This window comes from Methanobrevibacter millerae (assembly GCF_900103415.1).
Taxonomy (GTDB): Archaea; Methanobacteriota; Methanobacteria; order Methanobacteriales; family Methanobacteriaceae; genus Methanocatella; species Methanocatella millerae.
The window spans coordinates 57,672-115,342 of sequence record NZ_FMXB01000001.1 but is presented as its reverse complement, the minus strand read 5'-3'; the positions used below and the strand labels follow the sequence as shown (position 1 = coordinate 115,342).

The 57,671-nt window shown below is 38.7% G+C and carries 56 protein-coding genes and 1 pseudogene (1 of these 57 only partly in view); 21 read left to right on the top strand and 36 right to left on the bottom strand.

Features of this window, described 5'->3' with window-relative positions:
- Positions 1-116: the start of a tetraether lipid synthase Tes gene (tes, locus tag F3G70_RS00540; protein WP_149730765.1), read on the bottom strand. Its footprint begins 1,387 nt before the window's first position; the window shows 116 of its 1,503 coding nt (coding positions 1-116); it begins with the start codon at positions 114-116; its stop codon lies beyond the left edge, outside the window.
- Positions 117-266: 150 nt separating this feature from the next.
- Here tes and F3G70_RS00535 point away from each other — a divergent pair, with 150 nt between their 5' ends.
- On the top strand, positions 267-833 hold the full coding sequence (locus F3G70_RS00535) for a CDP-2,3-bis-(O-geranylgeranyl)-sn-glycerol synthase (protein ID WP_149730764.1): 567 nt from the start codon (positions 267-269) through the stop codon (positions 831-833).
- Here the strand turns inward: F3G70_RS00535 and F3G70_RS00530 are convergent.
- Genes F3G70_RS00530 through F3G70_RS00510 form a run of 5 tightly spaced genes read right to left on the bottom strand, consistent with a single transcriptional unit; the run spans position 830 to position 6,216 of the window.
- Entirely contained in the window at positions 830-1,390 is a 561-nt protein-coding gene (locus tag F3G70_RS00530; protein WP_149730763.1) for a ribonuclease H family protein, read from the bottom strand. The two genes, F3G70_RS00535 and F3G70_RS00530, sit on opposite strands and share 4 nt — an antisense overlap.
- Before the next feature lie 11 nt (positions 1,391-1,401).
- Positions 1,402-2,424 (bottom strand): hydantoinase/oxoprolinase family protein, encoded by a 1,023-nt coding sequence (locus F3G70_RS00525; protein WP_149730762.1) that lies wholly within the window; start codon positions 2,422-2,424, stop codon positions 1,402-1,404.
- A gap of 3 nt (positions 2,425-2,427) precedes the next feature.
- Positions 2,428-3,495: an ATP-grasp domain-containing protein gene (locus F3G70_RS00520; RefSeq protein ID WP_149730761.1), complete on the bottom strand. Its 1,068-nt coding sequence runs from the start codon at positions 3,493-3,495 to the stop codon at positions 2,428-2,430.
- Positions 3,479-4,801, bottom strand: coding sequence for a non-hydrolyzing UDP-N-acetylglucosamine 2-epimerase (gene wecB / locus F3G70_RS00515; RefSeq protein WP_149730760.1), 1,323 nt, complete (start codon positions 4,799-4,801; stop codon positions 3,479-3,481). Before wecB ends, F3G70_RS00520 begins: the two co-directional genes overlap by 17 nt.
- Positions 4,802-4,857: 56 nt before the next feature.
- Positions 4,858-6,216: an MATE family efflux transporter gene (locus tag F3G70_RS00510; protein ID WP_149730759.1), complete on the bottom strand. Its 1,359-nt coding sequence runs from the start codon at positions 6,214-6,216 to the stop codon at positions 4,858-4,860.
- 281 nt (positions 6,217-6,497) lie between these two features.
- Between F3G70_RS00510 and F3G70_RS00505 the strand changes: the two genes are divergently transcribed.
- Positions 6,498-7,835 carry an NCS2 family permease gene (locus F3G70_RS00505; RefSeq protein WP_149730758.1) on the top strand — a complete coding sequence of 446 codons (1,338 nt, stop codon included), beginning with the start codon at positions 6,498-6,500 and terminating at the stop codon, positions 7,833-7,835.
- 49 nt (positions 7,836-7,884) lie between these two features.
- Positions 7,885-8,313 (top strand): hypothetical protein, encoded by a 429-nt coding sequence (locus F3G70_RS00500; protein ID WP_149730757.1) that lies wholly within the window; start codon positions 7,885-7,887, stop codon positions 8,311-8,313.
- Here the strand turns inward: F3G70_RS00500 and truA are convergent.
- From truA to F3G70_RS00475, 5 genes and pseudogenes are all read right to left on the bottom strand, one after another.
- Positions 8,310-9,170, bottom strand: a complete 861-nt coding sequence (truA, locus tag F3G70_RS00495; RefSeq protein ID WP_149730756.1) for a tRNA pseudouridine(38-40) synthase TruA — start codon at positions 9,168-9,170, stop codon at positions 8,310-8,312. The two genes, F3G70_RS00500 and truA, sit on opposite strands and share 4 nt — an antisense overlap.
- 55 nt (positions 9,171-9,225) lie before the next feature.
- Positions 9,226-9,723, bottom strand: coding sequence for a GNAT family N-acetyltransferase (locus F3G70_RS00490; protein WP_149730755.1), 498 nt, complete (start codon positions 9,721-9,723; stop codon positions 9,226-9,228).
- Positions 9,724-9,782: 59 nt separating this feature from the next.
- Positions 9,783-10,638, bottom strand: a pseudogene (locus F3G70_RS00485) (ABC transporter permease).
- The gene (locus tag F3G70_RS00480; protein ID WP_149730754.1) at positions 10,631-11,620 is read right to left on the bottom strand and encodes an ABC transporter permease; all 990 of its coding nucleotides are present in this window, start codon (positions 11,618-11,620) and stop codon (positions 10,631-10,633) included. The pseudogene F3G70_RS00485 and the gene F3G70_RS00480 overlap by 8 nt, the downstream one beginning before the upstream one ends.
- A 49-nt stretch (positions 11,621-11,669) precedes the next feature.
- On the bottom strand, positions 11,670-13,277 hold the full coding sequence (locus F3G70_RS00475; RefSeq protein ID WP_149730753.1) for an ABC transporter substrate-binding protein: 1,608 nt from the start codon (positions 13,275-13,277) through the stop codon (positions 11,670-11,672).
- 341 nt (positions 13,278-13,618) lie between these two features.
- On the opposite strand from F3G70_RS00475, the gene F3G70_RS00470 reads away from it, so the two are divergent.
- A complete protein-coding gene (locus F3G70_RS00470; RefSeq protein WP_149730752.1) occupies positions 13,619-14,308 on the top strand; it encodes a 4Fe-4S double cluster binding domain-containing protein in 690 nt (229 codons plus the stop codon).
- Here the strand turns inward: F3G70_RS00470 and F3G70_RS00465 are convergent.
- Positions 14,305-14,868, bottom strand: a complete 564-nt coding sequence (locus F3G70_RS00465; RefSeq protein ID WP_149730751.1) for a GNAT family N-acetyltransferase — start codon at positions 14,866-14,868, stop codon at positions 14,305-14,307. The two genes, F3G70_RS00470 and F3G70_RS00465, sit on opposite strands and share 4 nt — an antisense overlap.
- Before the next feature lie 153 nt (positions 14,869-15,021).
- Between F3G70_RS00465 and F3G70_RS00460 the strand changes: the two genes are divergently transcribed.
- Complete coding sequence (locus F3G70_RS00460) at positions 15,022-15,969, top strand: oligopeptide/dipeptide ABC transporter ATP-binding protein (RefSeq protein ID WP_149730750.1); 948 nt, start codon at positions 15,022-15,024, stop codon at positions 15,967-15,969.
- A gap of 1 nt (position 15,970) precedes the next feature.
- Complete coding sequence (locus tag F3G70_RS00455; protein ID WP_149730749.1) at positions 15,971-16,585, top strand: ABC transporter ATP-binding protein; 615 nt, start codon at positions 15,971-15,973, stop codon at positions 16,583-16,585.
- On the opposite strand, the gene F3G70_RS00450 is transcribed toward F3G70_RS00455, so the two are convergent.
- From F3G70_RS00450 to F3G70_RS00415, 8 genes are all read right to left on the bottom strand, one after another.
- Positions 16,582-17,955, bottom strand: coding sequence for an MATE family efflux transporter (locus tag F3G70_RS00450; protein ID WP_149730748.1), 1,374 nt, complete (start codon positions 17,953-17,955; stop codon positions 16,582-16,584). The genes F3G70_RS00455 and F3G70_RS00450 overlap by 4 nt on opposite strands.
- A 58-nt stretch (positions 17,956-18,013) precedes the next feature.
- Positions 18,014-20,518 (bottom strand): heavy metal translocating P-type ATPase, encoded by a 2,505-nt coding sequence (locus tag F3G70_RS00445; RefSeq protein WP_262492201.1) that lies wholly within the window; start codon positions 20,516-20,518, stop codon positions 18,014-18,016.
- 10 nt (positions 20,519-20,528) lie between these two features.
- Positions 20,529-20,906: an ArsR/SmtB family transcription factor gene (locus tag F3G70_RS00440; RefSeq protein ID WP_149730746.1), complete on the bottom strand. Its 378-nt coding sequence runs from the start codon at positions 20,904-20,906 to the stop codon at positions 20,529-20,531.
- Positions 20,907-21,009: 103 nt separating this feature from the next.
- Positions 21,010-21,360 carry a hypothetical protein gene (locus F3G70_RS00435; protein ID WP_149730745.1) on the bottom strand — a complete coding sequence of 117 codons (351 nt, stop codon included), beginning with the start codon at positions 21,358-21,360 and terminating at the stop codon, positions 21,010-21,012.
- Between the two features lie 45 nt (positions 21,361-21,405).
- Positions 21,406-21,870: a DUF2124 domain-containing protein gene (locus F3G70_RS00430; protein WP_149730744.1), complete on the bottom strand. Its 465-nt coding sequence runs from the start codon at positions 21,868-21,870 to the stop codon at positions 21,406-21,408.
- A gap of 11 nt (positions 21,871-21,881) precedes the next feature.
- A complete protein-coding gene (locus F3G70_RS00425; protein WP_149730743.1) occupies positions 21,882-22,322 on the bottom strand; it encodes a hypothetical protein in 441 nt (146 codons plus the stop codon).
- A gap of 2 nt (positions 22,323-22,324) precedes the next feature.
- A complete protein-coding gene (locus F3G70_RS00420) occupies positions 22,325-22,819 on the bottom strand; it encodes a methyltransferase family protein (RefSeq protein WP_149730742.1) in 495 nt (164 codons plus the stop codon).
- Positions 22,820-22,839: 20 nt separating this feature from the next.
- Positions 22,840-23,709 carry a pectate lyase-like adhesive domain-containing protein gene (locus F3G70_RS00415; protein WP_223165964.1) on the bottom strand — a complete coding sequence of 290 codons (870 nt, stop codon included), beginning with the start codon at positions 23,707-23,709 and terminating at the stop codon, positions 22,840-22,842.
- Positions 23,710-23,953: 244 nt separating this feature from the next.
- Here F3G70_RS00415 and F3G70_RS00410 point away from each other — a divergent pair, with 244 nt between their 5' ends.
- Positions 23,954-24,844 carry an Ig-like domain repeat protein gene (locus tag F3G70_RS00410; protein ID WP_149730740.1) on the top strand — a complete coding sequence of 297 codons (891 nt, stop codon included), beginning with the start codon at positions 23,954-23,956 and terminating at the stop codon, positions 24,842-24,844.
- Between the two features lie 35 nt (positions 24,845-24,879).
- On the opposite strand, the gene F3G70_RS00405 is transcribed toward F3G70_RS00410, so the two are convergent.
- From F3G70_RS00405 to F3G70_RS00365, 9 genes are all read right to left on the bottom strand, one after another.
- Positions 24,880-27,138, bottom strand: coding sequence for an ABC transporter permease (locus tag F3G70_RS00405; RefSeq protein WP_149730739.1), 2,259 nt, complete (start codon positions 27,136-27,138; stop codon positions 24,880-24,882).
- 63 nt (positions 27,139-27,201) lie between these two features.
- Entirely contained in the window at positions 27,202-29,472 is a 2,271-nt protein-coding gene (locus tag F3G70_RS00400) for an ABC transporter permease (protein WP_149730738.1), read from the bottom strand.
- Positions 29,473-29,476: 4 nt separating this feature from the next.
- On the bottom strand, positions 29,477-30,181 hold the full coding sequence (locus F3G70_RS00395; RefSeq protein WP_149730737.1) for an ABC transporter ATP-binding protein: 705 nt from the start codon (positions 30,179-30,181) through the stop codon (positions 29,477-29,479).
- Positions 30,182-30,257: 76 nt separating this feature from the next.
- Positions 30,258-31,697 (bottom strand): ABC transporter ATP-binding protein, encoded by a 1,440-nt coding sequence (locus tag F3G70_RS00390; protein ID WP_149730736.1) that lies wholly within the window; start codon positions 31,695-31,697, stop codon positions 30,258-30,260.
- On the bottom strand, positions 31,698-32,405 hold the full coding sequence (locus F3G70_RS00385) for an energy-coupling factor transporter transmembrane component T (protein ID WP_394349319.1): 708 nt from the start codon (positions 32,403-32,405) through the stop codon (positions 31,698-31,700).
- A 10-nt stretch (positions 32,406-32,415) separates the two neighbouring features.
- Positions 32,416-32,997 carry an MptD family putative ECF transporter S component gene (locus F3G70_RS00380; RefSeq protein WP_149730735.1) on the bottom strand — a complete coding sequence of 194 codons (582 nt, stop codon included), beginning with the start codon at positions 32,995-32,997 and terminating at the stop codon, positions 32,416-32,418.
- A gap of 45 nt (positions 32,998-33,042) precedes the next feature.
- Positions 33,043-34,788 (bottom strand): ABC transporter ATP-binding protein, encoded by a 1,746-nt coding sequence (locus tag F3G70_RS00375; RefSeq protein ID WP_149730734.1) that lies wholly within the window; start codon positions 34,786-34,788, stop codon positions 33,043-33,045.
- Positions 34,788-36,578, bottom strand: a complete 1,791-nt coding sequence (locus F3G70_RS00370) for an ABC transporter ATP-binding protein (RefSeq protein WP_149730733.1) — start codon at positions 36,576-36,578, stop codon at positions 34,788-34,790. The genes F3G70_RS00375 and F3G70_RS00370 overlap by 1 nt, the downstream gene beginning before the upstream one ends.
- 240 nt (positions 36,579-36,818) lie before the next feature.
- A complete protein-coding gene (locus F3G70_RS00365; protein WP_149730732.1) occupies positions 36,819-37,760 on the bottom strand; it encodes a helix-turn-helix domain-containing protein in 942 nt (313 codons plus the stop codon).
- Between the two features lie 94 nt (positions 37,761-37,854).
- On the opposite strand from F3G70_RS00365, the gene hisA reads away from it, so the two are divergent.
- From hisA to pyrI, 5 genes are read left to right on the top strand one after another with little or no spacing between them, the layout of a single operon-like run.
- Complete coding sequence (gene hisA, locus F3G70_RS00360; protein ID WP_149730731.1) at positions 37,855-38,592, top strand: 1-(5-phosphoribosyl)-5-[(5-phosphoribosylamino)methylideneamino]imidazole-4-carboxamide isomerase; 738 nt, start codon at positions 37,855-37,857, stop codon at positions 38,590-38,592.
- A gap of 7 nt (positions 38,593-38,599) precedes the next feature.
- Positions 38,600-39,061, top strand: a complete 462-nt coding sequence (locus F3G70_RS00355) for an adenylyltransferase/cytidyltransferase family protein (protein WP_149730730.1) — start codon at positions 38,600-38,602, stop codon at positions 39,059-39,061.
- A gap of 10 nt (positions 39,062-39,071) precedes the next feature.
- On the top strand, positions 39,072-40,085 hold the full coding sequence (argC, locus tag F3G70_RS00350; RefSeq protein WP_149730729.1) for an N-acetyl-gamma-glutamyl-phosphate reductase: 1,014 nt from the start codon (positions 39,072-39,074) through the stop codon (positions 40,083-40,085).
- 24 nt (positions 40,086-40,109) lie between these two features.
- Positions 40,110-40,607 carry a flavodoxin family protein gene (locus F3G70_RS00345; RefSeq protein WP_149730728.1) on the top strand — a complete coding sequence of 166 codons (498 nt, stop codon included), beginning with the start codon at positions 40,110-40,112 and terminating at the stop codon, positions 40,605-40,607.
- Positions 40,608-41,075 (top strand): aspartate carbamoyltransferase regulatory subunit, encoded by a 468-nt coding sequence (pyrI, locus tag F3G70_RS00340; RefSeq protein ID WP_149730727.1) that lies wholly within the window; start codon positions 40,608-40,610, stop codon positions 41,073-41,075. It begins immediately after the preceding gene.
- A 7-nt stretch (positions 41,076-41,082) separates the two neighbouring features.
- On the opposite strand, the gene F3G70_RS00335 is transcribed toward pyrI, so the two are convergent.
- Positions 41,083-42,285 (bottom strand): GMC family oxidoreductase N-terminal domain-containing protein, encoded by a 1,203-nt coding sequence (locus F3G70_RS00335; protein ID WP_149730726.1) that lies wholly within the window; start codon positions 42,283-42,285, stop codon positions 41,083-41,085.
- Positions 42,286-42,398: 113 nt separating this feature from the next.
- Here F3G70_RS00335 and F3G70_RS00330 point away from each other — a divergent pair, with 113 nt between their 5' ends.
- The 3 genes from F3G70_RS00330 to F3G70_RS00320 are packed head-to-tail and all read left to right on the top strand — an operon-like array spanning position 42,399 to position 44,709.
- A complete protein-coding gene (locus tag F3G70_RS00330) occupies positions 42,399-43,769 on the top strand; it encodes a TldD/PmbA family protein (RefSeq protein WP_149730725.1) in 1,371 nt (456 codons plus the stop codon).
- A 10-nt stretch (positions 43,770-43,779) separates the two neighbouring features.
- Positions 43,780-44,337, top strand: coding sequence for a TIGR00296 family protein (locus F3G70_RS00325; protein ID WP_149730724.1), 558 nt, complete (start codon positions 43,780-43,782; stop codon positions 44,335-44,337).
- 15 nt (positions 44,338-44,352) lie between these two features.
- A complete protein-coding gene (locus F3G70_RS00320; RefSeq protein ID WP_149730723.1) occupies positions 44,353-44,709 on the top strand; it encodes a hypothetical protein in 357 nt (118 codons plus the stop codon).
- A gap of 28 nt (positions 44,710-44,737) precedes the next feature.
- Here the strand turns inward: F3G70_RS00320 and F3G70_RS00315 are convergent, their stop codons facing one another.
- On the bottom strand, positions 44,738-45,424 hold the full coding sequence (locus F3G70_RS00315; protein ID WP_149730722.1) for a hypothetical protein: 687 nt from the start codon (positions 45,422-45,424) through the stop codon (positions 44,738-44,740).
- A gap of 161 nt (positions 45,425-45,585) precedes the next feature.
- Between F3G70_RS00315 and F3G70_RS12475 the strand changes: the two genes are divergently transcribed.
- Both F3G70_RS12475 and F3G70_RS00305 read left to right on the top strand, forming a co-directional pair.
- Complete coding sequence (locus F3G70_RS12475; protein ID WP_149730721.1) at positions 45,586-46,158, top strand: DapH/DapD/GlmU-related protein; 573 nt, start codon at positions 45,586-45,588, stop codon at positions 46,156-46,158.
- 63 nt (positions 46,159-46,221) lie between these two features.
- Positions 46,222-46,629 carry a cyclophilin-like fold protein gene (locus tag F3G70_RS00305; RefSeq protein WP_188118016.1) on the top strand — a complete coding sequence of 136 codons (408 nt, stop codon included), beginning with the start codon at positions 46,222-46,224 and terminating at the stop codon, positions 46,627-46,629.
- Positions 46,630-46,667: 38 nt separating this feature from the next.
- Here the strand turns inward: F3G70_RS00305 and F3G70_RS00300 are convergent, their stop codons facing one another.
- On the bottom strand, positions 46,668-47,636 hold the full coding sequence (locus F3G70_RS00300; RefSeq protein WP_149730720.1) for an alpha/beta hydrolase: 969 nt from the start codon (positions 47,634-47,636) through the stop codon (positions 46,668-46,670).
- Between the two features lie 61 nt (positions 47,637-47,697).
- Between F3G70_RS00300 and F3G70_RS12200 the strand changes: the two genes are divergently transcribed.
- The 3 genes from F3G70_RS12200 (at position 47,698) to F3G70_RS00290 (ending at position 49,875) form a co-directional block, all read left to right on the top strand.
- Positions 47,698-47,856 (top strand): DUF1211 domain-containing protein, encoded by a 159-nt coding sequence (locus F3G70_RS12200; protein WP_223165962.1) that lies wholly within the window; start codon positions 47,698-47,700, stop codon positions 47,854-47,856.
- A 267-nt stretch (positions 47,857-48,123) separates the two neighbouring features.
- Positions 48,124-49,149, top strand: a complete 1,026-nt coding sequence (locus F3G70_RS00295) for an NOG1 family protein (protein WP_149730719.1) — start codon at positions 48,124-48,126, stop codon at positions 49,147-49,149.
- Between the two features lie 75 nt (positions 49,150-49,224).
- On the top strand, positions 49,225-49,875 hold the full coding sequence (locus F3G70_RS00290; protein ID WP_149730718.1) for an Hsp20/alpha crystallin family protein: 651 nt from the start codon (positions 49,225-49,227) through the stop codon (positions 49,873-49,875).
- A 56-nt stretch (positions 49,876-49,931) separates the two neighbouring features.
- On the opposite strand, the gene F3G70_RS00285 is transcribed toward F3G70_RS00290, so the two are convergent.
- Positions 49,932-52,652, bottom strand: coding sequence for a transglutaminase domain-containing protein (locus F3G70_RS00285; RefSeq protein WP_149730717.1), 2,721 nt, complete (start codon positions 52,650-52,652; stop codon positions 49,932-49,934).
- A gap of 223 nt (positions 52,653-52,875) precedes the next feature.
- Positions 52,876-53,883, bottom strand: coding sequence for an SIS domain-containing protein (locus tag F3G70_RS00280; protein WP_149730716.1), 1,008 nt, complete (start codon positions 53,881-53,883; stop codon positions 52,876-52,878).
- An 89-nt stretch (positions 53,884-53,972) separates the two neighbouring features.
- Here F3G70_RS00280 and F3G70_RS00275 point away from each other — a divergent pair, with 89 nt between their 5' ends.
- The gene (locus F3G70_RS00275) at positions 53,973-54,599 is read left to right on the top strand and encodes a DUF447 domain-containing protein (protein WP_149730715.1); all 627 of its coding nucleotides are present in this window, start codon (positions 53,973-53,975) and stop codon (positions 54,597-54,599) included.
- On the opposite strand, the gene ade is transcribed toward F3G70_RS00275, so the two are convergent.
- A complete protein-coding gene (ade, locus tag F3G70_RS00270) occupies positions 54,596-56,311 on the bottom strand; it encodes an adenine deaminase (protein ID WP_149730714.1) in 1,716 nt (571 codons plus the stop codon). The genes F3G70_RS00275 and ade overlap by 4 nt on opposite strands.
- A 3-nt stretch (positions 56,312-56,314) precedes the next feature.
- Positions 56,315-57,535, bottom strand: coding sequence for an ornithine cyclodeaminase (locus F3G70_RS00265; RefSeq protein WP_149730713.1), 1,221 nt, complete (start codon positions 57,533-57,535; stop codon positions 56,315-56,317).
- Between the last annotated feature and the right edge of the window lie 136 nt (positions 57,536-57,671).

The following is a 57,671-nucleotide window of genomic DNA, read 5'->3' as shown; positions in this document are numbered from 1 at the left end:
TCTCCGTGTTCTTCACAAGTCTTTTTTATGTAAACTTTTCCTCCTTCATCAAAGACTTCCGCATCGAGAGTTTTACCACACTCAGGACATAAACTTTTTGTATCTTTAATTTTCAAAAAAATCACCTTTCCTAGAAAAACATAACTCCAAGTAATACAAACATATTAAGAATAAATATAGTTAATTTAATATTTAAAGTTATTTAAAACTTATATACTTTAATGACTAAAAGAATATTTAAAAGAATTTAAATGGTGTTTTACATAATGAACCTTGACCTCACAAGCTTAGCAATAACATGCGTTGCAGTACTCTATTTCATTCTCCCAGCCTATGTTTCAAACAGCGGAGGATTAATATTTGGAGGGGGAACTCCTCTAGATATGGGAAAAACAGATAAAAATGGCGTCCGCTGGATTGGAGACGGCGTAACATGGAGAGGATTAGTTGGAGGAACACTTATCGGAACCCTTGTTGGAGCAATTCAGGGATATTTCGGAGCCGATTTGCTCAGCCTATATGGGGACGTGATTGTAACGCCAATAGCCGTCGGCATTTCAAACGGCATAATAATCGGCTTTTTACTTGCATTCGGTGCACTTATTGGAGATGCTGCAGGAAGCTTTTTAAAAAGAAGACTTGGAATCGGACGTGGAAAACCTGCACCGATACTTGATCAGATTGATTTTTTAGTTGTTGCGCTGCTATTCGCTTCACTGGTCGTTAAATTCACTTGGGAATTCGTCATAATTGCCATCATACTGACCATTATCATACATCTGATAGCAAATACCGGAGCATATCTGCTCGGAATGAAAGACGTTTGGTATTAATTGGCGTATTTGGATTTTCCGCCCAAAAGAGAATCTTTTTTATTGTTATATCCTACGGTTTTGCCCGTTTTGAATGCAGCAGCCTTCGCATCAACTGCGAGCCTGTCCGCCTTAATGTTTAACTTATTGTTGGAATGGCCTCTTACCTTAACGAACTTAAGATTGCAGGATTTATCTTTAATTTGAGCCATCAGTTTCCATGTTGCCTTTATGATTTCAAGATTCTTGATTGGCTTACCGTCTGATTTTCTCCATCCTCTTCTTTGCCAGTTTCTGGCCCATTTGGTGTAGATGTCAATGCAGTATGATGAATCGGAGCATATTTCAACGCTATCCTGAGGACTGCATTTTGAGAGGAAGTCCTTCATTGACGCGTAAATTGCATAGAGTTCCATTTCATTGTTTGTGGTTAGCGGGCATCCTCCGGACTGGCTTGAATCCTCATTACCATCAATTAATAATACAAAAGCCCATCCTCCGGCTTCACGAACATACTGTCCCTTTTGGCGCTTCATTGTAGCGGCGCCGTCAGTATAGTAAGTGTATTTATCAGGCATTTAAAAACCCCTTAATTAAGGTATTTATCCATCATTACAGCAGTTCCCACAGCAGGAGCTACAACGCACTGCTCATCTGTCAGGATATCGCCCATGGATTTGACTTCAAGACCAAGCAATTCCGCTGCAGGCTTATCAAGAATATCCTTGCCCAAACCTGTTGTAATGATTAAATCAAGGCCCTGGGTTTCATGAACCTGTTTAAGACCATCTGCAATCTGTTCAATCTGCTTTTGGTGAATGAATTTAGCCATTTCGATGATTTCATCTTCGCTCAGCATTTCCAAATCGGCACATACTACACGGGCAATTCTTTTGGCGCAGTCGATTTTTGACTTTGATTCACCGTCAAAGGTGTCACAGACATAATCCTCTTCGCTGATTAAGTCTAATACCATGTAGACGTCTGCGGTTTGCGCAAAGAGTTCACTGGCGACACGATACTCCTTTCCATTGAGCTCCACCTTATCTAAAAAGCTTGCGAGATTCGTTCTCAAGGTTCCTGTGTAGACCAGTTCTCCGGTGGCGGACCTGTCAAAGTCGGATTTTCCTATTGCGCATTCACTGCCATCCTTGATTGGGATAATGTCAGTGGTTGTGCTTCCGGTATCGATGAAAATGCAGTTGTCGGATATTAATGTGGCTATCTGGGCCGTTGCAATCCAGTTTGCTGCAGCAGCCTTAAGGGGATCCTTTCGGATTTCTTCCAAAGACAGCATTCCGTCAATTCCCACATAGGCTACAGGACATGAAAAGGTTTCCTCACATTTATTAACGACATCAAGAACCCCATCCTTTTTGGTGTCGTATGCATCGACAAGCTCTGCGGTCATGGATATTCCTACAGCGTCGATTTCAGAAACCGGACAGATGTTTTCTATCAGTTCAATCAGAACCCGTGACAAGTCATCGTTATTGCTCCACATCGGAAGGTAAGCGAAATCAACTTCAATGTTTTTTATTTCGCCGTTTTCAAAGTCAATTACTGCCAAATCGGTGTTTGCACCACCAATATCAAAGCCAGCTATTTTCATGTTTTAGAGTCTCCTGATAATCAAGTCATCGTTTTCTTTTATGAATTCCACTTTTCCGTCAAGGGAAACTTCAACTTCATCAATGTTACCTTCGATTATCGTTTTGGCGATGTTGAAAGTTGCAATTTGTTTAAGTCCAACATATGGTGTTGTAAACCTGGAATTGACTTCAAGCAGGTATGCTGGATAGATATCATCATCACTGACTATCAAATCAACACCGACAAAACCGTTCAAGCCTTCAATGGATTCGCAGGCTTTTTTTGCAATGTCAAAGAGCTCGTCTTTAACTTCGCTTTCATAAGGTATTTTTCCGCCGACATATGTTCCGTTGTTTTTATCAAGCTCTACAAACTGTTTGTTCAGGCTTATCGGTACGGCAGTGCCTTCATGACATATTAAGCTGACGCTTACGTCTTCGCCTTCAATGAACTCCTGAACGACTATTCTGGAGCCTTTTTCAAATATTTCCTCCAGATCATAGCTTAAGTCATTAATGTCTTCAATCAATACGACATTTTCACAGTCAACGCCAATCAATGGCTTTATTATAATCTTAAGGGGTGTTAATGGGTCTTCAGCCTGCCATTTGTCATAGAGGTTTTCAATAGCTCTTTTCCAGTATCCCTTAGGATCTATTTTCATTCTGAATGTTCTTGGCTGAGGAACGGTATTTCCAATCGTTTCATAGCTTAAGGACTTGTCAGATGCAGTCAGGCATGCATCGCTTGAAGATGTGTAAATTGATACGCCACTGTCTTCCAGAATCTTTGTAATGTTATATAAATTATTGTCATTTTCGGCTGCAATAAAAATGGCCCTTTTGAAGTTGGCCGCATTATCTTTAAGCCAGGAGATAATGTCTGTATCAATCAATATCGGATTGACATTTTCATATTCTTTAATAACATCTTCATATGATTCGTTTAAAACCACATCCAAAGCATAATCCTTCAAATCATCGATTAATGCAAAAAGCAATGCTTCCGCTTCTGAAATTATGCTTTTATCCTTTTCACCTGAAGCGGTGAAATACTCAAATACTAATATTGATTCATTGGAATTTGTCATAAGTAACACACATCTCTTTTATATTTAAATCATCAGCTGGAAAACGCATCTTTTCTCCGTCGAATACCATGTGAATCAGGGCATTGTTTTTCTCTTCGAATTCATTAACAGTAATATTTTCATTAATCAATGCCATTTTTCTTTCAAATGATGTCATGATGTCTTCGGGAGCCTTGATATCAAGTAATCCGTTATCGTAATAATCCTGAATTGCATCAACGGTTTTTTGAGCTGAATCACCCTGTCCGTAAGGGTTTTCAGCGTTTCGCATCCTGTCTGCAAATTCTTTGTCATTTAATATTTTTTCTGCATTTTCAAGGATTGCTTTCTTGTCGGAGCCCACCAGGATGTTTCCTCCGGCCGTTACCGTTTCAGGCCTTTCAGTATTGTACCTTAACGTTAATGCGGGAACGTTTATCGTGATTGCCTCTTCCTGAAGGCCTCCGGAATCTGTCAAGATTAAGCTGGACTTTGAAGTCAGCTGCAGAAAGTCCAGATAACCTATCGGCTTGATTATATGAACATGATTTAAATTATTCAGCTCATCAAAGAGTCCAAAGCTTTCCAGAGTCTTTTTTGTTCTTGGATGTATCGGGAAAATTATATTCATCTGATCGAGTTCCTTCAGGGCTTCGATAATGCTTGTTACCCTTTCTTTGTCGTCGACGTTTTCCGCCCTGTGCATAGTTAAGGTCAGGATATTTTTCATATTGTCAATGTCCAGCTCGGCAAGTGATTCGTCCTCGAATCCCCTTTTTCTGGCGATTTCAAGATGCCTGAAGCAGGCGTCGACAACGGTGTTTCCGGTTATTATCAAATTTTTCCTTGAAAATCCTTCAGCCAGCAGGTTAATGGCTGATTCTTCAGTTGGGATAAAGTACATTGTTGAAGTAACGTCGCAAGCTCTGCGGTTGATTTCTTCGGGCATCGTCATGTCAAATGACCTGAGTCCCGCCTCGACGTGGCCGACGGCAATGTGCAGTTTGGAGGCCACAAGAGCTCCTGCAAGAACCGCATTGGTATCTCCCTGAACCAAAACGATATCCGGTTTTTCATCCACCAATACCTCTTCAATGCCTTCCATCATCAGTCCCGTCTGCTTTCCGTGAGAACCTGAGCCCACATGAATATTGTAATCCGGAGCAGGGATTTCAAGGTCTTTAAAGAAGTTATCGGACATTTCCTTATCGTAATGCTGTCCCGTATGAATAAGAGTTAAATCAATACCTCTTTTTATAATTTCATCGATAATTGGGGCCATTTTAATGATTTCGGGCCTTGTTCCAAGTACTACAGCAATTTTCATAATATCCCTCAAAATATACTATATTCATTATCATATATATAATATTAAAAAAAGCTTTAGAATTGTTCTTTCAATCTTTTAATAGTGGTTCTGGCATATATGAAGTTTAAAATGGATGCAATCATTCTACCTACTGCAAGTCCTGTCCATATACCTGTCAAACCCCAATTAAAAACAATACCAAAGAGATAAGTGAAACTGACAGTGAAGATTACTTCCCTTATGATTGTCCAGGCAAGGCTCGTGGTTCCCCTTCCGATTCCCTGATACATGAAGCTTGAAGGCATTCCTATTCCGACCAGAAGCAGTCCAAAAGAAGCAATTCTTAAAAAGTTAGTGATTTCAGGAACCAATACAGCTGTTTCTGGAGTGTATGCAAAAAGCAGCGCCAATTGTGGTGCAAATATTACCAGAATAAGCATTAACGCAACCCCTAAAAGCATTGCAAACTTGGTACCATAGATGTGAGTCCTGTCAAGATAATCGCCGTTTCTGGCACCGAAGGCGCTACCGCTGACGGCAGCTACGGCACTTCCGATGGAAGTAAGAGGCATGATGGCGAATAAATATAATCTCTGGCCTGAAGTGAATGCAGCGATACCGTATTCACCTGCAATTGATGAAATGAATACCAGATAAAGACTCATTGCAATTGACATCATCAGCATGTCCAGGGAAGCAGGAATACCTACCTTCAGGATATCCATTACTATTTTTGAATCGAATTCAAAGTCCTTGAATGTAACGTGGACGTAGGTGTCCTTTTTAATTAAAATCCAATACATTATAACTATTGCAGAACCCAATGCACTCATGATTGTTGCAAGAGAAGCACCAGCTGAGCCCAGATTAAGCACATATATGAAAAGAGGATCGAGAACAAAATTCAAGACAACGGAAACGATAATTGCATACATTGCCCTTTTCATATCACCTTCCCCACGAAGAATACCGCTTCCCCCATTGGAGAACATGAATGCGAATAAACCAATAAACAATGGAGTTCCGTACTTTATTCCTTCAGCCAACGATTGTCCTGATGCACCGTAAGTCTTAAGCAAAGGCTCCAGAAGCAGAAGCAGAACACATGACATTATTATGGAAGCTGCCAAAAATATCAATATTGCATGAGTTGCCGATTTATTGGCCCGTTCATGATTCCTTGCGCCGACGGCACGGCTGATGCTGCTCGTTGCACCGTTTCCAAGACCTATGCTGAAACCGTTAATAATCATGAATATCGGCGTTACAAAGCCTATTCCGGCAATGGCTGCCTGACCCAGTCCGGCTACCCAAATACCATCAACGATATTATAGGATGCCGTTAAAAGCATTGAAATCATAATTGGAATAGCCAGTTTCCTTACAGCTATTTCCGGTTCTCCCCTCATCAGTTCAACGTTATCGTTAGCCATTGTCAGTCAACCAAAAAATGAATTTTAAAATCTGTTTAAATATTTGTTAATCTAATTAAATAAGCATTTTGAGTGAATGCTTAATAAGAAAATTATTTACTTTTGGAAAACTGCATGTATTTTTAAAAATCACATGTAAAAATTAGAATTTTCAATAATCTTTTAGCTGTTTTTTCTCCAATCAACAAATGCATTACATCAAAATCAAATAACTAAATATTTTAAATAAATTGCATATAAATACTCATATCGAAACAGTAAGTTTTGATTGAGAGGTCTTTATGTTAGACAATTTTTTCAAATTTGAGGAAAATGGTACAGACTTTAAAACAGAAATATTCGCAGGAATTACTACTTTCCTTGCAATGGCATATATTTTAGGGGTTAACCCAACAATGCTTGCAGATGGCGGAATGCCTGCAACAGGAATATTTTTCTCTACAGCGATTGCATCGGGGATTGCCTGTATAATAATGGGTCTTGTTTCCAAATATCCCATCGGTCTTGCACCCGGAATGGGACTTAACGCATTATTTACATACACGATTATTATAGCTATGGGAAACACATGGGAAACGGCACTTGCGGCGGTTTTTGTTTCAAGCATAATCTTTATAATAATAACGATTTCCGGATTGAGGGAAGCTATTTTAAATATCATCCCTGTTGACTTGAAACTGGGTATCGGTGCAGGTATTGGATTTTTCCTGGCATTTTTAGGTCTTAAAGGTGCTGGAATCATTGTAAGCAATCCTTCAACAATTGTCTCTATGGGATCTCTTCTATCTCCGACGGCATTGCTCACAATAATCGGCATTATGGTTACAATGATTCTATTTGTTCAAAAAGTACCTGCCGCAGTGTTTTTCGGATTGGTTGAAACAGCCATTATCGGTTTGATATTTACTTATATTGGATTTGGAACCGGAAACCCTTTAATGCCTTCACTTCCACAATACATCATATCATTTAATTTTGATACTACATTATTCTTCGGCTTTGCACGTGGATTCGGGCAGCTGTTCTCCAATATTCCTAATCTGATAATGATTGTATTTTCATTGCTATTCGTTACATTTTTCGATACTACAGGAACTTTGATTACACTCGGAAGACAATGCGGATTCATTGATGAAGACGGAAAGGCAAAAAACATAGAAAAGGCGTTCTTAAGCGATGGAGTAGCCGGAATGATCGGTTCCATCTGCGGTACAAGTACCGTAACTGCTTTTGTGGAAAGTGCTACAGGCATCGGTCTTGGCGGAAGAACAGGACTTACCTCTATTGTAACGGGCATCTTCTTCATATTATCCATATTCTTCGCTCCATTGATACTGTCATTATTTACTGCTCCGGTAACCGCCTCAGCATTGATTATTGTCGGTTTTTTAATGATTGAACAATTAAAAGAAGTGAACTTGGATAATATAGATATTGCCTCATCCGTATTCATGACAATCATCATGATGGTATTGGGCTACTCAATTTCCCTTGGTATCGCATGGGGATTCCTAACTTATGCCGTAGCGACAGTCGCAATGGGAAAATACCGGGAAATGTCGTGGGGAATGTGGATACTTACAATAGTCTTTATAATTTACCTATTCTTCGGACTATAGTTGTATGGGTAAATCATACAACTTTTTAAAATTTTAAAAGTGGTGAAAAATGATTAAAAAGATTTCTGTTATCTTAATAATAACATTATTTGCAATAAGCGTGGCATATGCTGTGAATGTTAACGATTTACAGGTCCCGTCCGACTTTTCGGGAAAGAGAAGCGATGGAAACTACTTCATGCCAAAAACCTATGACAATCCTCGTTTTATTATCGGTGAATTCAACGACAGCAGCCCATCTTTTAAAAACTCATCAATGTATGAGTTCTGGTCAAGCGGAGAAAAAGACATATTCTGCTTTTCAAATCGCCAGGCAAGCGATATGGGTGCCATTGAGCTGATTCAAATCGACGGGAAAAAGTATACGGTTTCAGTGCTCTATGCAAGCACCATAATAGATGAGGATTACATTAACGATTCAATTAATTATCTCAAGGAATTCAACAAATTAAATAACATAACACCAATTAAGCCTTAAAGCAAATCGTTTAAGCTTTTTATCATGGATTCACGGATTGCATACTTTTTTTGCAGATTGTCCAGTGAATTTACCAGATTTCTTCTGAAGCGCTCGCAGGCGTAGTCATCATAGGTAAACCTGATGCCGTCATACTGGATATCCATTAAAATCAGATATTCGGCTTCCATTACCTTAATGTGTGCCCTTGGTGAGTTCTCTTCAGGATTCAATAGCTCCTTTATCTCATCCAGAGTTATCTTATCGTTTGCATAATCTACAAAGACCCTCATCATCTTTCTTACCATATTCCAGAGGAAAGACTCACCGTAGATGTCTACAAAAATGGGACTTAATGTATCATGGAGATTCGGAAACTCCCTTTTGTGATAGTCATCTAAATCAACTTTAGTAATTTTTATGTCGTCAATCGTTCTTGTGGTTGTCTTTTGAAACCTTTTGGTGAAATTGGTGAAGTTATGGGTTCCTTTAAAGACTTCCGCAACCTCCTCAAGCTTTTCGACGTCAAGATTCTGGAACAAAAGATAGCGATATTGCCTCATCTGGGCATATCTCGGCTTGAATGCGTAGCGAACAGGCGCCTTTGCAAGAATCTGGATATCGTCAGGCAGGCTGTTGTTGATTTCATTAACCCTCACTTCCTTTTCGGACTGAAAGCTTATTACATTGCCCAGACTGTGGACTCCGGCGTCAGTTCTGCCAGCTATCCTAAATCTGGATTTCTTTAAATCATCAATATAATCCAATTTACGCAAATGATAAATTAATTCCTCTTCAACAGTCCTTAAATCAGGCTGCCTTTGAAAACCGTGAAAATTAGTACCGATATATCCAATCTTTAATGCTGTTCTTTTCATCAATAATAGATATTAATCTTAATATAAAATAAGTTTTAGGATTTTAAAATCCAAATTATAAATTTTTAACCATGTGGCTTGTTTCGTCATAATCGTCTTCTTCGACTGTTACCTCATAGCCTAAAGACTTCCAGAATGCAATGGCTGCATCAAGATATCTATGTGTATGAAGGTAAATTTTATCATATTTTTGGCTGCGTGCAAATTCTTCCATTTTGCCTACAAGATTACGTGCAAGGCCATGCCTTCTATACTTTTCATCGACCATTAACCTCCAAATGCTTGCAGTGTTTTCGGCCGAATAAATGCCTTCAAAGATTTCATAATCCTTATCGTATGCCCTAATGCCTGCGGTTGCTACAATCTCATCCCCATTAAAAGCAATGTAAAAATTGTTTCGAGGCGGCAAAAGGTAATATTTCTCCAAATCGTCGATGTCATAATGATATTCAGGCATCCTGTCGATTCCATAAACCTTCTTGATTTGGTCAAACAGGAAAGATTGGGCTAGGCTGATTTCATCATCATTAATTTGCCTGATTTCAAAATCCATAATTTTCCCCCAAAAAAGTAATGAAAGAGAAATTAAAATAATTTCTCTTAAATATCCAGTTATTTATGTGCAGTTTCAGGATTGAGTAATTTTTCAACACTTTCACCGATTAAGTCAAAGAGCAATACAACAATCAGCAGGGACATACCAGGGTAGAATGCCAACCACCAGTATCCTGATGAGAGATAGTGCATTGATTCAGACAGGATTACCCCAATTGCAGGTTCGTGAGGTGGTAAACCGAATCCTAAGAATGTTATAGCAGCCTCGTGCATAATTGCGTGAGGGAACATCAAAATAACACCCACAATAATCTGGGAAATAACCAACGGTAAAAATATGTTTCATTGCAATCCAAGCCTTAGATCTACCGAAATTTTGGGCTAAGGCAATAAATTCCTTTGTTTTGATTTCCTTTACTTCGGATCTGAGAACCCTTGCGAGAGGAGTCCAGTGAGTTAAACCTACACCCATGATAACCCCGAAGGTTCCTCCACCGAACATGATGGAAACAAGAATAATCAAAAGAATGTGAGGTATTGATCCGAATAAGTCAATGATTCCTGCAACTATTTCATCAGCAAACCTGTTGAAACTTGAAAACAGTCCCAAAATAATGGAAATGACTGTACTGATTGCAGAAGCAATGATACCTACAGTCAGACTTAATGCAAGTCCCGCAATGGTTCGCTGAAACATGTCTCTACCCATCCAATCAGTACCGAAAAGGTGTTCCAGTGAAGGCATTTGATTTGCGCTTGCAAAGCTTGTTGGAATCTCCCCAATGAATAGGCTGGCTATCAGGATACTTGCAATAACCACTACTGAAATAGCAATGATAACAAGAGTTTTTGTCCTGAGGTTTGCATTGTATACAAACCACTGTTTCTTATCGTCCTGTTTTTTTCTAATCATTGAACTCATTCTCCTTGATTCTTGGATCTATAAAGTAATAGGAAATATCCGCAAGCAGGTTACCTACAAATACAAAGATTGCACTGATTACAACAATTCCTAAAAACAGCGGAACATCATTCTGAAGACCCGCCGCTACAGCAGTCTGACCGATACCGGGATAGGAAAATACCTGTTCCACAAGTACAGCACCTCCGAAGAGTTCACTGAATGACATGAACTGCAATGTGATTGCCGGCAATAATATGTTCCTGATACCATGGTCTTTAATTAAATTCCAACCTTTTTCACCTCTTGATTTTGCAAACAATATATAATCAGAGGATAATACGCTAACCAATTCATTACGCGTGTACATTGCAATCGGCGCCAGACCGACCAGACTCAGCGTCAATGTAGGAAGCACCAGACGTGACGCCCATTCCAGGAATGTCGCATCCGTACTCTTGGTACCTATAGGAACACCGAATCCGATTGGGAACCATCCCAGATAAACTGCAAATACCATTAAAACAAGCATACCGACCCAGAAGGATGGTGCAGATTGAATTGCGTAACAGTAAACTTTTACAGCTTTATCAATCCAGGATCCTTTGTTTTTACCTGCAACGATGCCTAATGCAAAACCGATGATTCCGCTAAATATCCAAGATAATGACATCAATGCAAGAGAAGTCACGAACTTATCAATGATTACGTCAATTACAGGAGCGCGATAAATCAATGAGGTACCAAGATTACCCTGAATCAAATCCAACAGCCAGTGATAGATTTTAGTAGGCAACGGCACTCCAACACCAAAATACTGTTCAAGAATTGCTCTTTGAGCCGGAGATACAGCAGCACCTTTTAAATAAGCATTAACTGGATCAATAGGGGATAAATCTAATAGTACAAAACTAAAGATTGCAACAGCAACCATCAATATTATGAATCTAACAAATTTGTATCCGAAAAACTTCAATACCTTTTTCTTGTTCATAAATTAACCCCCTTGAATTTTTAAAAAATAAAAAAGGAAAGGACATTAATTAAGCCCTTGTCCATTCACAAATGTTTATTAAAATATCGTTTCCTAATCCGTCAGGTTGGCTTCCGATATTGATACCGTCTTTAATGAAGTAGTTGTAGTCGTAATTAGCAATCCATACCCATGGAGCGTCACCAGCAGGACCCCAACCTCCGCCGTTAACTAATGCGGATTGTGACCATAAGCTGTTAGCTTGAGCGAAGTCGTTAGAAGCCATAGCCTGTTCCATTAAAGCGTCCGCAGCAGAGTTGTTGTATAAGTTAGGGTTCATGTAGAAACCGTCCATCTCTTTACTGTGGTATTGTTGGTAAATGGATTTGTATGGGTCTGGGGAAGTCTGTTGCATTAAAGCGGCTGAGCTGTACATGTTTGCATAAATGGTATCCCAGTCAGCACCGACAAGTTTTACTTCAATACCTATTTCTTTTGCCTGTTCAGCAAATACGGTTGATAGAGATTGTCTGTCGAGATAGTCAGGAGGGTAGTATAAATCGAATGAAGCTTTTACACCATCTTTTTCAACGATTCCGTCTCCGTCAGTATCGTTCCATCCTCCTTCTGCGAGGATTTGTTTTGCTCTGTCGATGTCACCATCCTGAACTTTAGCGTCAGGGTTTGCGTAATCCCTTGTATCTACACCAGTGTATTCAGGTGAAGCGTGACCTGCAAATACGGATTGTACAGTTTTATTACGGTCAATACCGACGTTTAATGCTTCTCTGATAGCATGGTCAGCAGTGACGTTGTTACCTACTTTGTAACTGTCATTTGTTACGATTCCAGTGTCAGGGAGATATGGTAAGGAAACACCTTGTGCCCTACCGGCAGATTTTTCAACGAACTGGTATCCGTTAACGCTTTGGTTTAATGCGGAAGTTGCAACAGGCACAACATCTACATCACCGGATTTAGCTAATTCTAACCAGGTTGCTTCTTCAGGGAACAATAAGGTAATTTGAGTGAAGTAAGGTTTTTGTCCGTAGTAATTGTCATTTATTTTGAAAATTGCCTGTTGACCTTTATCCCAGTGGTCTAAAACGTAAGGTCCAGAACCGATTGGTTTTTGACCGTAAGTATTGTTGTCATATGTATCAGAAGGAACAATTCCAAGATACCTTAAGTCGTAAATGAATGTTGATCTAGGTTCTACCAAATGGAATTCAACACAGGTATCATTTACTACAGTTGCATTTTCAAGGTTGGTTAAATCCAAGTCAGTTTCTAGTTTTTTTGCAGTATTGAATGTGAATGCAACGTCTTCAGCATTTAAGGTTGAATTGTCTGAGAATTTAACGTCATCACGAATGTTTACTGTCCAAGTTTTTCCATCTTCGCTTATTGAATAATCCGTTGCAAGATCCGGAGCAAATTCACCGGAGCCGTTTGTTTTAAATAAACAGCTTTGTACTAAAGGATTATAATTCTGGTGTCCGCATCCCCAACCTGTGAGAGGATCGAAACCAGCTTTTGGTTCTTTAATATTACTGTGTGCTGCTACAACCAAATGGGTTGGATCGTCGTCACCGACACCGTTGCCCATGAATGCATAGGCAAGACCTCCGATAATGACGATTGCAGCGATAATACCAATAATTATCTTTTTGTCCATAATTTTTCACCTAAATTATTTAAATGCAATATTAAAATTAAGTAATACTTTTTCATAGAAATATGAGTAAAAAGTAATACTTTTATGAAATATTTTAATATTGTTCTTATATTTGAGAACAAATATATAAAAAGATTTTTATTACAGTTAAAGTATGTTTAAAAAATTAAAATATAGAAAATTTAAATATAAATAAATTCTACAATATCATAACTTATATTAAGTAAAATTACACTACAATACAAAAAATAAGTATTAAAATTATACATTTTTTTAATATAAGAAAAAGAAAAGTAATACTTTTATTAAATTTAAATAATATTAGGAGCAAATTAATTGCAATGACACTCTCTGAAAAATTAAGAAAATTCATACTTAAAAACGGTGCAAAGGAAGTAGGATTTGCAGACATAAACGGATTCAGTCCAAAACCTGGATTGAATACAGGCATCGTATTTTACCTGACATATCCCAAAGAGATAATTAGAAACATGGGAAACGCACCGACCCAGGAATATCTTGAAGAGCTGATAAGCATCAATTCAAGACTGGACGATATAGGAATGAAATGCGAAAATTTCCTGATTGACGAGGGATATGAAGCCTATGCCCAAACCAAAAAGAGACTGGGCGGGGACTTCGGAGAGTTCAACTCATTCGAACTGCCCCACAAGACCATTGCCACAAGAGCGGGACTCGGCTGGATCGGTAAATCAGCACTCTTTACGACATTCAAATACGGATCAGCCCTAAGGCTGTCTTCAGTATTGACAAATGCCCAACTGGATTTCGGAAAGCCGATACTTAAATCAAAATGCGGAAAATGCATGGAATGCAGGGACGCTTGCCCTGGAAACGCAATAAGCGGAATACCATGGAACTATACGCTTAAAAGAAACGACTTTTACGATGACAAGAAATGTGAGAAATACGCTCTGGAAGTCTCATATGAAAATTTGGGAAAAGCAGATACCGTATGCGGGAAATGCATATTCGCCTGTCCGCACACTCAAAAATACATCAGGCACTAAAGTTCAACGGCATAATTAAAGACAGACTGAGGGGAAGTAAGCTCAATACCCTGAATCTTTTTGTCCATGTGGACGGTTTCAAGATCATCATTCGTATCAAGAGTAATGACAAAGCCCATTTTTGTCCAGAATTCAAGAGCACCATTTAAATTTCTATGAGTATGCAGGTAGATTTCCTCATAACCGCATTGATTTGCAAATCTTTCGGCTACGCTGAACATCTTTGAAGCAAGACCGCAGCGCCTGTATCTTTTATCAACAAAAAGTCTCCAGATGCTTGATGTCTTTTCCTCAGAATAGAGATGCCTGAACTCCTCAAAATCCTTGTCATATGCCCTTATGCCGATGGTTGCTATGATTTCATTGGTTTTGCCATTGAAAGCTACAAAAAAGTTATTTTTTTCAGGGTTAATGTAATATTCATTCATTTTAACGATGTCCTGATGCCATTGGGGAACATAGTCATAGCCGAATTCGATTTTAATCTGCTTAAAGAGAAAATCCTGAACATTGCTGATTAATTCCGAATCGTTGCTTAGCTCCCTGATAATCACATACATCGTTACACCACATTAATGTATTACTTTTTCTACAGAATTTATGTTATCGGTAATACTTTTCAGTTATTTTTAAATAACTTTAATATTGATAAGGTTCAAATTAGTATATAAAAGTTATTATTTGAAACACATAACACTAAAAAAGGTGATTAAATGGAAAAGGTATTGGACGTAGAAAACGTTTCTATTTCTTTTATACAATACACCCAGGGATTAAATCAAAGAGAACTAAAAGTAATAACAGATTTGACTTTAGATGTTTCCGAAGGAGAAATCTTAGCGGTTTTGGGTTCAAGCGGTTCCGGGAAAAGTCTGCTTGCACACGCAATATTCGGAATACTTCCCGAAAATGCAAACCTGAACGGAAAAATCAGCTATAAAGGAAAAGAATTATCACAGGAAGACAAGGAAGAACTTAGAGGAAAAGAAATAGCATTAATTCCACAATCCGTTAACTTCTTAGATCCTTTAATGAAAATCTCCGACCAGGCTATCGGACATATCGACAGCAAGGAAGAAAAAGCGGAAAAGAAAATCAAACAAAGGGAAATCTTCGAGCATTATAACCTTGGCCCTGACGTGGATGAAATGTATCCTTTCCAGCTGTCCGGAGGAATGGCCAGAAGAGTTCTGGTTTCAACCGCACTGTTATCCGACCCTAAACTGGTCGTTGCAGACGAGCCTACGCCAGGTCTTGATGAAAAAACCGTAGAAGAAACCTTGAATCATTTCAGACACATGAAAGAGGACGGTGTCGGAGTCCTTCTGATTACTCACGATATTCATGCAGCTCTTGAGGTTGCAGACAGAATCGGAATCTTCTATTCAGGTTACGTTATAGAAATTGCCAAAGCAGAAGACTTCTCAGGAGACGGTGAAAACCTTCTTCACCCGTACACCAAATCGCTGTACAAGGCACTGCCTGCAAACGGATTCGAACTTGTAAAAGGCCATCAGCCACTGCACGGAGAAATACAGGAAGGATGTCCTTACTACAGCAGATGCGAAATGCGCTTTGAAAGATGCAAAAACGAAAGGCCGCAATTGCGTGACATGGGAGATAAGAAAATCAGATGTTTCAAATACGAGGAAGGTGAATAAGATGGAACTTAAGGCAACAAATATTTCATTTAAATATCCCTCCGCTAAAAAATACCAGTTAAAAGACGTTAACCTTGAGTTGGACAACAAAAAAATCATAGGTTTGATTGGAGACAGTGGAAGCGGAAAATCAACGTTATGCAAAATCCTATCAGGATATGTTGACAAATATGAAGGCAGCGTAACGTTGGACGGTCAACCACTTCCCAAAAAAGGATTCAAACCTGTTCAGCTGATATATCAGCACCCTGAAAAGGTAATGAATCCGAAATGGAAAATGAAGCAGGTGCTTGAAGAATCATGGGAAGTTCCTGACGACATACTCTCCGAGTTCGGAATTCAAAAGAGCTGGCTTACAAGGTTCCCTCAGGAACTGTCCGGAGGAGAGCTTCAAAGGTTTTCCGTATTGAGATCACTGAATCCGAAAACCAAATTCATAATAGCTGACGAAATGACCACTATGCTGGATGCAATCACCCAGGTTCAGATTCTGGATTCCGTTTTAAAAATAGTTAAGGAAAGAAATATGGGATTCCTGCTTGTCAGCCACGATATGGATTTGATAAATACGATATGTGACGACAAAATCTATCTGAAAGATATTAATGGTGCCTAATCATCATTAATATTAATCAATTTTTTTATAGTTAAATCAGCCCACACCATAGTAATGTTGTTTGATACGACCTCACCCAAAACGATTCCCATCCAGGCTCCCCAAACACCGAAATCAAATACCACCGCCAAAAGAACCGCAAAGAATATCGTGAAGCCCGTTTCCCTCATGATTGTCTGAAACATTGCGGTTACTCCACGTCCGATTCCCTGGAAAACGTAAGTTGAAGCCACACCGACCGCCATCGTCGGATAATAGATTACAATCCACTGTAAAAAGCTTGTCAGTTCTCCAGCTATCCTTGCGCTGCTTCCAGTAGAAGTGAAAAGCGATGCAATGTCCCCTGCAAAGACATTGGTCAGTATAGCTACCAAAAAGGCGAAAACCATTGAAATCTTCATGGCATACCTGTGGGCAATTTTAATGTTTTCGTAGTTTTTTGCCCCATAATTGGCTGCAATGATGCTTATTAATGCCGTTCCAATAGCCAGCATCGGCGTTGTTCCTATGGTGACTATTCTCCAGCCTGTCGAATATACAGCCACAGAATCCGTTGAACTTACAAATGCAAGAAGCGCTGAAAAGACCGCTGCAAAGAATGCGTTGTTTAAAAGCTGCAGGCTTGCGGGAATTCCCACCTTTATGATATCAAAAGAAATATCCCTTTTAAAGGCGAAATTGGATAGAACAGGCTTTAGATAAGTGTCTTTTTTGATATAAAGCCAGTAAATTAATATCAGGATAACGAAAAGAGAAGATATTAACGTTGCGATTGCCGCCCCTTTTACTCCCATATTTAACGAATAAATGAAAATCGGGTCCAGAATCATGTTGAGGATTGCTGAAGCTGCCATTGCATACATTGGACGTTGGGTATCACCTTCTCCCCTGTAGATTCCATACAAAGCGTTTGACATGATAACCAATATGGAACCCGCAAGCATTATTACACCATAATCTGTTGCGTAATTAATGGTTTGGCCTGCGCCCATGGCATCCAATATTGTTTCAAGAAAAAGTAATAAAATTATTGTTATAATGACTGATAAAATGACATTAATGAATATCGAATGGATTGAAGCATTGTCTGCCTTTGGCTTGTTTTCCTCACCGACATATTTGGAAATTGCGAACGCTGAGCCCGCACCCAAGCCGTTTCCAAAGCCGACGAGAATCATGAAAATCGGAGTGAAAAAACCAACACCTGCAAGGGCATCTGCACCGAGGCCTGACACCCAGGCGGCGTCAATGAGATTGTAGAGACTTGAAATAAGCAATGAGATAATGAGAGGTATAGACATCTTAAGCAATGCCTGTTTAGGATTTCCAAGCATTATGTCTACACTGTTTAAACTGTCATTACCCAACATAAGTAACTATTAAAATTTTTTAAAATATAAAAGTATCCTATCAAAAAAAGAAATGAAATTAGAATAGTGGATCTTTCACCATTCCAATTCTAAATGAGTTGAGGATAACCAGCAGGGTCAATCCTAAATCTCCGAAACCGACAGACATCATTAACGTAATGATTCCAAGAACTGCCAGCACTACACAGAGCAGCTTGATGGCAATGGCCACCGTAATGTTCTGCTTAATGATTGTCATTGTCTTGCGGCTTAATGAGAAGAGATAAGGCAGTTTTGAAATATCGTCCTGCATCAATGCAACGTCAGCCGTTTCAATTGCCACGTCGGAACCTGCAGCACCCATTGCAATACCGATATTTGCCCTTGCAAGTGCAGGAGCATCGTTAATTCCATCTCCAATCATGGCCACTTCACCGAATTTGTTTCTGATTGTATCCAGAATATTTAATTTGTCTTCAGGCATTAAGTTGGAATAGACATAGCCGATTCCGATTTCATCCGCAACCGCCTTGGCTGCAAGCTTATTGTCACCTGTAAGCATAACTGTTTGTATGCCCTGACTGTTTAAATCGGCAATGACTTCTGAAGCGTTTTCCCTTATCGTATCGGAAACCGTGATAATGGCCAAAACCTTCTCTGAATTTCCAACAAATACCAGGGTCTTGCCTTCAGCAATCTCATTGATTTTATCCTTTGATACGTCAAAGCTTGATTCTTCAATCAGCGGCTCGTTTGCTGCATAGAATTCTTCGCCGTTAATGTCTGCAATAATACCTTTTCCAGGAACGTTTTTGAAGTTGCTGATTGTTTCTAAAGCTATTTCGTTTTCACCTGCATAATTTACAATTGCCTGAGCGATAGGGTGTGAAGATTCATGTTCAAGAGAAGCTGCTATCTTTACGATGTCCTCTTTGGAGTATGATTCGTCAAAGACTTCCACTTCGCTTAAATGAAGTTTACCTTCAGTCAATGTACCTGTCTTGTCAAAGATTACGGCCTTGATGTTTTTCATCTCTTCAACATATGTACTTCCCTTGATGATAACACCGTTTCTTGTAGCTGATGTAATGGCTGAAACCATTCCCACAGGCGTTGAAATCAGAAATGCGCAAGGACATGATATTACCAGAAGTGAAAGTGCCTTGTAAACCCAGTCGTATAAATCCAGACCGAATAACAGAGGTGGAAGGAAAGCTACGATTATCGCTGCAACCATCATTATCGGAGTGTAATATTTGGCGACCTTTTCAACCAGAGTTTCCGTTTCGGAACGGTTGAGCTGTGATCTTTTAACTAATGTTACGATTTTTGAAATTACAGAATCTTTTGCTTCCTTGGTTACTTCGACTTCCAGATATCCATCTTCATTGACAGTACCTGAAAATACCTCATCACCGACTTCCTTATGCACAGGCACGCTTTCACCTGTAATTGAAGCTTGATTTATTGAAGATGCACCGAAGACAACTTTTCCGTCCAGAGGAACCTTATCTCCAGGTTTTACTATAACAATATCGCCGATTTCGACGTTTTCAACGTTTTTGATTTCTTCACCGTCACCGACCTTTACCCTTGCGGTATCAGGGGCGATTTCAACCAGGGACTTGATTGACCTTTTTGAGCGGTATTCTGCATAGTCTTCCAGGAATTCCGCAATATAGTAAAGGAATGTAACAGCTGCACCCTCTTCAGGATGTCCTATGATAAATGAGGCAACACAAGCAATACACATTAACATTGCAGGTCCAACAGTGTGTCTTTTGACAAGTGACTTATAGGCCATTATTGCAATTTCATAACCTGCTATTACAGCACCTATCATGTAAACAATCGTGATAACCGTTTGGGAAAATGATAGGAATTCAAGGATATGTCCCAATGCGAACATAAGGCCGCTTGCAACGATGATTTGGATTGGCCTGTTGTAAATTAAAGGTTTTCCTTCTGCAAGCAATTCTCCGTCACCGTGGTCATGTCCATGGCCATCATCGTCATCTGCACAATCCGGACAGCCGCAAAGGCTGAATTCAACATCATCGTCATGGTCGTGGTCGTGACAGCCACAGCTGTCATCAGTACAGGTATCTTTCTCATCATGATGATGCTCATGTCCATGCTCATGATCGTGACCGTGATGATGCTCATGCTCATGATCGTGATGATGTTCGTGACCGTGATGATGCTCATGCTCATGATTGTGATGATGTTCGTGACCGTGGTCATGGTCATGATTGTGGTCATGTCCGTGCTCATGATCGTGGTCATGATGATGTTCGTGACCGTGGTCATGGTCATGGTCGTCGTCATCCGCACAATCAGGACAAGCGCAGAGGCTTATGTCAACATCCTCATCATAATCTATTTCTTCCCTGTGGTCATATACGCTTAAATCTGTACTTTCTTGATAATCTTTTAATAATTGCTTATTGTAATGTTTCTGATTTTCACAGTGAACATCGTCACAATCCGGATCAAAACAAATATAATTGTAATGTTCTGGATCATGACATTCTTCTTTTTCGCAATCAGGGTCATAACATTTATTCTTTTCCAATGACAACACCTTTAGAGTTTTATTCCAAGATGTGTTCCAAGCCAACTTTGTATATCATTTCAATATGAAGATCAGTTAGAGAGTATCTAGCCATTTTTCCTTCTTTTTGATATTTGACAATATTATGTGCTCTTAATATTCTTAATTGATTTGAAACAGTAGTTTGATTTAAATTTAATGCTTCACAAATGTCGCAAACACATAAATCTTCAATAGTCAGTAGAGAAAGTATTTTTAATCGTGTAGGATTGCCGAAGATTTTAAAGAACTCGGACAATTCAGAATATTGCTCTTCATCAATCATCCGTTTCTGTACACGTTCAATGACATCCTCATGAGAGTCAAATACTTCACAAACGCCATCAGAGATATCTTCATAATTTTTTCTGTCTGTCATTTTTATTCCCATTAAATTTATATCTACTTTATAGTTTATAATTTTAATATATATAAATATTTTCATATCACAATATTATGATATGTTTTATTGAAAAAAAATATTAATCAAAAAAATCGTCCAAAGCCTTATCCTCCATAATAGCTTGCTTGTACTGATTTTCTGATATCTTGGAAACTTCCAATTCGATTATATCACTGGCATCAAGCATCTCTTTAGTCCTGTCGGCCAATTCGAAAGTAAACGAATCATCGCTTGTATCCATCGTTATGCTGTCGACATAGAAGGTGTCTTTAACCTCCCTGCCTGTGGAATCCCAGAAATAGCGGATACTGCATTTAACCGGAACCACATCAAATGTATTGAAGGTAATGAACTTGCCGTCGGAAGTTTCAATAACGTCAATCGTTAAAAATTCCTCATCAAATTTATCTAAAATAGTTTGTGCTCTCATAGTAGTATTATATTGTGTTTAAGTTGTATTTAAATTTTTGGTGGGCTATTCCTTAACCACACCAATCAGCGTACCGTCAACAATACAGTCAAACGGAACCTTATCAACCCATCCGGCTTTTGTAAACATGTCCATGAAGCTGACGCCTATTATTTTGCCGTTTTCATTAATGATATCCTTAACCAAAGCGTTAATGTCTTCAGTATCCAGTTCATATTTCGGCATTGAAAGGCCTCCCAAAAGCACTACGGCATCGGATTCGTGAGGATTTGAGACTTCTGCATTAAGCACCATTCCGAAGGATTTTGATTCAAACTGATGGCAATCGTCAATATTCACCAGAGGAATGAAATGAGATTCCTTATCCCTTATCGCATAGGCCATCAATTCTGCAAATGGAGTGCATACTCCCGGAGATCCTATGAAAGTTACCTTTTTAGCGTCTCCGACCACTTCCTTAAAAGATACAAGCTGTCCGTTAATTCCTTTCCATTCTTTTACGTTTTCCATATATTATCACCTTAAGCTAAACCGTTTCCGCGTATTTCCTCTTTAATGTATTCGACGTTTTTAACGAGCAAAACGTCTTTAGAATTATTCATATTTCCCAGAGATCGGTTTTCCAGTATTGTACAGGAAAATATCTCATGAGCATAACCGTCACATACTGAAACTGACGGAATCTTGTTGGAATCCCACCAGTCCATTATTACGATTTCATCGTCTGAAAACCATACATATTTGCTTCCCAATGATTCCATCCATGAAAGGGTTTCATTATCATAGCCAGCATAGTAATCCTTGGTTCTGATATCATTAACTAATTTTGAAAGTTCGCATGATCCTTCAGAAGACACATTCAGTGTAGTTTCATTATCTGATGGATTTTCACCTGCGAATGTTAATGATAACCCCAAAAGAGCCACCAATACGATTAAAATCATGACTGTTGTCTTATCCATTTTTATAACCACATCTTTTTCGGGAAAAACCTGTTGGAATTTCTGACGTATTCCTCATATTCCCATCCGAAATCCTGCATTAAGCGTTGCTCTTCCTTTTTAACCTGAATGTTCATGATTATGATTTCAATCAAAAGAATTATGAATGCACCGACGGATAAAAGAGCTATTAGAACCCCAATATGATAGATGAAAACTCCCAGAAGCATAGGATTTCTGCAAATAGCATAAGGCCCGCCAGTCATTAACTGGGTGGTTCTCGGTGCGACTTCGTGATTGAAAGCGTCAAAAGGATTGCCGTTTCCTACATCATTCATGTAAATGATTGACCAAACGCTTAATTCAATGCCTACAATTGCAAAAATTATAAAAAGCAGAATGCGTATCAATCCAATCTGGTCATAACCCGGACTTCCCGATGCGAGATACATCACATAAGGAATTCCTATTATGAAAATAACAAATCCAAGCAAATATCCTATCAAATCACGATTCATCTTTATCACCAGTCAAATTATCATTTCGTAAATATGTCTTCATCACCGTTTTTTGAAGAGTTATCTGAAAAATCCGAAGATTCCACCTTTAGCGTTCCGCCGTCACAGATAGCTCCGCCACATGCTTCGGATACGTTTTTGGACAATTCAGATTCAGTTATGCTTACGTTTCCGTCAATGCTGAATATGGCTCCCCCATCGCTTTTAGCCCAGTTATTCAATAATTTTGAGGAAACAATATCCAAATCGCCCCTATTCTTGTGTATCGCGCCGCCACCAAAGATTCCCTTTGATTCATTGTCGGACAATACAGATTCAGCGATATTAATTTCTCCCCTGTTATCGTAAATCGCACCGCCCGAACCTCCCGCATAGTTATGTGAAAGCTCAGAATCCTCAATATTCAATTTAGCACCGGAATATATCGCTCCCCCGTCACCCTTAGCAGAGTTATTGCAAAACCTGGAGCTTTTAACATTTACAGTGCCATTGACATTGAATATCGCGCCGCCATGACACTCTGATGCGTTATCGGACAATACTGAATCATTAATGTTTAATTCTCCCCAGTTATTGTATATCGCTGCGCCAGCAAGATTTGACGTGTTATCGGACAATTCAGAATCAAATATGCTTAAAACGCCGTAAAAATTGTATATTGCAACAACAGCATTTTTCAACGCAATATTTTTGATTGTAACATCCTTGGCGGTGTTGTAGAATATCCTTGTTTTTGAGCATGCATCAATTGAATGACCGTTTCCGTCAATTACCAGACCATCAACATCCAGATTAATGCCTTCAGGATAATCGGACTCTTCATCTTCACCCAAAACGATATCTGAAGTTAACACTATTTCTTTAGCCCCTCCATGTATTAATTCATCCAAATATTTAAAATTCTTTTGCATATCAAACACTAAATCAATATATGAAAACACAAGTAAATAAATGTGGTCAATTGATTGCAAGGTTAAGTTCATAAATGGCAATATGGAAAATTATTTATACATAAAGGAATAAAAACATTACATACTTAATTGGAGGACTGATACAATTAACTCAAAACTATTAATAATATTTTCTATCATATTAATCCTATTTTCAGTTTCTGCCGTGTGTGCAGAAGACAATATGAATGAAACTGGAAATACAGACGAAATTCCAGAAATAAATGTTGAAATTCCTGAAAATGGAATATATAATGTCACATTTGAAACAAACGACCTGACTAAAATCTACAAAAACGGTTCACAATTCGAAGCCAAAGTTAAAGATAATTACGAAGGAATTTCTTTTTTTGATAAACCTACAAAATGCACATTTGAAGTTAATGGAGTTTTATATTACCGGGCGATTCAAAACAACACTTCAAAATTGAATATTAACCTAGAGCCGGGAACATATGTAATAACAACATATTACGGAATACTCAAAAATACGAATACGATAACTGTCTTGCCGACAATAACCGAAAACAACGACTTAACCAAATTTTACAAAAACGATTCCCAATACACTGTTAAAATTTTAGGTCCTGACGGCAAACCAGTAAGCAGCGGAAAAAACGTGACATTCAACATTAATGGAGTATTTTATACCCGCCAGACAAATGCTGACGGAATTGCAAAATTAAATATTAATTTAGCTCCCGGAGACTACATTATAACTGCCGAATACGAAGGATGTAAAGTTTCAAACAAAATAATCGTTAGGCCGACGCTCATGCTCTTTCCTCGAATAGCTATTGGCAGCGGAATAATAAGTGTTAGAGTACTTGATGGAAAAGGAGAAAGCTTTGAAAACGCACCAATAAAAATTAATATTAATGGAGAATTCTATGAATTTAAAACCGGAAAAGATGGCGTTTTTATAGCTGATGGCTCAGTTATTAAACTTCCACCAAGAGATTATTTGTATACAGTTTATTATAATGGAGATTCAGTTTCTGGAATATGGCATCTCCACGGAGCTGTAATAGACCACGATAGTGCAGATTGGGCTTTAGAAAAACTTTATTCTTAAATTCTAAACCCCCTTTTATTTTTTTATAAATTAATCTATTCAACGTCTTTAAGCGCTTCAACCATATTCAGATTCTTTATTTTGCCTGAAAACAATAAATTAACAGCAATGGATATTGTAAAAGTAATGACTGCACTCAATGCGATGTTTCCCCAGGTTAATGACGGAATGTAATAAATGGTTTCTCCTGCAGCGTTCATTATCAGCGTCATCAGATAGAATCCCAGAGGAATGCCCAGAAGGAATCCGATACCCGTAAAGAAGAGGTTTTGAGTAAGCAGAAGCTTTCTTAAATCCCTTGTTTTAAATCCTAACACTTTTAAGGTAGCAATTTCACGCTCGATTTCGGTAAATGACAATATTCCAAGATTATACAGTACTACAATTGCCAGAAGAACCGCAAAGATTATTATGATTGAAACAAGCATCATTATGGATCCGCTCATTTCATCCCAGTTTTCCATCATTTCGCCGATTGTCGAAACGCTTTTGATTGAATCATAGTCATCATCCACCTTTTCATCACTCAAGATGCTTGTTGGAGTGAAATTCAAATCCAAATCCTCCAGTTTATCTGCTGAAAGTATTATTCCCTGTGACATCGGCTCTCCATGAATATTAGTTATTTTGCATTCAACCCAGTCGTCTGAACCTACAATGTGCCACTTTATGGAGTCTCCCACATCAACTCCAAGAGTTTCTGCAACTTTTGCTGAAAGTGATATATCTGTCGAGGTTAAATTAATAGGATTTTGATACTTGTCTGTCTGAGATATCAAATCCGTTTCATTTAACGACAGAATCATCGCCGTCTTTTCATTTCCATGAGCCTTTATTTCAATAGCTTGCTCCATAATCGTACTGCCGTTTACCTCATCAGCAACCTCATCAATATCCGAAAAGGTTGCGTTGCTGTTTATGAAGAGTTTGGATTCGAAATGGCTGATATCATCATATTCCCATGACGCCAGATTATCCATTGAGTCGTCCATACCAAAAGCGCAAATTAAAAGTCCTACACAACCCATAACGCCAATTATTGCCATCAGTGCCCTGAAACGGTTCCTTTTGGCATCACGGTAATTCCAGCGAAGGTTGAATCCCAGTTTCTTCCAGAACCCTGACTTTTCAAGAACTCCGGAAGATGAAACATTCGGCGCCTTAGGCCTCATGGTATTTGCAGGATTTTCCTTTGAAATGTTTCTTGCAGCCCAGTACGATACCAGAAGCGAAGATATGACCATTGCTGCGGCCACAATGATGAAAGTGTTGTCAAATCCAGGATGCCACTCCGGAAGGGAATACCTTGAGCTCATTGTCGGATAGAATAAATTAGGAATGACCATAGGTCCCGTGACCAGTCCCAGAATAGCTCCGGCCAGAACGAGCCAGAATCCATAGGACATGAAATGCAGGATAATTGTTCGGTTCTTATAGCCCACAGCCTTTAAAACACCGATTTGAGTTCTCTGGTGCGATACTATACGAGTCATTGTCGTTAAAAGAGTCAAAAAGGTAACTGCAATAAACAGTAACGGGAAAACGTCACCAATCATCTTGTGCTGTGCCATTTCCTCGTTGAACTGTGATACGCTGACATGGTCTGCCTGCTTTGTAAATGATAAATAGTCAACGGAATCGTCCAGGGAATCCTTGAAATCTTCAGGACTCTGATTGAACTTGACCAGCAGGGCGTTATACTGGATATCCATTGGAAATGCCTCGTGTGAGAGATATGCAAATCCCATATCCTTGAAATCGGGAATTATTGTTGTTGGAGATGCCTCATAAACGTATTCTGGAGAATATCCGATTCCCTTTATTTCCTTTTCAATTTCAAGCCCATTTAATTTAAATGTTATGTTGTCTCCAACCGTTAAGTTCTGGGCATTCGCAAAGCGCTTGTCGAGCCAGACTCCTGAATCGTCGGATAAATTCAATTCCTCGCCTTCCACGAGGTAAAACTTCGAAATGGTATTGTTTTCAAGAAAATGCAGGGTGATGTCGGGGTCGTTTTCAAACTCACCTACCGATTGTATGACCAGCTGCCTTTCACTGCCGGTAGAAAAGTTATCTATTTCATCAACGGCATCATCGGTGATTGTGGTATTGTAAATCCAGCCATCGGCAAGATTGGTTTCGCTGTAAAAATCAGAAGAAGTCTGTTCCAGTCCATAATACTCGCTGCAAACACCGCAATAAGCGAAAATACCAATTAATGCCATCATGAATATGGCTATGAATTGAGTCTTGTTGTTTCTCATATCCCTCAGCATTTTGCGAGTAAGTGACATGAATATAATTTTAGAAAAAATAAGATTTAAATTTTAGTAAAAAAAGGATTGGCTAAAAGATAATTATTCATTACCCTTTAGCGATTCGACCATGTCAAGATTTTTGATTTTGCGTGAAAACATCAGGTTCACAAGTATTGACAATGAGAATGTTATTATTGCCGTTAATACGAGATTCATAATTGTTATGGAAGGCAATACGTAAAATGAATCGCCTGAGGATTCCCACATTATCTTTAGGATATAATATCCTACAGGAACTCCCAATACGAATCCTATAGCCGTGAACCATAAGTTTTGGGTTAACAATAGCTTTCTTAGAGCGCCCGTTTTAAAACCCAATACCTTTAATGTAGCTATTTCACGCTCGATTTCTGTAAATGACAGCAATCCAAGGTTATAAAGAACCACAATAGCCAATAAAGAGGCAAAGAATATTAATATGTATATCAAAAGCCACATTGACTCTGTCAGCTCATCCCAGCTTGCGGTCATGTCCTTCATTGAACTTGTTGACTTTATGGCTGAATAGTTCTCGTTAACGTGCTCTTGGGTTACGATGCTTGTAGGCGTGTAGTTCAAGTCCAGATCCTCCAGCTTGTCTGAAGACATTATGAATCCCTGGGAAATCGGATCTGCGTGAATCTTGTCAATCGTCGTGTTGATCCATTTGTCTGAACCCATTATATGCCATTTGACGGTATCGCCAACACCAACGCCAAGCAAATCGGCCATTTTCTGTGAAATTGACACCTCATCATCTGAAATATTGACCTTATTCCAGTCATAGTCTGTCGGCGTGACCAGGTCAGTGCCATTCAGGACCAGAAGCGAACCTGACTTTTTGGAGGTGTCCGATTCAAGCTCAATTGCGCTTTCCATCAGCTTATCACCATTGACCTCCTCTGCAACCTCATCGATTTCAGAAAGTGTTGCTTCCTCATCAATGACCAACTTTGAATCATAATGATTGATTTGATTATATTCCCATTCCTTTAAATCCGTCATGCCGTCATACATACCGAATGCTGATACCAGAAGGGCAGTACAGCCTATAACGCCGACTATTGTCATTAATGCGCGGAACTTGTTTCTTTTGGCATCACGATAATTCCAGCGTGCATTGAATGACACTTTCTTCCAGAAGCCGAACTTTTCAATGAACCCCGTTGTTGAAACCTTCGGTGCCTTAGGCCTTATCGTATCTGCAGGATTTTCCTTTGATATGCTTCTAACAGCGAAATAAGAGACGACTAGCGACATCAATATCATCAATACGGTAACGTAGATGAAATTCATGCTCCAGGCAGGTTCCCATGAAGGCAATACATATGTTGAGCTCATTGACGGATAAAAGAGCTGAGGCAATGTCAGAGGTCCAAGAATCAGTCCTAAAATGGAACCTACTAAAACAAGCCAGAATCCGTAGGATACGTAGTGGAATATTATTGACCTGTCAGTAAATCCGCTTGCCTTTAAAATACCTATTTGAGTCCTTTGATGAGCAATAATCCTTGTCATTGTCGTTAAAAGAATCAGCATCGCAATCAGTATGAATACGACAGGGAAAATATCGGACATCATCTTATGCTGATTCATTTCCTCTGAAAACTGACTTACGCTTGAGTGTTCTGACTGCTCAATGAATGAATTGTAATCCCCATCCAGCTTATCTGAGAGCAGATCGCTGTAATCATGAGGATTTCCATTGAATTTGACCTGCATAACGTTATATGGAACATTATCCATTGGAAATGCCTCATAGGACAGGTATGCAAAACCAATTTTTCCGAAATCAGGTATTATTGATGCATCGGAAGCATGATAGACATATTCCGGCGAATAGCCGATACCCCTGATTTCCTTTTCCATTGTGATTCCGTTGAACTCGAAGGTAATGTTGTCTCCAACCGTTAAATTCTTGGCATCGGCAAAGTTCTTATCAAGCCATACACCGTCCTCATCGCTTATATTTAATTCTTCCCCTTCGATTAAATAAAACTTAGATAACGTATTGTTTTCAACGAAATGCAGCGTTATTTCTGGGTCGTTTGAAAAGTTTCCAACCGAATCCAATACCAGCTGTCTTTCCGAAGCGGTTGTTGGAGTCAGATTATTTACCTTATCAACAAAGTTATCGTCAAGGTTTTCACTGTAAATCCATCCGTCAGCAAGGTTAGTGTCCTCATAGAAATTATTGACGCTAACTTCAAGGCCAACGGATTCACCGCCGACACCTGCAAACACAAATACTCCTAAAAAAGCCATTAAAAAAATTGACAGAAATTGGGTTTTGTGCTTTCTGATGTCCCTTAACATCTTTTTTGAAAGCATTCAATCACCAGTCCAGATCTGAAACTTTCTTGGGATTTTCATTAATGGCAATGCTTTCAATCTGGCCGTTCTTGATTCTTATGACCTTATCTGCAGCTTCGGCCAGTATTGCATTGTGGGTTACGATTACGACTGTCGTATCCTTGCTGTTGCTCATGTCCTGAAGCAGGTTTAAAATGAGAACGCCGGTTTTTGAGTCCAGTGCACCTGTCGGCTCGTCACACAAAAGCATTGCAGGCTGTTTTGCAACTGCCCTTGCAATGGATACCCTCTGCTGCTCACCGCCTGACAGCTGTGCCGGAAACTGGTTGGAATGATCCTTTAATCCCACCGAATCGAGTACCGCTTCGCCGTCGATGTTAACGTCTACGATATCTTTCATCAGTTCCACATTTTCCAAAGCCGTCAGATTAGGAATCAGATTATAAAATTGAAATATGAATCCGACATTCCTGGCGCGATAGCGAGTTAATTCATTGTCGTTGAAGCTTTCAACATGCTCGCCGTTGACTATAATCTGGCCGGATGTCGTTGAATCCAGTCCTCCTAAAAGATTTAAAAGGGTTGATTTACCCGCTCCTGAAGGGCCTAAAATTACTACAAATTCTCCTTCCTCTATTGTGAAGTTAACGTTGTCCATAGCTCTCAGGACATGATCACCGGCCCTGTATTCCTTGATCACGTCCTTAAATTCGATAATTGTACTCATTTTTATTCTCCCGTAGTTACTTCATATATAAAATTTCATCATAATACTATTTAAAATTTAGGAATACCTAAATTAATTATTTTAAGAAAAATTTCCTTAATTTCTCTTCATTAATTTGATAGTTATCAATTATTTTGCCGTTCTCGAAGTGCAGAACGTGAGAACAGGCTTCCATTATCAGTTCAAAGTCATGGGTAATGATAAATGAAGTGATGCCAAGACTTTGAAGATAAATCAGGTTCTCGCTGACCTTCATCATGTTGTTCAAGTCAAGCCCGCTTGTAGGCTCGTCGAAAATCAGTATCTCATTTTTGGATGCGATGGCTGAAGCTATTGCGACCCTTTGCTTTTCTCCGCCGGACAATGCCATTGGGTGAGTGTCCTTTAAATGAATTAAGTTTAAATTTTTTAAAATGGATTCGGCTTCTTTTTCGTCTTCTTCATTCATGCTCAAGAGCACTTCGTCCATGACGCTTTCCGAAAAGAGCTGGTGGTTAACGTCCTGCATTACCATGTAGCTCTTTTTCAATCTGTCCTTTCTTTTCAAAGTTTTGTTTTCGAAAACGATTTCTCCCTTGCATGATCTTTTAAGGCCGCAGAGGCAATTTGCGAACGTTGATTTGCCTGCACCATTCTTTCCTATAATGGCTATTATCTCGTTTTTAGGGATTTTAACGTTATCAATATCTAGAATCGGAGTTTTTCCATAGTTGAATTTGAAATTTCTCAATTCCATAAATTCATTATTGGCTGAGTAGTATTCCCTTCTTTTTGCAGCCAGATTATTCAAATCCAGCTGCCTCAAGCCCAAATTCCTGTGATTTACCTTTTTAAACTCTGAAATGGACCATACATTTTCGATTTTACCATTATTCAAATATACTACCTTATCGACAACGTTTTCCAAAAAGAAGAGTTTATGCTCACCTATTATTACTGTCTTTTTCTGTGATTTCCATTTTCTGATTATATCTTCCAGATTCCAGCTGGACTGTGAATCCAGATTTGAGGACGGTTCGTCCAGAACGAATATTTCTGGATTGACCGCAGATACTGAAGCGCATGCAATTTTCTGCTTTTCACCGCCTGAAAGCTTGAAAATGCTTTTGTCAAGAAGATGATTCAAATCAAAATCGTCAACAACCCTTTGAAGCCTCTTTTCTATTTCATCTTCAGACATTGACAGGTTTTCACAGCCGAAAACGATTTCGCTTGTCGTATCCACATTAAAGAATTGAGTTTTAGGATTTTGAAAAACGGAACCCATATGCTCGGATATTTCATAAATCGGCATTTCACCAATTAACTTTTTATTCAGATAGACGTTTCCATCCCTTTTTCCTTCAAAGAAATTGGGAATGAGTCCGTTTAAAAACCTCGTTAACGTTGTCTTTCCGCAGCCGGACTGTCCGCACAGCAAAATGACTTCGCCAGGATTTATATCCAGATTAATGCCTTCCAGGCTCATCCTGTCTGCATTTTTATATGAAAATGAAATGTTGTCAATGTCAATCAATTAAAACACCTTACCAAATAAAAAATAAACGTAAATCAATAATCCCGTTAAAGAAAGGAGAATGAACACGTAATCAAAGGCCTTGAAGTTGACCTGAGCGAGATGTGTCCTCCTTTTAGGATTGCTGAGTCCCCTGGTCAGTGAAGCGATGGACAATTCATCACTTGTCTTGACCGCACTGATTAATATTGGAATCATGTAAAACTCAATCAGCTTTAACGGAGATTTCAGTGATTTCAGATTAAGGCCAAAACCCCTCATTTTCATTGCGTTGGTTATTGACCTTATTTCCTCATAGACTGATGGAATATATCTGAAAACAACTGAAATAGGTATTATAATGTCTTTTGGAACCTTGCTTTTCTCCATTGACGCAATGAATTCGCTGACCTTGGTTGTCAATACAGTATACGTTCCCATCAGAAGAATAGGAAGCATCCTGCATGCCGTATAACTGAAAGTTATCAGGATTATAGCCAAAATGCCTGTAGCGGTTGGGAGAATGTAAACCTGAATATATCTGGCCAGCAGATAGAGGACAATGTAGATTACTGCTATCTTTCGGTAATCCGAAAAGAATAAACAAAAAAATGGAATTAAAACCAGGATTCCGCTGACATATAACGGTACGTCATTGAATACCATAAAACTTATTATAATGAGGACTATAATTTTCGTTCTCGGATCCAGATTCAGTTTTAATTCCAAGGAAATCACCTTATGCTATACCTGCTCTTTCAAAATGCTTTTTCAATACGAGCTTGCCTATATATGCACTTATTATTCCGCAGATGAACGTTAATATAAACAGTACGATTAACGTATTGTACTCCAGAAACGGCAATATTGTATTGACGTAATCGTTTCCCATTGATGTGCGCATTGCCTCTACGAAATAATCCCTTAAAATGAAAAACGGCAGCATATTACCCATTATTCCCAAAATGAAAAATCCATGGCTTATTATGGAGTTTTTCATTGATGAATAATTTCCCATTTTAAGGATGATATCGGCAATTAATGCAAAGAGCGTGAACGTGACTATCGGAACCCAGGTATGGCCTGAGAGAAACATTACAATACCCAGAATCAGACCGAGCAGAGTCACCATTCCGAATTTGGAAACTCTCGTTAAAAATAGCATGTACGGAATTCCACAAATCAGTGCCGCAATAATCGGCAGCGCCAGCATCAGAATCGGGACATAGCCCAGCATTCCGAAGGCAAAAATCATAACTATAAGTATTACTGCGAAGATACCGACAGTAATCAAGTCTTTTACATTCAATCTTTCACTCATGTATATTTTCTCCTAGTTTTTTTGATTTAATAAAAAATGGGAATTTTAAATTTCCCACGCTCCACTTAAATTTTGCAAATCGACCATTTTCTTGAAAAGGCCGTCTTGAGCAATTAACTCATCAGGTGAACCTTGCTCAACGATTCTACCATCATCTAAGACTACGATTTTATCCGCATTAGCTATTGTACGCATCCTGTGCGCAATAATGATTACGGTCTTGTTTTTAATCAGTGCAGAGAGAGCTTTCTGGATTTTGGATTCGTTTTCAACGTCCAAGAAGGATGTTGCCTCATCCAGAAGAATAACATTTGCATCCTTTAGAAGTGCTCTTGCAATTGAAATCCTCTGCCTTTGACCGCCAGATAACAGCTCACCATTTTCCCCGATGACAGTATCGTATCCTTCAGGAAGTTTTTGAACGAATTCATCGCATTCGGCAAGCCTTGCGGCTTCCATAACCTCTTCATCTGTTGCATCCTTTTTGCCGACACGGATGTTTTCCATGATTGACTCATTGAATAAAATGACGTTCTGGAAAACGATTGAAAAGTTTTCCAAAAGCTTTTCTGAATCCAAATCAGATAAGTCTTGGCCTCCAAGAATTACCTTACCGGAAACTGGATCCCAGAATCTTGCCGCAAGCTTTGAAACGGTACTTTTTCCTCCGCCGGAAGGTCCAACAAGCGCTGTAACCTCCCCCTGTTTGGCTGTGAAATTAATGTTGGATAAAACATCTTTTAAATCGTCATAATTGAAGTTGACATCCTTGAACTCAATGTCATAGTTGTCAAGGGAATATTCCTTGAGTCCTCCTTCAATGACAAGCTCTTCGATTTCCTTTGTCCTTTCGATTTTAATGTCCATCATCAGAATCTCAGCCAAAAATGTCAGTCCGTTTTCAACCGGAGCGTAAACGGTTGCTGAAGCTATTAGGAATATCAAAAGAGTGTAAATTGATACCTGGCCGTTCATAATCAGGTATGAGCCGAGAAGTATTACTGAAACTATTCCTAGATTCAGGACAACCCTTCCGGTAATTACTCCTGCAGAGGCCATCAGTTCTGATTTGATTCTTGACCTTTCGATTTTACTTGTAATGCCAGTCAGTTTGGACAAATATTCATTCTGATAATTGTATGATTTTAAATCCCTTATGGATTCTATACATTCCTGCATTGAGTCTCCACATTCAAGCAAATCGGCCGTTACGATTTCACTACCCTTATAAATCATTTTTTTTGAAACGTAAAGTATTATGAATGCTACAGGAACCACCCATAGAAGGGCGATTGCAAGTCTCCAGTCAAATGCGAACATTCCTATAGCCACCAAAATCAGTGACAGGATTGAACCTAAAAGCTGAGGAATCGCATGTGAGAATACGTGCTCCAAATCTGTGCAGTCATTCATTATTGTTGCAGTCAAATCGGCAAGGTCTCTTCTTTCGAAAAATGAAAGGGGTAGTTTCCTTAAGTTTTCACCGAGGTTTATCCTTCTGTTTTCGCTTTCAACGTAAGTCGTGTTGAAGACAAAATGGTACTGTTTCCATGAGAATGCGAATATTATTCCCAATATGATTAGAATGGCTACAATGAACATTCCCAAGTTGGAATCGATTATTTCACCGCCCATAAGGGGGCTGATCCACATGTATATGAGCAGCGCGTACAAACCTACAGGAAGCATGAAGGAAATGTTTTGAAGTGCCGTGTAAAGGATTCCCTTAATGAGATTGTCGGCACCGTCCTTTGTAAGTCCGAATCTTTCCATAAAATACTCTGAAATCATTATATCACCTCGCTTTTAACTTTCCATTGAATGGATTGATTGAATTCGTCCCACATCCTTGAATAGAGTCCTTCATTTTCAACAAGTGAATCGTGATTTCCCTCTTCTACGATTCTTCCCTTTTCAATCACGTAAATCTTATCGACGTTTTTGACTGTAGAGAGCCTGTGGGCAATCATTATAACTGTTTTATCTTTTGTAATTTCAGAAATTGCCTTTTGAATCATGTATTCATTTTCAGGATCTGCCAGTGCAGTGGCCTCATCCAGGATAATTATCGGAGCGTCCTTAAGTATTGCTCTTGCAAGGGCGATTCTTTGCTGCTGACCTCCTGAAAGATAGGTTCCTTCCGTTCCGATAACAGTGTCGATGCCCTGCGGCAATTCGTCGATGATGTCATCACACTGTGCTAAGCTGAGCGCTTCTCTAACTTCTTCCCTTGAGGCTCCTTTTCGTCCGATTGCAACATTATTGTAAATTGAATCCTTGAATAATGTCGTATTCTGGAATACAAAAGATATGTTTTCCATCAATTCTTCGGTTGAGATATCCCTTACATCAACATCACCTATTTTAATTGAACCTTCACCCACATCCCAGAATCTTGGAATCAGTGAAGCTATTGTGGTTTTTCCTCCGCCTGAAGGTCCGACCAGTGCAACGGAATCGTTTTCATTAATCTTTAAGTTAACGTCATTCAATATGTGTTCATCTGAGTCCGTGTCTTCATAGTCAAAGAACACTCCTTCAAACTCGATTGAATGGTTTTTAGGCTTTTGAGGATTTGCAGCTTCAACCAGAGGCTTTTCGTTTAAAATAGCTTCAATACCATCAAGAGCATAGCTTGCAAGCATCCAGTCCTGTGAAACTGTCATGATTTTGTTCATCATAACGGCACACAGCGGAGTGAAAATCACGTAAAACATGAAGTTGGCGAAAAACTTAACGTCAACTACTGCACCGGCAAGCAGTATTCCCGCAGGTATTAAAAGGGCGAAGAAACCGTTGATTGATACGACAAATGATGTCATAGGAAGCTGTGTTGATAAGGAATACTCTGAAGAGAATTTTCCATAGTTTTTAATTGCCTTAATGAAATTCTTGAATGAATAGACACTTTGCTGAAAAGCCTTTGTAACCGGGATTCCCCTTACGTACTCAACGGCTTCCCCGTTCATTTTCTCAAGGTATTCCTGATACTGAACCATGATGTTTTGTGATTCCTTGGAAAACATCGGATACATGAAAATAAAGCACAGTATGATTGGAATGAGACATACAAGCCCAAGTATCAAATCAAAGCTGAAAAGCAATATCAAAAATACTATCGGAGTGACGATTGCTCCGACCAAATCAAAGAGGTTGTGGGCCAAAAAGCCTTCGGTCTTTGCCGTACTGAAATCTATCACTTTTCTCAATCCTCCGCTGGTGTGTGTTGAAAAATAGCCTAAAGGCAATGTCAACAGATGATTCATTGCGGCATCCTTCATGTTCTTTTCATTTTTAAATGCGGATAGATGAGTGCCCATCAAACCGAAAAAGTTCAGGGCAATACCCAGTACCGCATAGAAAAATGCGCTGAATGCATAGCTTTCCAGATTCTGCGCCTTGGCAAAATCCGGAGCTACCTGGAGAAGTGCATTTACCACTTCCCATATGTAAATGAATGGAATTAACAGACATATTGCACTTAATGCAGACAATATGCAGCCCAATATTGTTAAATATTTATAATTTCCAGAATAACTTAATAATCGTATGAATTTATTTTTATTTTTAGTTTCTGACATTTGAAAACTCCTTAATTTTATTTTAAGAAATTGATAAAGTAATTTAGGTTTACCTAAAAATTTTAAATGGTCTAAAAAGACAACCACCAATAATCCTTAAAAATATCATTAAAACACGATTTTAAATTAGAATTAAAAATAAAATAGTAAATAAACCTAATTCAATTAAAATATTAATTAAAATTAGTATATAAATATAATTGAACTAAAAAGTCAAAAACTATACCAAAAAGACAAAATCTATTTCCTGTACTCTGACGGGGTGCAGCCGACATATTCCTTGAAGGCCTGGGCGAACTTTGAAGGTGATGAGTAGCCAACCATCCTTGAAATTTCCGAAATGCTGTATTCGTCATCATTGATTAATCTGCAGGCATATTCAAGCTTGTATTCCTTTCGCCACTTGAAAATCGGCTTGCCGTAGACTTCCTTAAAGCAGTTCTTTAAAGCAGTTTTGCTTATGCCGTACTTATCTGCCAGCTCGTCGATGGTTATTGCCTTTTCTAAATCTCTCGTTAAGTCATTGTAGACGTTTTCAACAATCTTTGCCTGATTTATCGAAAGGGATTTGTGGGAACTTTCGCTGAAATGAGTAATGCTGAAAAAGAGTAACAGTTCAAGGGTTTTAAGCTTGAAATATGATTCCTGAATCCTTTCATCAACGCCGTAGAGCTCACCGATAACATGATCGATTTTCTCATTTGCCCTCACCAGCAAATAACCGGCATTATTTTCAAGGTCTTCGTAATAATCGGCCAGATTGAAGTCCGGCAGGAATTCAGTGATATAGTCGTTTGAAACGTCAACGTCTATGAAGAACTCAAGGCCCCTGTAGTATCCTGCGGGAAAGTCCGAAACGGATTTTGTCAAATCGTAAATGCTTATGCACAAATCTCCCTTTCCAAAATAGATTAATTTATCGTCCTTTACCTGATAGGCGTATCTTCCGTCAATGCAGTGGTTGATTTCAAGAAGCCTGCTTTTGATGGGAGCGTCCTCGATGAACAGGTCACTTGACTTGTTGAGTCGGATGTCAATGAAAGCCAGGATAATGCCCGGAAAGATGCTGTGCATTTCAATCTTTCCCCCTTCATGAAAGTCAAGAAATATTATCCCGTCCTTTTGGGTAAAATCCGCATCCTTAAAGGTTTCGTTCATCATTTCATAGAAATTTTCATTCATCGATTACTATATTGTAAAAACATCAATATAAAATGATAACTATAAAACATTTCAGAAACATAGTATTATTATAATAAAATATTATGGGGTACAAATGTCATTCAATAAAGATGAAATGCTGATAATGCCTGCGGTAGATATCAAAAACGGAAAGTGCGTGCAGCTCGTTCAGGGCAAACCTGGAAGTGAAATGGTTGAAATTGAAAATCCAGAAAACGTTGCCCTTCATTGGGAAAACGAAGGGGCCAAAAACATCCACGTTATTGACCTTGACGGCACCATTGACGGCAAGACGAGCCTTGGAGTAATCAAAAAGATAGTTAATGAAGTCTCCGTTCCAATCCAGCTGGGCGGAGGAATAAGAAGCATTGAATACGCACAGGAATTGTTGGATTTGGATATCGAAAGGCTGATTATCGGAACCATGGGAATTCAAAACCCCCAAAGCATTACTCAGCTGGCCGACGAATACGGCTCAGAGAGAATTATGATATCCCTTGACAGCAAAGACAATAAGGTTGTAATCAAGGGATGGCAGGAAAAGGTAGACAAGACCCCATCAGAACTGTCAAATGAATTCAAAGAGCACGGAGCGGGAAGCATACTCTTTACCAATGTCGACGTTGAAGGACTAATGGGAGGATTCTATACCGATCCGGTAATCGAGCTTAAAAATTCAGTTGACTTGCCTATCGTCTATTCCGGAGGAATTACGACGATAGATGACATCAAAAAGCTTAATGAAACCGGTGTGGAAGGAGTAGTAATCGGTTCTGCACTTTATAAGAATAAAATTGATTTAAAGGAAGCATTGAAATACCAGAAAAGGTAGTGAAATAATGAAGAAAGTAATGGCAAGTGGAACATTTGACTTATTGCATCCGGGACATGGAATTTACCTGCAGGAAGCAAAAAACCTTGGAGGATACAAATCCAAGCTATATGTAGTAGTTGCAAGGGATTCCACAGTTGAAAAAAGAAAAAGAGTCCCGATTGTTGGTGAAAACCAGCGTTTGGAATTGATTAAAATGCTGAAGCCAGTTGATGAAGCTTATCTGGGCAATGAAAACGGGGACATTTTCAAAATCGTTGAAGAGATTGACCCTGACATTATAGCTATCGGACCTGACCAGACACATAACGTTGAAAAACTGCAAAATGAAATAGACAAAAGAGGTCTCAAGGCACGTGTCCAAAGGGTAAGTGTTTATCATCAGGATGAACTGGACAGCAGCTGCAAGATTATCAAAAAGATTAAAACGACTGACTTTGAAGGAAAAATACTAGACAATTGTGATTAAGAGGGAAAATATGTATAAAGTAGCAATAATTGGAGCAAGCGGATATACGGGCGGAGAACTTTTAAGGATGCTTTTAAACCATCCTGAAGTCGAAGTGACAGACATCACATCCAGACAGTACGACGGCACTCCTGCGCACAAAATTCATCCCCACATCAGGGATTCCGGCCTGGTTTTCAAAAACAAGGCTCCGGACGAATTGGATGCGGACGTTGTCTTTACTGCAACTCCTCACGGAGCATCAATGAAGATTGTGCCGAAGATTCTCGATACTGGCGCTAAAGTGGTTGACTTAAGCGGAGACTACAGGTATAGGGATACTGCAGTTTATGAGAAATGGTATGGAATGGAACACACTGACAAGGAAAACAAAGGAGCATTCGGGCTTCCTGAGCTTTACAGAGATGAAATCAAAAAAGCTGATTTAGTTGCAAATCCTGGATGTTTTCCAACAGGAGCAATCCTGTCATCCTACCCACTGGTAAAAAACGATTTTGTTGACAGAATCATTATTGATTCAAAAACCGGAGTAAGCGGTGCTGGAGTTAATCCGAGCTCAACCACACATTACCCGAACATTGCAGATAACGTTAATCCATATAAAATTAGTTCCCACAGACACATGTCCGAAATCCAACAGGAACTCCATGGCTTTGACGACGTTAAAGTATCATTTACGCCACACTTGGTTCCGGTCATCAGAGGAATCCAGACTACAAGCCACAGCTTCCTGATTAAGGACATTACAGTTGATGAATTAAGGCAAGCTTATGAAAAAGAATATAAAGGCGAATATTTCATCAAATTAATGGATGAAGGAGAAATTCCTCATCTAAGCTCAGTTAGAGGATCCAACTTTGTTCATATCGGAGGATTTGAAATTGACGAAACCGGAAGGGCCGTAATGCTTTCAGCAATCGACAACCTTGTTAAGGGGGCATCCGGTCAGGCTATCCAGAACATGAACATATTACTTGGAATTGATGAAACCGCAGGCTTAACGCACTTCGGACTTCATCCTTAACATTTTAAAGAAGGGGGAGAAAAAATGAAAACGTTAATAATATACTATTCAAGCGGCGGAAGCACAAGAGTAATGGCTCGAACCCTTTCAATGCACTTGAAGGCAGACATTATAGAAATCAAGGACATGAAAAAGAGAAGCGGTCTTGCAAACAGATTCCTATCTTCCATAGATGCATTCAGGGAATCCAAAACTGAGATTTCACCTGCAAAATTGGATTTATCCGGTTACGATTTGATTTATATCGGAACACCGACATGGGCAAACAATGCGGCTCCGGCCATAATTACCATTATTGACAGATGCAACTGGGCAGGAAAGGATGTTATCCTATTTACCACAACAAGCAACAGCGACGGCGAATCCACACTTGACAGGATGGAAGAAAAGATCGGAATGCGTGGAGGAAGGGTAATCAAAAGCTTTCACCTGCAGACCAAGGACAAAATTCCTGAAGACATAATTACAGATACTGAAAGCCTTATTCAGATGCTGGATTTAAAAATGTACGGTGGGATTTAAATGAAATCAGAATTAAAAATTAAAGCAATTGAAAACGGTACCGTTATAGACCACATTACCGCAAACAAGTCTCTTCATATCCTTAAGATTCTAGGACTCCCCGATGAAGATACAATTAACGTGACTGTTGCTATGAACGTTTCTTCCAGCCAAACTGAAAGAAAGGACATCGTTAAAATTGAAAACAGAGAAATTGACCATGAAGAGCTAAACCAGATTGCATTAATTGCCCCCGAAGCTACAATCAACATTATAAGGGATTATGAAGTTGCAAAAAAAGACAAGATAATACTTCCTGAGAAAATTACCTCAATTATCAAATGCACAAACAGCAAATGCATTACAAATTACGAAAACGAACCTATAACTTCAAAATTCCATGTTATTGAAACTCAGCCGCCGGTTCTAAGATGCCATTACTGTGAAAAATTAATAAAACATGAAGATATCGAAAAACAATTCGAATAATCTTCACTTATTTTTTTAGATAATCAGCCAACCTTTTTGAAAGAGCAAGAATTGTCAATATAGGAGGCTTTCCTGGAGAAACGGGAAGGACACTTGCGTCACTTACAAACAATCCTTTAATCTCGGTTTCCTGATTGCTGTCAACGACTTTTCCAATCGGTGCCGTTCCGCCAGGATGTGCACCCCTGTAAACGGTTGAGCCTATTGTACTTGGATCAACGCCCGCTTCACATAGAATAAATCCTGCGGTGGCAACCCCTTCGGCCAGATACCTGATGTCCTGAATCGTGTTGATTTTGACAACATCGCCGTCATCGGTAACGTATCCCTTGGCCTCATCTGAAGTCTTGACCATTATGCTCAGTATATCCTTATCGTCAACTTTTTCAATGTCGATGTTTCCTTTGATGAATGATGAAAAGTGTGGGGATAAAACGAAGTTCTTGCCAATTACCAAACCTGCCATCTGAACTTCAGTGTTGAATTTTATGTCTTTAAGGTATCCTCCAACTGATACGAAAGGATCAAAGAATATTTCCCTGCCGGCATCGATTCCGGACTTCCTTAAAATTAATGTGGAGCCTATTGCGCCTGCAGACAATACGACGGTATCGGCCAATAATGTCTCTTCTGAACTGTCCTTTACGTATTTGACTCCCTTGACTTTTGAATCTTCGGAAAATACTTCAGTTACTTCCGCTTCACTTATCAATATGGCACCGCATTCAACGGCCTCATCGACGAAGTCCTTTCCGGACCACTTTGCGTCAACGGGACATCCAAATGCGCAGTTTCCGCACTGTATGCAGTCGCTTTCACGAATGCCTTTAGGCATTTTCATGGTTTTCAAGCCCAGTTTATGCCCGGCATCCAGAAATAGCTGAGTTCCTCTTCCGATATGTGAATCATCAAGCTGATGAACATTAATTAAATCTTCAACGTAATCATACTCTTCGGATATGTCAATTCCGTATTCATGCAATTCCTCATCCAGGGCGCGCACCATGTTTGACATTGAAACGATTGTGGCTCCGCCTATGCATGTCGTAGTCAGCAAATCCACTTCATCGCTGTATGCATCATAATAGTTGAATGCGTCCTTTGAATGAATATAAGGACCTTTTTCTATAATCGTTACGGGAATATTGTCCTTTGCCAATTCACGGGCGATTATTCCCCCACCAGCGCCCGTACCAACAATAACTATCATTTATAAATCACCGAATTAAAATATGTCAATTGTTATATTTACATAAACTACTATAAATATTAAAGTATTATGAAATTCAAACTATTAAATGATTAGCTTTTGGAGCGATTAGAATGGAAGAATACATTAGCTTATTTGAAAATGTTATAGAAAAAACAATTCCTAAAGTCGATTATATCGATATAAGAGCCGGAAAAGGAAACACTACATCAATTTTAATGAAAGACGGAGAAATTGATGAAATCAATACCGGAATGAGTGTATCCGCCAGAATCAGAGTATTGAATAATGGAGCCTGGGGATTTGCCTACACAACGGACATTTCCAAGTTTGATGAGATTACCGAAACCGCATTGAAGCTTTCAAACTCCCTGAAAGGAGACGTTGAACTGGCCGAAAGCGAAATAATAAAGGACAAGGTGGCAACTGACGTCAGAATACCTTTCGGTGACATATCAGTTGAAGAAAAGCAGGCCATAATGAAAGAGGCAAGCGAAAGTGCAACGCTTGAAGAGGTTAACAGCACCACCGTAGGTTATGGAGACATCGAAAGCAAAGAGGTGTTTTTAAACAGCGAAGGCTCACAAATCGAGATTAATACAAGCCGTGTAAGGATGGCGCTTAACGCTACGGCAACCGACGGTCAAATAATACAGTTCGGACACGGAAGCATGGGTGGAGTAAAAGGATTTGAAGTGATAGCCGATAGGGACATTGAAGAATTCGGAAGGAAAATCGGTGAAAAGGCAACAAGACTGCTTAAGGCCGAAAGCGCTCCATCAGGCAAATTCAAGATAATAGCTGACCCTGAATTAACGGGCGTGATGGTTCATGAAGCCCTGGGCCATGCAACCGAAGCCGATTTGATACTTCAAAACGATTCCATTCTAAAAGACAAACTGAATACTAAAATCGCTTCAGACATAGTCAATATCTTCGATGATGCAACGATAAAAGACGGATTCGGATACTATCCATATGACGTTGAAGGTATCAAGACAAAAGCCAATCAGCTAGTGAAGGACGGAAAACTGGTTTCCCTATTATCTTCAAGAGAAACCGCATCCAAACTAAACATGAAATCCTCCGGAAATGCAAGATCAATAATAAGCGATGCTCCAATCGTAAGAATGAGTAATACGTACATGCAGCCGGGAGACATGAGCTTTGAAGAACTGATAGAAGACATTCCGGACGGAATATACTTAAAAGGTTCAAGAGGAGGACAGGTTGATACCGGAAAGGGAATTTTCCAGTTCAATGCCGCTGAAGGATTCAGAATTGAAAACGGAGAGCTTTCAACGCCTTTGCGTGACGTGTCACTGTCCGGAAACATTCTTGAAACTCTCAACAATGTAGATGCTTTAGGCAATGATTTCAAGTTAAGCGTTGGATTTTGTGGAAAGGACGGTCAGACCGCACCTGTTGGAGACGGCGGACCACACACAAGAATTATTGATGCCATGGTAGGCGGAAGCAATTAAGGTGATAATTATGATAAGCGAAGAAAACGGACAATATTTACTGAATGTAGCAAAGGAAGCGATTTCAACATATCTGGAAAAGAACCGCAAAATGCTGATACCTGAAGACTGTCCGGCTGAATTAATGGAAGAGCTGGGAGTATTCGTTACTTTAAACAAAAAGCACAGGCTCAGAGGATGCATCGGATATCCGGAACCTGTTAAAAGTTTAATCGAATCAACGATTGATGTGGCCATTTCAGCAGCATTCAACGATCCAAGATTTCCTGAACTTAAAAAGGAAGAGTTCGATCAGCTTGAATTTGAAGTGACTGTACTGACACAGCCTGAATTAATTGAAGTAGCCCATCCGAATCAGTATTTTGATGAAATCATAATTGGTGAAGACGGCCTGATTATTCAAAAAGGCTATGCTAGAGGCCTGCTCCTTCCGCAAGTGGCTCCGGAAAATGGCTTTAATGTAGAGGAGTTTTTAGAGCACACCTGCATGAAAGCAGGAATCAGCGCAGACAGCTGGATGGATGAAAGCTGTGATGTCTACAAATTCCAAGGACAAATATTTAAATAATCAGGGGAAAACTAAATGGTGGAATTGGACAAAAAATACGTTTTTCACATTCCCCTTTACAAATACGTTGATAACGAATTGATAGCTCTGGATATGGACGATATTATTGATGAATTAATAATGCAGTTTAGTGAAAAAGGATACGACAGCCTATACATGTCAATGGTAAAAGGCTACTACAAAACAAGATGCTTTGATGAAATAACAATAACGCTTTACGTATCAAGTGAGTTCCTTGAAAAACATGAATTTCCTGAGAGCATATTCAAAGAATGGTTTAGGAAAAACAATGAGCTGTTGGGCCAGGAAGAGTTTGCCTACGAATGCGGCAATAAAATGCATATTGAAAAACTAACACATTCACAGAGTTAATTGGCCATCCGACTTAATTATAAAATTCCTAGGCGACTCCAAGCAATGAAACAATAAAAATAAATTCATCAGTGAATAAATGAGTCAGGTATGAAACAACAATGTTTTTGGTTTTAACGTATGCGAAAAACTCAAATATTGAGCCCAATCCCTGTATGAAAAGCGCAAATATGAACATGACAGGATTATATGCATGCATGGATGCAAACATTATCATTACCAAAGCAACTGATGCGATTACGGACAGTTTACGGTTATTTGAGTACTTGAAAAAAACCCTCAAGAAAAACATGAATGGAATGAACTTAACGAATTCCTCACCCATTATTGAAAATATCGGAGGAATTAAACTCATAACTGTAATTGAGTTTTCTTCAACGATTCCGCTGCTGACTATTCCGAATTGGGCCAATATCATATCCATAACGAATGCATATAACATATAACCGACAAAAAGAGCTGCTGCAAGAAGGATATCTCTAAGAGACGGCATTCTAAATATTGCCTTGTAATCCCATTTCAAGAAATACAAAACGGGAACAATCAAAACTATACATCCAAGTATTGCAAAATGAATCTTTGAAGAGATAGTAAAGATATATCCTATAAGACCCGCAATGAATAAAACAATCCAGCCCCATTTGGGAATGTGAGGATTTTTATCATAGAAAGGGAAGTCATAGTCCCCATCTTCAAATTTAAACCTGTCCGTCATGTTGTTGAATATGAGCTTGAAGATATTTAAACATTATATAAAATGAAATATGCAATTTAATTTATTAATACTTGCAAAGATTGAAGCAATGACAATGTGTGCATGTGAACAAAAACTTTTAAGATATATGATAATATACTACTTCCAATATAATTTTATACATGTTAGAATTAGATGAACTTTTAAGGATTTTTAATGATGGTTCTGAATTGGAAATGGATGAGGATGCTGCAGAAGCCTGTAACTATTACTCCCAAGAAGCACAAAAAATCACCTGTGAACTGAATTATGAATATCATGACCTTGATGAAATTAGAATACTGTTTTCTAAACTGATTGATAAAAACGTCAGCGATGATTTCAGGGTTTTCCCACCATTCACAACTGATTTTGGAAAAAACATTCACCTTGGGAAAAATGTTTTCATTAATTCCGGCTGTAGATTCCAGGATCAAGGCGGAATTTATATTGGAAATAATGTTTTGATTGGCCATAATGTTGTTCTGGCTACTTTAAATCATAATGAAAATCCTCAAAAAAGAGGCAATTTAATCCCATCGCCAGTCATTATAGGTGATGATGTATGGATTGGTTCAAATGTTACAGTAATCCCCGGTGTCACTATTGGTGACGGAGCTATTATTGCTGCAGGAGCGGTTGTCACAAAAGATGTTGCAAAAAACACGGTTGTAGGGGGAGTTCCTGCACGATACATTAGAGATGTGAAACTTTGAATCTGTTTTCATATTCAAAATAGAAAAAAGAGTGATAATATGATCTTTATTAAAAAAACTTCGATGATATTTATTATTTTAGGTTTTTTGCTTTTATCAGGAGTTAATGCTCAAAATAATGATAATATAATAAAACTTAAAGTTAATGACCATATTTTTGATGTTGAATTAGAAAATAATTCTGCAACACAAGAGTTGGTAAAAAAATTAGAAACCGGCAATGTTACTGTCAATGCAACAGATTATGGTAATTTTGAAAAAGTTGGAAATTTAGGTTTTTCACTACCTGTTAATGACGAAAATATGAACACTGAGGCTGGAGATATTGTATTATATCAAGGAAATCAAGTGTCTGTGTTTTATGACACCCATTCATGGAGTTATACAAAATTAGGCAAAATACAAAATGTCAGTGATTTAAAAGAGGTTTTAGGCTCTGGCAACACAGTATTAGAATTCAGTTTAAGATAATTTTTAAAAAAAAAGGTTAGTTATAATTATTAACTAACTTAAAAATTTTCTTTGTAGAATTCAGCAATTTTATCAAAAGGAATTATATCTAAATCATCATATAAATCCGTGTGAACCGCATCAGGAATGATAAGAAGTTCCTTGTTGTCGCCTTCTAATTTTTCGAATTCATCTTTAGACATATAACATGAATGTGCCTTATCCCCATGGATTATTAAAACCGCTGATCTGATTTCATTTGAATACGCAATGATTGGCTGGGAGATAAATGACATACATCCAATGGCATTCCAACCGTCATTTGAGTTTAGAGAACGTTTATGGTATCCCCTTTCTGTTTTATAATAGTCATAGTAGTCTTTTACAAAAAATGGTGCATCATCAGGCAGAGGATCAACTACTCCACCAGCCCTTACATATTCTCCGTTTTTATAGTCTTCAGTTCTTTGATTGTTAAGCATGACTTTCATTTCATATCTTGCATCAGGATTGTCTGCTTCATCAAAATATCCTTTAGCATTAATACGGGTCATATTATACATTGTTGAGGTAACTGTAGCTTTAATACGGGTATCTATTGATGCAGCATTTAAAGCCATTCCTCCCCAACCACAAATACCCAGAATTCCAATCTTATCAGCATCCACTTTATCATTAGTCACTAAAAAGTCAACTGCAGCCTGAAAATCTTCAGTGTTAATGTCCGGAGATGCCATATATCGAGGTTCACCGGAACTTTCACCGGTAAATGACGGATCAAAAGCAATTGTTAGAAATCCCCTTTTAGCTAATTCCTGCGCATATAACCCTGAGGACTGCTCCTTTACAGCACCAAATGGTCCTGAAACTGCAATTGCAGGTAATTTTTCATTAGCATCTTTGGGTTCATATAAATCTGCAACCAAGCTGAATCCATATTTATTCTTGAATGTTATTTTTTCGTGATTCACTTCGTCACTTTTTGGAAAAACTTTATCCCATTCTTTAGTAATTTCAATATTATCCATAATAAACACCTTTTGTTTATTCAAATTAAATTATTAACATCATAATATATAATAGTTGCGAATGTCAACAATTACTAAATGCCATTTTAAGAAAAATTTATCATATTTTAAATTAAAAATGATTATAATGAATGAAAAATATATGTCAACCAACAGACTGGAAGCATTCTATGATGCAATTATTGCAATTATTGTAACAATTTTGGTTTTGGGTGAGTAGTACAAATTTATCGTGAGTTTTCACATGACTCAGAACATATTGATAATTTTTTATTTCATTTATATTTAAATTAACTTTATTTAGCAGTTATGAAAATCATTATTTTATTTTTACAATACAACAAGAGATTATAAATAATGTTTAACAAACTTTTAATTTAATTAATATAGTATATTATCCACAAATTTAATTAATCATCCCAGTCAAAGAATATTATAAGAAAAGTTATGAGACAAGCAGATACGTAACTTATATTAAAGTGATATAATGATGATTCCAACAATACCGACCCCGGATGAAATATTGGACAAGGGATTCAGCAGAGGAAAGAAAGCCGCTGATTTATTAAGAACCCAAAAAATCCCAAAACATTTGAAAGGAAAAAAAATTGAAGAAAGAAGAGTGGTTACTGCATGTCAGGTAATGAAAGATAAATTGAAATCAATTATCGATGCAGTCCCGGAAATTGAAGAGCTCCATCCATTTTATCAAGATTATATAGACATTACTGTCGGTGTAGACTCAATGAAACAGGCATTGGGTGCACTTAACTGGGCTTATGGAATATTGGCACAGCTTGAAAGGGAATACTCAAGAAAGCTTAAGAGAAGCCCTTCAGAAAAGGCAAGCGCCATTCAAAGAGAAGCCTATGGAAGAATAGCTTCAGTAATTAATAAAATCGAAAAGGACCTTGATTTTTTAGACTTTGCCAAATCCAAGTTAAGGAACATGCCCACCATCGATTTTGACGCTACCACAATAGTTATTGCAGGATTTCCAAATGTGGGCAAATCAACCCTTTTAAGACAGATAAGCGGTGCAGACCCTCAGGTTGCCGATTATCCTTTTACCACAAAGGGAATTCAGATAGGCCATACCGAAAGGCACTGGAAGAGCATACAGTTCATTGATACACCAGGACTGCTTGACAGACCAGTTATGGAGATGAATGACATTGAAATGAACGCTATCGTTGCCCTTGAGCATCTGGCCGATGCGATTCTCTTCATTTATGACGGATCTGAAACCTGTGGATTCCACCTGGAAAGCCAGTATAATCTTCAAAAGCAGATTGCAAAGATATTCGATGAAATCCCTATTATTCACTTATTCAATAAAATGGACATCGAACAGGATGAAGAATACATAAATCAGTTTGTAGACGACCCTGATAACACTTTATTCATATCTGCACTTGACGGAGATGGAATAGACAAAATCAATGAGATAATCGATACCATAGAAAAAATCGACAGAACTGTTGAAGACGAAGAGGAGCTCGACTACTATTAACGATAATCTTATATATGTGAATGTATAATGATATAATCAAACATATAGGAAAAAAACTATAAAGGAGTGAAAATCATGGCAAAAAAAGACATACTTGAAGATAAGATTGACGAAAGAAAAGAAAAATTCGATGAATCTGAAGAAACCTTCGAAAAAGAAGAAGAAAAAACAAGAGAAGGATTATTCGACGAAAAAATCAACGAACACAAAGAAAAATTCGAAGAAAAGAAAGAAAAAGGAAAAATCTACTCTGAAAAATTCGCAAGCGACTTAAACAAAACAGTTGAAGAATTCAAGGAAGGCCTTAAAAACATGCAGCAATACGCTGATGAAAAAATCAACGAATATAAAAACGCTACCATAAGCAATTTAGCTGTTGACTTAATCGAAACAGATAACATTTACTACTTGAAAGTTGCAGTTCCAGGTCTTTCCAAAGACGATATTGAAATCGAAGCCGGCGACAATGACCTCGTAATCAATGCAACCTTCAAACCATTCGCTGAAGAATTGGAATGCATTCTCAAATCTGAAGAGGAAGAAGACGAAGACAAAAAAGATGTTGACATCATCGCTTCTGAATTAACTGTCGGAAGATGCTCAAAAACCGTCAGATTCGAAAACAGCATTGAAGTAGAAAAAATCAAAGCTAAATACGACAAAGGTGTAGTAGTCATTACTATTCCAAAATTAGTTATTCCAAAACATAAAGTAACAGTAGAATAATTCTACTGTTTAAATTTTCTTTTTTTAATAATTAACCTGCATTGCCAATCCCGTTTTCAGAATACAATATACGGGAAGTATCCATAATGCTTATAATCATAATTATTCCAATTATTGACTACGCCAAGTGAGTTTTTGGAACTTATCGTATCGCCTGCAACCCAAGTATCACCAATTAATACCTGAACCCACACGTGACCATATCTGCCATCTCCGAATGTGCATTTTCCATGGACGTATCTTGCAGGAAGGCCTGCAGCCCTGTATAACGCAATTGACAGGTGTGACTGATCAACGCAGTTCCCCACTTTGGAATGGAGCGTTCCCACAGCGCCGTACTTGGTATCATAATAGTAGCCATAGCTTATTGCATCACGCACATAATTGTAAATAGCTTTAGCCTTATCCCAGGAACTGGTTAAACCGCTGGTCAATCTGTTTGCAAGGGAAACGATTTCCGGATTTGAAACCTGACAGTTAATGGACTCAATCAGATACGGAGTCAAATCCTCAATCGTATTTTTCGTATTCAACACCTGTTCGGATACGAAAAGATGTGCCTGGCCGGCAGTGTTTCTCTCGGCGTATTTATAGACAACCACGTATTCCCCTTTGGCCATGCCGCCAACGGATGCGGTAGCTATACCTTCATCATCGGTTAATGCATGCTTGGATACGCCATTGTATATGAATTCAATGTCAGCGTTTTCAATCGGCTTTCCATAAGCGTCATATACCCATACTGAATAATCCCTGTAATATCCAGGATAAATAGTTACGTCATATGCAACGAGCGTGGCTCCGTCAACCAGAACGTGATTAGATGCACTGCACGGAGTGTAAAATACATTGTCGAATGACGTTGAAATTTCGTAATAACCTACAGGCAGATTGATGTTTAGGGAGGCTACTCCTGAAGCGTTCGTTATCCTTTTGTATGTTTTTCCGCTAATGCTGAATGTAACCTCAAATCCTTCCAGAGGACTTTTGCGGTAGTCGATTAACGTTGCGGTGAATACTCCTTTTTCGCCGTGAATGAACGTCAAATCGCTTGTTTGCATATTAACCGGGATTTTTGAAACGACAATCGTATTTGATCCTCTATTGTAATCCGGAGAATCAGGGACGCAATAGGAGTATGAGATTTTATAAGTGCCCGGATTCAGGTTGATGTTTAAACCGGCAATGCCTCTTGAATCGGTAGTTCGGTTATAGAGATTGCCGTTGATATTGAATGTAATGGTTTCGTTAGCCATAGGGTGTGATTTCAAGTCGGTTAACGCCACAGTGAATCTGGAGCCGTCATGATAATACATTTTCAAATCGCTTCCAAATAGACGGTTGGTAGCGTTCTCAACGGTCAAGTTAACGGAGGACTTGCACGGATTGTAATTCCCGTTTCCCCTGAATTCACATTCCAGAGTGTAATTTCCTTCGCTGAGATTTGAAATTACTATTGTCGCTTCACCGTTTTCATTTGAAACCGCATTGACGTTAACACCATTATATCTGAAACTTATTAGGTTTAAAGGAACTGTCTTGTTGTTGACGCCCATTAACGTAACAGTATAGTCTCTGTCAACGCCTACAATAATATGGGCATCACTGGCCTTGATAGTGGAATCTCCCTTATTAATCTTAATCGTTTTTGAAACTGAAAGGCCTTTATTGTTGGTTGCTGTTATGACATAGCTTCCAACTTCAAGATTGATGTTTAAATATGCGTTGCCCTCATTGTCGCTTGTGCGGGTGTAATAAACACCGTTAATGTTGAACACCACATCGCTTTTGGCCAGAGGATTTCCATTATCGTCAAGAACGTTGGCGCAGAATCTGCTGCCGTCCTTATAATTCATGGTTAAATCCTCAGCTGATATCGTAGGCAATACCTCAATGTTGTTTGAGTGCATCTCATTGTTAAAGGAACTGATTGCAGTAATCGTGTAGTTTCCAGGATTCAGGTTGATGTTCATTCTGGCAATTCCGTTTGAATCTGCGGTTCGCTCATAGTAAACGCCATTGATGTTGAAAGTAACTTTCTGGTTTGCCAATGGCTTTCCTTCACCGTTTACGAGAGTTACATAATACTGGGTGTCGTTTTTATAGTATTTCACAACGTCAGAGCCGTATAATGTGGAAATCACGGTGACGTTATTGGAATGCATCTCGCCATTGGCCGGATTGATGGCTGTTAAAATGTATTTTCCTGAATTGAGATTAATGTTGAGCCTTGCAGTACCCTTTTCATTGGTCTTTCTTTCATAATAAACGCCGTTGATGTTGAAAGTGACGTTTGTATCTACCAGCAGATTGCCGCTGCTGTCTTTAAAAGTTGCATAATACTGAGTATCGTTTTTATAAAATTTCTCGATATCATCACCTAAAATCGTTGAGAGGACATTAATGACATGTGAAGTATTTGAAGAGCTATAAATGTCAGTTCCAGCAAAATAAGATGTCACATTATAGCTTCCTGAGTTCAGGTTGATTTTGATTGAAGCAGTGCCGTTAACGTCAGTGGTTCTGGTATAGTTATTTGCATTAATCGTAAATATTACGCTTTCGTTTGACAATGCAGTTCCGTTAACGTCTGTTAGTGAAACCTTAAATGATTCACCGCTTCCAAAATACATTTCAGTGTCGTTTCCGGCCAGAGAGGTTGGAATTGTACCATTGGCCGTAACGTCATCATCTAAAGAATGAAATTCCTGAAAAACAGTCCCTGAGACATAATCCTCACAGGTATCGTTTAAATCAGCAGCTGAAAGTGAACCCATCGCAATGAACAATGTCAGAACAATGGAAAGAATAATTGCATATTTCCTATTAAAAATTTTTACACCCCAATTACCATTTCAAAAAGTTTAATACAAATATGAATATGCAAAACATTATATATAAAATTTATAAAATATGTTAAAAAAGCCTTATTAAAAGCCAAATGTTAAAAAATAGATTAAAATAACAGTAGAATAGCTTCTACTGCTTAAATTTTAGAAATTAATACCTTACCTTGCCGATGTGTCTTGTAGCACCAGGGTCTTCGCCGTTGAAGTGTGCCAGGTAATAGACAAACCATTCCAAAGGAACAACATAAACCAATGGAGACAATAGGTTATTGACATCAGCGTAGTCGCTTAAATTGTATACGATCATTTTAAGCTCAAGGTTTTTGGAAAATTCTATTGCTTTTCTTGTAATCTCATCGGATTCAAAGTCAGAGTCAAAGATAATGATAGGAACGTCTTTTTCGGCACGTTCTATTAAACCATGCCTGAATTCAGCTGAATAAAGTGGACATGCATGCTTGATTGCTCCTTCCATAAGCATTGTCATTGCCAGTTTGAATGAAAGACCGAAGTTAGGGCCGCTTCCAAGACAATAAAAGATTTCCTCATCCTTAAACTCTTCAGCTAACTTTTTGTTATCTTCTTCAGTTGTTTCAAGCAACTCTTCTATGATATCAGGAATTTGCTGCAATTGTTCAAGCAGTTCATCCTTTTTCTCATAGTCTGAAGCTGCAAATAGGATCTGATAAAGACATGCGATTTGTGTTACGTAGGTTTTTGTACCGAGAATAGCTGTTTCCGTTTCACATCTGGTAATAATTGGAGTTTTAGCTTCTTTAATCATAGAACTATCTGGTTCGTTGGAAATGGAAACTGTGTGTATTCCGTATTCGTTTGCACGCCTGAGGGAAGACAATGTGTCAGCGGTTTCACCGGACTGTGACGTGAATATTGCAAGTGAATTTTCCCCTTTCTGTAAAAATTTGTTGTAATTGAATTCATATCCTGAAAATACTTCTATATTCATTGATGTAGACATTCTAATTGCATCTCTAACGCTGTAACAAGTTGAGATAGAACTACCGCAACCAATCAGATAAACCTTGTCCGCTTTCTTGACCATTTCGGAAACTTCGTTCATTGTAGGCAATTCACTTTCAAAAGTTTTTCTAAGTGAATCAGGCTGTTCCATCATTTCATCATACATTTTATAGTTCATGAAAAAAACTCCTCAATTTTTATTATCTTATATTTTTCTAATTTAAAATATAAAAAGTTTTTTTAAAAATAAAAGATAATTTATAATATATGCAGATTGATTTATCAAAAATAGGAATGGAAAAAGGCCACCAATACGAGACCATAATCACTACTGCAGATATTGACGGCAATTTGAATGCCGCCCCTATTGGAGTCATCTGCAGGGGTTCAGACAAGGTAATGTGTCGTATCTTTAAAGGAATCCATACTTTAGACAATATTATATCCCAACGCGAGTTTGTCGTTAACATTACCCACAATCCGCTTCTTTTCACGTGGTCTTTGCTGGACAATCTCATGGAAGAGGACTTCAATGAGGATAAATCAATTAAAAATGCTGACTGCTATTTTAAATGTGAGGTAACCGATTTGAAAGAGGCCGTCACGCAGAGCGATCCGATCAGGAAAAAGTCCGAAGCCATAGTAATCAAGGCAGACGTTTGTGAATTAATTATCAACAATCCAGTTAATGCATATAACAGAGCTTTCGGATACGTTATAGAAAGTTTGGCCAATTATTCAAAATTGGATTTGGTTGACTATGAAAAAAGAAAGTATTATCTGGACAGCTTTAGAGAAGCTTATAGAGTCGTTAGAAAAGTCGGCTCAAAAATGGATAAAAAAGCGATGGAAAATATTAAGGAAAAGATAAATGAAAAGGGTTATGACGTTTAATCCATGATAACGTCAATGAATTCAAAGCTGTCACAGTCAAAAAGACCCTTAGCCGATATTCTTAAGGATGGAATCACCAAAAGCGCCATGAACGCCATCGTCATGAATGGTGCGTCAAGCTCACATCCCAGGGCGTCAGCCATTTTCTGAAGGATTCTAAGTTTTTTTGCAACTTCAAATGCATCCTTATTGCTCATAAGCCCCGCAATCGGAAGGGCAAGAGAGTCTCTGAAGTCTTCGCTTACAACGGAAATACCACCATTGTTTTCAATCACCATATTAACCGCATCGGCCATCATTTTTGAGTCATATCCGACAACGATTATGTTATGTGAATCGTGGGATATTGATGAAGCCATTGCACCGTTCTTAAGGCTGAATCCTTTAATGAATGCGTTGGCTATGTTATTTCCGCCGTAGCGTTCAACGACAGCAATTTTTAATATGTCCTCGTAAATGTCCGGCTGAACCTTGCCGTTTTTGCAAAGTAATTTGGCGGTTGTCTTTTTGGTTAGCAAATCGCCGTTGTAGCATTTGATGACATTTACTTCGCATTCATCACCGTCGTATAAAACATCAAAGTCTTCAGGCTTTTTGAGAGAGGCCTTAATCGTATTTTCAGTTTCCACTTCCGGAGCATCAAACAAAACGTTTTCCCCATCGAATACGCATTCACCTGAGATATAGGTCTTAAGTATATTAAAATCAAGCAGATTATCAACTATTACGAAGTCTGCCTTTGCTCCGGTTACGATAGCTCCAGCATCAAGATTATAATGTGCAGCAGGATTGATGGTAACCATTTCAATGGCCTTTATGATATCAACACCTAAATTCCATGCCTTTTTAATGGATTTGTTTAAATGACCGTTGACTAAATCCCTAGGATTCTTGTCGTCACTTACGATGAAATCGAATATCGGAGAGTTGATTCTTCGCTCAAGAACTTCAGTAGGTATGATTCCAAAGCTTTCCTGATTTTTCCAGTAGTTCAGCCTTTCATTAAAATCAAAAAGTACTTCCATATTCTTAGCAGATGAACCGTCACGTACCATAATTTTCATGCCTTTCTGCTTTTTCTCAATAGCTTCCGAAAAGTTACTGCATTCGTGATCGGTTACTATATACTGTTCAAGGTATTTATCCAATTCCTTGCCTGAAAGCAGGGGGGCATGACCGTCAATGGGCTTGTCATACTTCTTTGCCAGTTTCAGTTTTCTTAAGACTTCCTCATCGCCGTTAATGACACCGGGGAAATTCATCATTTCTCCCAAAGCGACCATTTCCTCCTTTTGAAGCAGGAATTCGATGTCGTCTGAGTCAATAGTGGCACCGGATGTTTCAAAGGCCGTTGCCGGAACACATGAAGGTGCTGAGAAATAGAAATTGAAAGGAACATGGCTTGCGTTTTCAATCATGAATTCAATGCCTTCGATTCCACAGACATTGGCTATTTCATGAGGATCGCAGACGACCGAAGTGGTACCGTGCCTTACGGCAACCTTGGCAAACTGAGCAGGCGTGAGCATGCTGCTTTCAATGTGAATGTGAGAATCTATGAATCCCGGAAGAAGCAGACCTTCCACATCAACCTTAAAATCCTCATCAGGAACAATCGGAACGATTTCCGAAAATATCCCATTGTCGATGGTGATTCTTGCCGGATAGACAGAATCCGTCATGACATCGAGGATATAAGCTGTAAACGTCATTTTCTAATCCTCGCATAAAGCATGGTAAAGAAGAGGTAAAAATGATCCTATGTCGGTAACGATGCCAATTACCTGTGCACTTCCCCTATCTGAGAGCTTTGTAACGGTGGACGGGTTGATGTCAACACAAATAGTTTTAACTCTTGATGGGAGCATGTTTCCGGTAGCTATTGAGTGAAGCATGGTTGCAATCATTATGACCATGTCCATTTCCTGTGCGTATTTCCTCATTTCCTTTTGGGACTCGACAACGTCTGTAATGACGTCAGGCAAAGGTCCGTCATCACGGATTGAGCCCGCAAGGACAAATGGAACATCGTTTTTGATACATTCATACATTATTCCGCCCGTTAACGTTCCGTCTGCAACGGCTTCTCTGATTGAGCCTGAACGGTTGATTTTATTGATTGTTCTCATGTGGTGGGTATGACCATGAGCAACGATTTTTCCGGTCTCCACTTCAATACCTAGGGATGTTCCGAAGATATTGGACTCCATATCGTGAGTTGCAAGGGCATTACCTGCCATAATGACATCAATGTAGCCTTCACGAACCAGTGCGGCCAGGTATTTTCCTGAACCTGTGTGAACGATTGCAGGTCCTCCGACGATTCCGATTTTTCCGCCTTTTGCCTTGATTTCCTTCATCTCTTCGGCAATACCGTTTATGATATTCATTAATGGCTTTTCGGAAGATACGTCACTGTTCATAAATTCGAATACCTGCTGTTCGTCCCTGGATCTGTTTGGAGGCGTAACTTTAACTCCGTCAAGGCCTACAACGATTTTATCTCCGGCCTTAATGTCAGCTATTGGCTTTACGCGAGCGCTTTTGTTTTCCTCATCAACAACGACCAGACAGTCCATTTCAATGTCTTCAACAGGAATCCAATCCCCATCGTAATAAATATGAGTAACGTGATTGGATGATGAATAAAAACCTTCAGGAGCAACTTTATCCTTTTCTGATGCAACAAGATTGACCTCCTTGATTTCATCGATTGATGCGCCGAGAACAGACAATTCATCTAATATGGAATCTAATAATTCGGGAGATTCTGCTGAAACTTCAATCTTCGCATGACTGGTATCTGACTTTTTTCGTCCAACCTCGATTTCCAATATATTAAATTCTCCTCCCTTGTCCATAATTATGCCCATTGTCTTGGTTAAAATCAATGAGTCGATAATATGTCCAGAAAGGTCAATATTTCTCTTTTCCATAATAATTTGCTCCATTTGTTAATATTATAATTATGGTTAACGGTGATATTTAATGATATTGTTTGAAAAATAACTTCAATAAGCACAAAATATTATTATGCTATTAATATGCTAATAGCATATACATATCAATAAT

Coding starts and splice junctions, on each gene's coding strand:
- F3G70_RS00535 (WP_149730764.1), top strand. CDS start 267: ATGAACCTTGACCTCACAAGCTTAGCAATAACATGCGTTGCAGTACTC.
- F3G70_RS00530 (WP_149730763.1), bottom strand. CDS start 1,390: ATGCCTGATAAATACACTTACTATACTGACGGCGCCGCTACAATGAAG.
- F3G70_RS00525 (WP_149730762.1), bottom strand. CDS start 2,424: ATGAAAATAGCTGGCTTTGATATTGGTGGTGCAAACACCGATTTGGCA.
- F3G70_RS00520 (WP_149730761.1), bottom strand. CDS start 3,495: ATGACAAATTCCAATGAATCAATATTAGTATTTGAGTATTTCACCGCT.
- wecB (WP_149730760.1), bottom strand. CDS start 4,801: ATGAAAATTGCTGTAGTACTTGGAACAAGGCCCGAAATCATTAAAATG.
- F3G70_RS00510 (WP_149730759.1), bottom strand. CDS start 6,216: ATGGCTAACGATAACGTTGAACTGATGAGGGGAGAACCGGAAATAGCT.
- F3G70_RS00505 (WP_149730758.1), top strand. CDS start 6,498: ATGTTAGACAATTTTTTCAAATTTGAGGAAAATGGTACAGACTTTAAA.
- F3G70_RS00500 (WP_149730757.1), top strand. CDS start 7,885: ATGATTAAAAAGATTTCTGTTATCTTAATAATAACATTATTTGCAATA.
- truA (WP_149730756.1), bottom strand. CDS start 9,170: ATGAAAAGAACAGCATTAAAGATTGGATATATCGGTACTAATTTTCAC.
- F3G70_RS00490 (WP_149730755.1), bottom strand. CDS start 9,723: ATGGATTTTGAAATCAGGCAAATTAATGATGATGAAATCAGCCTAGCC.
- F3G70_RS00480 (WP_149730754.1), bottom strand. CDS start 11,620: ATGAACAAGAAAAAGGTATTGAAGTTTTTCGGATACAAATTTGTTAGA.
- F3G70_RS00475 (WP_149730753.1), bottom strand. CDS start 13,277: ATGGACAAAAAGATAATTATTGGTATTATCGCTGCAATCGTCATTATC.
- F3G70_RS00470 (WP_149730752.1), top strand. CDS start 13,619: ATGACACTCTCTGAAAAATTAAGAAAATTCATACTTAAAAACGGTGCA.
- F3G70_RS00465 (WP_149730751.1), bottom strand. CDS start 14,868: ATGTATGTGATTATCAGGGAGCTAAGCAACGATTCGGAATTAATCAGC.
- F3G70_RS00460 (WP_149730750.1), top strand. CDS start 15,022: ATGGAAAAGGTATTGGACGTAGAAAACGTTTCTATTTCTTTTATACAA.
- F3G70_RS00455 (WP_149730749.1), top strand. CDS start 15,971: ATGGAACTTAAGGCAACAAATATTTCATTTAAATATCCCTCCGCTAAA.
- F3G70_RS00450 (WP_149730748.1), bottom strand. CDS start 17,955: ATGTTGGGTAATGACAGTTTAAACAGTGTAGACATAATGCTTGGAAAT.
- F3G70_RS00440 (WP_149730746.1), bottom strand. CDS start 20,906: ATGACAGACAGAAAAAATTATGAAGATATCTCTGATGGCGTTTGTGAA.
- F3G70_RS00435 (WP_149730745.1), bottom strand. CDS start 21,360: ATGAGAGCACAAACTATTTTAGATAAATTTGATGAGGAATTTTTAACG.
- F3G70_RS00430 (WP_149730744.1), bottom strand. CDS start 21,870: ATGGAAAACGTAAAAGAATGGAAAGGAATTAACGGACAGCTTGTATCT.
- F3G70_RS00425 (WP_149730743.1), bottom strand. CDS start 22,322: ATGGATAAGACAACAGTCATGATTTTAATCGTATTGGTGGCTCTTTTG.
- F3G70_RS00420 (WP_149730742.1), bottom strand. CDS start 22,819: ATGAATCGTGATTTGATAGGATATTTGCTTGGATTTGTTATTTTCATA.
- F3G70_RS00410 (WP_149730740.1), top strand. CDS start 23,954: ATGAATGAAACTGGAAATACAGACGAAATTCCAGAAATAAATGTTGAA.
- F3G70_RS00405 (WP_149730739.1), bottom strand. CDS start 27,138: ATGTCACTTACTCGCAAAATGCTGAGGGATATGAGAAACAACAAGACT.
- F3G70_RS00400 (WP_149730738.1), bottom strand. CDS start 29,472: ATGCTTTCAAAAAAGATGTTAAGGGACATCAGAAAGCACAAAACCCAA.
- F3G70_RS00395 (WP_149730737.1), bottom strand. CDS start 30,181: ATGAGTACAATTATCGAATTTAAGGACGTGATCAAGGAATACAGGGCC.
- F3G70_RS00380 (WP_149730735.1), bottom strand. CDS start 32,997: ATGAGTGAAAGATTGAATGTAAAAGACTTGATTACTGTCGGTATCTTC.
- F3G70_RS00375 (WP_149730734.1), bottom strand. CDS start 34,788: ATGATTTCAGAGTATTTTATGGAAAGATTCGGACTTACAAAGGACGGT.
- F3G70_RS00370 (WP_149730733.1), bottom strand. CDS start 36,578: ATGTCAGAAACTAAAAATAAAAATAAATTCATACGATTATTAAGTTAT.
- F3G70_RS00365 (WP_149730732.1), bottom strand. CDS start 37,760: ATGAATGAAAATTTCTATGAAATGATGAACGAAACCTTTAAGGATGCG.
- hisA (WP_149730731.1), top strand. CDS start 37,855: ATGTCATTCAATAAAGATGAAATGCTGATAATGCCTGCGGTAGATATC.
- F3G70_RS00355 (WP_149730730.1), top strand. CDS start 38,600: ATGAAGAAAGTAATGGCAAGTGGAACATTTGACTTATTGCATCCGGGA.
- argC (WP_149730729.1), top strand. CDS start 39,072: ATGTATAAAGTAGCAATAATTGGAGCAAGCGGATATACGGGCGGAGAA.
- F3G70_RS00345 (WP_149730728.1), top strand. CDS start 40,110: ATGAAAACGTTAATAATATACTATTCAAGCGGCGGAAGCACAAGAGTA.
- pyrI (WP_149730727.1), top strand. CDS start 40,608: ATGAAATCAGAATTAAAAATTAAAGCAATTGAAAACGGTACCGTTATA.
- F3G70_RS00335 (WP_149730726.1), bottom strand. CDS start 42,285: ATGATAGTTATTGTTGGTACGGGCGCTGGTGGGGGAATAATCGCCCGT.
- F3G70_RS00330 (WP_149730725.1), top strand. CDS start 42,399: ATGGAAGAATACATTAGCTTATTTGAAAATGTTATAGAAAAAACAATT.
- F3G70_RS00325 (WP_149730724.1), top strand. CDS start 43,780: ATGATAAGCGAAGAAAACGGACAATATTTACTGAATGTAGCAAAGGAA.
- F3G70_RS00320 (WP_149730723.1), top strand. CDS start 44,353: ATGGTGGAATTGGACAAAAAATACGTTTTTCACATTCCCCTTTACAAA.
- F3G70_RS00315 (WP_149730722.1), bottom strand. CDS start 45,424: ATGACGGACAGGTTTAAATTTGAAGATGGGGACTATGACTTCCCTTTC.
- F3G70_RS12475 (WP_149730721.1), top strand. CDS start 45,586: ATGTTAGAATTAGATGAACTTTTAAGGATTTTTAATGATGGTTCTGAA.
- F3G70_RS00305 (WP_188118016.1), top strand. CDS start 46,222: ATGATATTTATTATTTTAGGTTTTTTGCTTTTATCAGGAGTTAATGCT.
- F3G70_RS00300 (WP_149730720.1), bottom strand. CDS start 47,636: ATGGATAATATTGAAATTACTAAAGAATGGGATAAAGTTTTTCCAAAA.
- F3G70_RS12200 (WP_223165962.1), top strand. CDS start 47,698: ATGTCAACAATTACTAAATGCCATTTTAAGAAAAATTTATCATATTTT.
- F3G70_RS00295 (WP_149730719.1), top strand. CDS start 48,124: ATGATGATTCCAACAATACCGACCCCGGATGAAATATTGGACAAGGGA.
- F3G70_RS00290 (WP_149730718.1), top strand. CDS start 49,225: ATGGCAAAAAAAGACATACTTGAAGATAAGATTGACGAAAGAAAAGAA.
- F3G70_RS00285 (WP_149730717.1), bottom strand. CDS start 52,652: ATGGGTTCACTTTCAGCTGCTGATTTAAACGATACCTGTGAGGATTAT.
- F3G70_RS00280 (WP_149730716.1), bottom strand. CDS start 53,883: ATGAACTATAAAATGTATGATGAAATGATGGAACAGCCTGATTCACTT.
- F3G70_RS00275 (WP_149730715.1), top strand. CDS start 53,973: ATGCAGATTGATTTATCAAAAATAGGAATGGAAAAAGGCCACCAATAC.
- ade (WP_149730714.1), bottom strand. CDS start 56,311: ATGACGTTTACAGCTTATATCCTCGATGTCATGACGGATTCTGTCTAT.
- F3G70_RS00265 (WP_149730713.1), bottom strand. CDS start 57,535: ATGGAAAAGAGAAATATTGACCTTTCTGGACATATTATCGACTCATTG.